The sequence below is a fragment of the Granulibacter bethesdensis CGDNIH1 genome (genome assembly GCF_000014285.2).
Lineage (GTDB): Bacteria > Pseudomonadota > Alphaproteobacteria > Acetobacterales > Acetobacteraceae > Granulibacter > Granulibacter bethesdensis.
The window spans coordinates 2,538,255-2,593,659 of the sequence record NC_008343.2 but is presented as its reverse complement, the minus strand read 5'-3'; the positions used below and the strand labels follow the sequence as shown (position 1 = coordinate 2,593,659).

At 61.4% G+C, this 55,405-nt stretch carries 55 protein-coding genes (2 of these 55 only partly in view); 22 read left to right on the top strand and 33 right to left on the bottom strand.

Annotation, left to right across the window (positions count from 1 at the left end):
- Positions 1-416 carry the 3' portion of a YggS family pyridoxal phosphate-dependent enzyme gene (locus GBCGDNIH1_RS24205; protein ID WP_011633043.1) on the top strand. The gene continues 295 nt to the left of window position 1, outside the view, so only the last 416 of its 711 coding nucleotides appear in the window; its start codon lies off the left edge, out of view; its stop codon occupies positions 414-416.
- A gap of 115 nt (positions 417-531) precedes the next feature.
- Positions 532-2,454: a potassium transporter Kup gene (locus tag GBCGDNIH1_RS24200; RefSeq protein WP_025287624.1), complete on the top strand. Its 1,923-nt coding sequence runs from the start codon at positions 532-534 to the stop codon at positions 2,452-2,454.
- A gap of 15 nt (positions 2,455-2,469) precedes the next feature.
- Here the strand turns inward: GBCGDNIH1_RS24200 and glgA are convergent, their stop codons facing one another.
- Both glgA and glgC read right to left on the bottom strand, forming a co-directional pair.
- Positions 2,470-3,912, bottom strand: coding sequence for a glycogen synthase GlgA (glgA, locus tag GBCGDNIH1_RS24195; protein ID WP_011633041.1), 1,443 nt, complete (start codon positions 3,910-3,912; stop codon positions 2,470-2,472).
- 33 nt (positions 3,913-3,945) lie between these two features.
- Positions 3,946-5,199, bottom strand: a complete 1,254-nt coding sequence (gene glgC, locus GBCGDNIH1_RS24190; protein ID WP_025319829.1) for a glucose-1-phosphate adenylyltransferase — start codon at positions 5,197-5,199, stop codon at positions 3,946-3,948.
- Between the two features lie 212 nt (positions 5,200-5,411).
- Between glgC and GBCGDNIH1_RS24185 the strand changes: the two genes are divergently transcribed.
- The gene (locus GBCGDNIH1_RS24185; protein ID WP_011633038.1) at positions 5,412-7,205 is read left to right on the top strand and encodes an ABC transporter ATP-binding protein; all 1,794 of its coding nucleotides are present in this window, start codon (positions 5,412-5,414) and stop codon (positions 7,203-7,205) included.
- A gap of 7 nt (positions 7,206-7,212) precedes the next feature.
- On the opposite strand, the gene GBCGDNIH1_RS24180 is transcribed toward GBCGDNIH1_RS24185, so the two are convergent.
- Positions 7,213-8,139 carry a LysR family transcriptional regulator gene (locus GBCGDNIH1_RS24180; protein ID WP_011633037.1) on the bottom strand — a complete coding sequence of 309 codons (927 nt, stop codon included), beginning with the start codon at positions 8,137-8,139 and terminating at the stop codon, positions 7,213-7,215.
- A gap of 98 nt (positions 8,140-8,237) precedes the next feature.
- Here GBCGDNIH1_RS24180 and GBCGDNIH1_RS24910 point away from each other — a divergent pair, with 98 nt between their 5' ends.
- Positions 8,238-8,399 carry a hypothetical protein gene (locus GBCGDNIH1_RS24910; protein ID WP_157692036.1) on the top strand — a complete coding sequence of 54 codons (162 nt, stop codon included), beginning with the start codon at positions 8,238-8,240 and terminating at the stop codon, positions 8,397-8,399.
- A 75-nt stretch (positions 8,400-8,474) separates the two neighbouring features.
- On the opposite strand, the gene secB is transcribed toward GBCGDNIH1_RS24910, so the two are convergent.
- Together secB and GBCGDNIH1_RS24170 are read right to left on the bottom strand one after the other, a co-directional pair.
- A complete protein-coding gene (gene secB, locus GBCGDNIH1_RS24175; RefSeq protein WP_408874671.1) occupies positions 8,475-9,014 on the bottom strand; it encodes a protein-export chaperone SecB in 540 nt (179 codons plus the stop codon).
- A gap of 102 nt (positions 9,015-9,116) precedes the next feature.
- The gene (locus GBCGDNIH1_RS24170; protein ID WP_043453200.1) at positions 9,117-9,671 is read right to left on the bottom strand and encodes a histidine phosphatase family protein; all 555 of its coding nucleotides are present in this window, start codon (positions 9,669-9,671) and stop codon (positions 9,117-9,119) included.
- Positions 9,672-9,917: 246 nt separating this feature from the next.
- Between GBCGDNIH1_RS24170 and GBCGDNIH1_RS24165 the strand changes: the two genes are divergently transcribed.
- Positions 9,918-10,604: a Tim44/TimA family putative adaptor protein gene (locus tag GBCGDNIH1_RS24165; protein ID WP_043454639.1), complete on the top strand. Its 687-nt coding sequence runs from the start codon at positions 9,918-9,920 to the stop codon at positions 10,602-10,604.
- A gap of 84 nt (positions 10,605-10,688) precedes the next feature.
- Complete coding sequence (locus GBCGDNIH1_RS24160; protein ID WP_011633033.1) at positions 10,689-11,843, top strand: murein transglycosylase A; 1,155 nt, start codon at positions 10,689-10,691, stop codon at positions 11,841-11,843.
- A gap of 20 nt (positions 11,844-11,863) precedes the next feature.
- On the opposite strand, the gene GBCGDNIH1_RS24155 is transcribed toward GBCGDNIH1_RS24160, so the two are convergent.
- From GBCGDNIH1_RS24155 to GBCGDNIH1_RS24120, 8 genes are all read right to left on the bottom strand, one after another.
- Entirely contained in the window at positions 11,864-14,587 is a 2,724-nt protein-coding gene (locus GBCGDNIH1_RS24155) for a response regulator (RefSeq protein WP_050748485.1), read from the bottom strand.
- A gap of 194 nt (positions 14,588-14,781) precedes the next feature.
- Positions 14,782-15,432, bottom strand: coding sequence for a Smr/MutS family protein (locus GBCGDNIH1_RS24150; RefSeq protein WP_011633031.1), 651 nt, complete (start codon positions 15,430-15,432; stop codon positions 14,782-14,784).
- Complete coding sequence (locus GBCGDNIH1_RS24145; protein ID WP_011633030.1) at positions 15,425-16,138, bottom strand: LutC/YkgG family protein; 714 nt, start codon at positions 16,136-16,138, stop codon at positions 15,425-15,427. The genes GBCGDNIH1_RS24150 and GBCGDNIH1_RS24145 overlap by 8 nt, the downstream gene beginning before the upstream one ends.
- Positions 16,135-17,574: a LutB/LldF family L-lactate oxidation iron-sulfur protein gene (locus GBCGDNIH1_RS24140; RefSeq protein WP_011633029.1), complete on the bottom strand. Its 1,440-nt coding sequence runs from the start codon at positions 17,572-17,574 to the stop codon at positions 16,135-16,137. Before GBCGDNIH1_RS24140 ends, GBCGDNIH1_RS24145 begins: the two co-directional genes overlap by 4 nt.
- Before the next feature lie 86 nt (positions 17,575-17,660).
- Positions 17,661-18,212: a MaoC family dehydratase gene (locus tag GBCGDNIH1_RS24135; RefSeq protein ID WP_011633028.1), complete on the bottom strand. Its 552-nt coding sequence runs from the start codon at positions 18,210-18,212 to the stop codon at positions 17,661-17,663.
- A gap of 140 nt (positions 18,213-18,352) precedes the next feature.
- Positions 18,353-19,138, bottom strand: a complete 786-nt coding sequence (locus tag GBCGDNIH1_RS24130; protein ID WP_011633027.1) for a (Fe-S)-binding protein — start codon at positions 19,136-19,138, stop codon at positions 18,353-18,355.
- A gap of 51 nt (positions 19,139-19,189) precedes the next feature.
- The gene (locus tag GBCGDNIH1_RS24125; RefSeq protein ID WP_080504553.1) at positions 19,190-20,128 is read right to left on the bottom strand and encodes a DNA-methyltransferase; all 939 of its coding nucleotides are present in this window, start codon (positions 20,126-20,128) and stop codon (positions 19,190-19,192) included.
- A gap of 347 nt (positions 20,129-20,475) precedes the next feature.
- Positions 20,476-20,913 carry a DUF1489 family protein gene (locus GBCGDNIH1_RS24120; protein WP_011633025.1) on the bottom strand — a complete coding sequence of 146 codons (438 nt, stop codon included), beginning with the start codon at positions 20,911-20,913 and terminating at the stop codon, positions 20,476-20,478.
- A 66-nt stretch (positions 20,914-20,979) separates the two neighbouring features.
- On the opposite strand from GBCGDNIH1_RS24120, the gene GBCGDNIH1_RS24115 reads away from it, so the two are divergent.
- Positions 20,980-21,621 (top strand): YceI family protein, encoded by a 642-nt coding sequence (locus GBCGDNIH1_RS24115; RefSeq protein WP_011633024.1) that lies wholly within the window; start codon positions 20,980-20,982, stop codon positions 21,619-21,621.
- 15 nt (positions 21,622-21,636) lie between these two features.
- On the opposite strand, the gene GBCGDNIH1_RS24110 is transcribed toward GBCGDNIH1_RS24115, so the two are convergent.
- Positions 21,637-22,122, bottom strand: a complete 486-nt coding sequence (locus GBCGDNIH1_RS24110; RefSeq protein ID WP_011633023.1) for a hypothetical protein — start codon at positions 22,120-22,122, stop codon at positions 21,637-21,639.
- 169 nt (positions 22,123-22,291) lie between these two features.
- On the opposite strand from GBCGDNIH1_RS24110, the gene GBCGDNIH1_RS24105 reads away from it, so the two are divergent.
- Both GBCGDNIH1_RS24105 and GBCGDNIH1_RS24100 read left to right on the top strand, forming a co-directional pair.
- A complete protein-coding gene (locus tag GBCGDNIH1_RS24105; protein WP_011633021.1) occupies positions 22,292-22,882 on the top strand; it encodes a hypothetical protein in 591 nt (196 codons plus the stop codon).
- Positions 22,883-23,151: 269 nt separating this feature from the next.
- The gene (locus tag GBCGDNIH1_RS24100) at positions 23,152-23,550 is read left to right on the top strand and encodes a VOC family protein (protein WP_025318360.1); all 399 of its coding nucleotides are present in this window, start codon (positions 23,152-23,154) and stop codon (positions 23,548-23,550) included.
- A gap of 47 nt (positions 23,551-23,597) precedes the next feature.
- Here GBCGDNIH1_RS24100 and GBCGDNIH1_RS24095 read toward each other — a convergent pair whose 3' ends face one another.
- From GBCGDNIH1_RS24095 to lgt, 10 genes are all read right to left on the bottom strand, one after another.
- The gene (locus GBCGDNIH1_RS24095; RefSeq protein WP_011633019.1) at positions 23,598-24,461 is read right to left on the bottom strand and encodes a quinoprotein dehydrogenase-associated SoxYZ-like carrier; all 864 of its coding nucleotides are present in this window, start codon (positions 24,459-24,461) and stop codon (positions 23,598-23,600) included.
- Positions 24,462-24,589: 128 nt separating this feature from the next.
- A complete protein-coding gene (gene ychF / locus GBCGDNIH1_RS24090; protein ID WP_011633018.1) occupies positions 24,590-25,684 on the bottom strand; it encodes a redox-regulated ATPase YchF in 1,095 nt (364 codons plus the stop codon).
- Between the two features lie 45 nt (positions 25,685-25,729).
- Entirely contained in the window at positions 25,730-26,305 is a 576-nt protein-coding gene (gene pth, locus GBCGDNIH1_RS24085; RefSeq protein ID WP_043453195.1) for an aminoacyl-tRNA hydrolase, read from the bottom strand.
- A 21-nt stretch (positions 26,306-26,326) separates the two neighbouring features.
- Positions 26,327-26,968: a 50S ribosomal protein L25/general stress protein Ctc gene (locus GBCGDNIH1_RS24080; RefSeq protein WP_025287601.1), complete on the bottom strand. Its 642-nt coding sequence runs from the start codon at positions 26,966-26,968 to the stop codon at positions 26,327-26,329.
- Between the two features lie 137 nt (positions 26,969-27,105).
- Positions 27,106-27,714 carry a histidine phosphatase family protein gene (locus GBCGDNIH1_RS24075; protein ID WP_232449658.1) on the bottom strand — a complete coding sequence of 203 codons (609 nt, stop codon included), beginning with the start codon at positions 27,712-27,714 and terminating at the stop codon, positions 27,106-27,108.
- A 13-nt stretch (positions 27,715-27,727) separates the two neighbouring features.
- The gene (locus GBCGDNIH1_RS24070) at positions 27,728-28,660 is read right to left on the bottom strand and encodes a ribose-phosphate pyrophosphokinase (RefSeq protein WP_011633014.1); all 933 of its coding nucleotides are present in this window, start codon (positions 28,658-28,660) and stop codon (positions 27,728-27,730) included.
- A 141-nt stretch (positions 28,661-28,801) separates the two neighbouring features.
- Positions 28,802-29,830: a hypothetical protein gene (locus GBCGDNIH1_RS24065; protein ID WP_011633013.1), complete on the bottom strand. Its 1,029-nt coding sequence runs from the start codon at positions 29,828-29,830 to the stop codon at positions 28,802-28,804.
- A gap of 54 nt (positions 29,831-29,884) precedes the next feature.
- Entirely contained in the window at positions 29,885-30,682 is a 798-nt protein-coding gene (locus GBCGDNIH1_RS24060) for a polyphenol oxidase family protein (protein ID WP_011633012.1), read from the bottom strand.
- Positions 30,682-31,716 carry a class I SAM-dependent methyltransferase gene (locus GBCGDNIH1_RS24055; RefSeq protein ID WP_025318365.1) on the bottom strand — a complete coding sequence of 345 codons (1,035 nt, stop codon included), beginning with the start codon at positions 31,714-31,716 and terminating at the stop codon, positions 30,682-30,684. Before GBCGDNIH1_RS24055 ends, GBCGDNIH1_RS24060 begins: the two co-directional genes overlap by 1 nt.
- Positions 31,713-32,549, bottom strand: coding sequence for a prolipoprotein diacylglyceryl transferase (gene lgt / locus GBCGDNIH1_RS24050; RefSeq protein WP_025287596.1), 837 nt, complete (start codon positions 32,547-32,549; stop codon positions 31,713-31,715). The genes GBCGDNIH1_RS24055 and lgt overlap by 4 nt, the downstream gene beginning before the upstream one ends.
- Before the next feature lie 216 nt (positions 32,550-32,765).
- Between lgt and GBCGDNIH1_RS24045 the strand changes: the two genes are divergently transcribed.
- The 11 genes from GBCGDNIH1_RS24045 (at position 32,766) to GBCGDNIH1_RS23995 (ending at position 41,241) form a co-directional block, all read left to right on the top strand.
- The gene (locus GBCGDNIH1_RS24045; protein WP_025287595.1) at positions 32,766-33,065 is read left to right on the top strand and encodes an accessory factor UbiK family protein; all 300 of its coding nucleotides are present in this window, start codon (positions 32,766-32,768) and stop codon (positions 33,063-33,065) included.
- Positions 33,066-33,215: 150 nt separating this feature from the next.
- Positions 33,216-33,719 carry a YbjN domain-containing protein gene (locus GBCGDNIH1_RS24040; RefSeq protein ID WP_025287594.1) on the top strand — a complete coding sequence of 168 codons (504 nt, stop codon included), beginning with the start codon at positions 33,216-33,218 and terminating at the stop codon, positions 33,717-33,719.
- A complete protein-coding gene (gene proC, locus GBCGDNIH1_RS24035) occupies positions 33,716-34,543 on the top strand; it encodes a pyrroline-5-carboxylate reductase (protein WP_025318366.1) in 828 nt (275 codons plus the stop codon). Before GBCGDNIH1_RS24040 ends, proC begins: the two co-directional genes overlap by 4 nt.
- A gap of 45 nt (positions 34,544-34,588) precedes the next feature.
- Complete coding sequence (locus GBCGDNIH1_RS24030) at positions 34,589-35,263, top strand: TetR family transcriptional regulator (protein WP_011633006.1); 675 nt, start codon at positions 34,589-34,591, stop codon at positions 35,261-35,263.
- Between the two features lie 114 nt (positions 35,264-35,377).
- Entirely contained in the window at positions 35,378-36,025 is a 648-nt protein-coding gene (gene queE, locus GBCGDNIH1_RS24025; RefSeq protein WP_043454624.1) for a 7-carboxy-7-deazaguanine synthase, read from the top strand.
- Positions 36,025-36,417 carry a 6-carboxytetrahydropterin synthase gene (locus tag GBCGDNIH1_RS24020; protein ID WP_011633004.1) on the top strand — a complete coding sequence of 131 codons (393 nt, stop codon included), beginning with the start codon at positions 36,025-36,027 and terminating at the stop codon, positions 36,415-36,417. The genes queE and GBCGDNIH1_RS24020 overlap by 1 nt, the downstream gene beginning before the upstream one ends.
- Before the next feature lie 367 nt (positions 36,418-36,784).
- Complete coding sequence (locus GBCGDNIH1_RS24015) at positions 36,785-37,357, top strand: carboxymuconolactone decarboxylase family protein (protein WP_025287589.1); 573 nt, start codon at positions 36,785-36,787, stop codon at positions 37,355-37,357.
- A 6-nt stretch (positions 37,358-37,363) separates the two neighbouring features.
- On the top strand, positions 37,364-38,446 hold the full coding sequence (locus GBCGDNIH1_RS24010; RefSeq protein WP_011633002.1) for an acyl-CoA dehydrogenase family protein: 1,083 nt from the start codon (positions 37,364-37,366) through the stop codon (positions 38,444-38,446).
- Positions 38,443-39,207, top strand: a complete 765-nt coding sequence (locus GBCGDNIH1_RS24005) for an ABC transporter ATP-binding protein (protein WP_043454621.1) — start codon at positions 38,443-38,445, stop codon at positions 39,205-39,207. Before GBCGDNIH1_RS24010 ends, GBCGDNIH1_RS24005 begins: the two co-directional genes overlap by 4 nt.
- A gap of 13 nt (positions 39,208-39,220) precedes the next feature.
- Positions 39,221-40,414, top strand: a complete 1,194-nt coding sequence (locus tag GBCGDNIH1_RS24000; RefSeq protein ID WP_038515668.1) for an ABC transporter substrate-binding protein — start codon at positions 39,221-39,223, stop codon at positions 40,412-40,414.
- Entirely contained in the window at positions 40,411-41,241 is an 831-nt protein-coding gene (locus GBCGDNIH1_RS23995; RefSeq protein WP_011632999.1) for an ABC transporter permease, read from the top strand. The genes GBCGDNIH1_RS24000 and GBCGDNIH1_RS23995 overlap by 4 nt, the downstream gene beginning before the upstream one ends.
- Before the next feature lie 8 nt (positions 41,242-41,249).
- On the opposite strand, the gene xseA is transcribed toward GBCGDNIH1_RS23995, so the two are convergent.
- Complete coding sequence (gene xseA, locus GBCGDNIH1_RS23990; protein ID WP_011632998.1) at positions 41,250-42,881, bottom strand: exodeoxyribonuclease VII large subunit; 1,632 nt, start codon at positions 42,879-42,881, stop codon at positions 41,250-41,252.
- A gap of 61 nt (positions 42,882-42,942) precedes the next feature.
- Here xseA and purD point away from each other — a divergent pair, with 61 nt between their 5' ends.
- Complete coding sequence (gene purD, locus GBCGDNIH1_RS23985) at positions 42,943-44,217, top strand: phosphoribosylamine--glycine ligase (protein WP_011632997.1); 1,275 nt, start codon at positions 42,943-42,945, stop codon at positions 44,215-44,217.
- Positions 44,218-44,253: 36 nt separating this feature from the next.
- Here purD and GBCGDNIH1_RS23980 read toward each other — a convergent pair whose 3' ends face one another.
- Genes GBCGDNIH1_RS23980 through GBCGDNIH1_RS23965 form a run of 4 tightly spaced genes read right to left on the bottom strand, consistent with a single transcriptional unit; the run spans position 44,254 to position 49,181 of the window.
- The gene (locus GBCGDNIH1_RS23980; RefSeq protein ID WP_011632996.1) at positions 44,254-45,672 is read right to left on the bottom strand and encodes a hypothetical protein; all 1,419 of its coding nucleotides are present in this window, start codon (positions 45,670-45,672) and stop codon (positions 44,254-44,256) included.
- A 10-nt stretch (positions 45,673-45,682) separates the two neighbouring features.
- A complete protein-coding gene (gene der, locus GBCGDNIH1_RS23975) occupies positions 45,683-47,134 on the bottom strand; it encodes a ribosome biogenesis GTPase Der (protein ID WP_011632995.1) in 1,452 nt (483 codons plus the stop codon).
- Between the two features lies 1 nt (position 47,135).
- A complete protein-coding gene (locus tag GBCGDNIH1_RS23970; RefSeq protein ID WP_011632994.1) occupies positions 47,136-48,509 on the bottom strand; it encodes a PQQ-binding-like beta-propeller repeat protein in 1,374 nt (457 codons plus the stop codon).
- A 3-nt stretch (positions 48,510-48,512) separates the two neighbouring features.
- Entirely contained in the window at positions 48,513-49,181 is a 669-nt protein-coding gene (locus tag GBCGDNIH1_RS23965) for a tetratricopeptide repeat protein (RefSeq protein WP_025318374.1), read from the bottom strand.
- Between the two features lie 196 nt (positions 49,182-49,377).
- Between GBCGDNIH1_RS23965 and GBCGDNIH1_RS23960 the strand changes: the two genes are divergently transcribed.
- On the top strand, positions 49,378-50,703 hold the full coding sequence (locus tag GBCGDNIH1_RS23960) for an MFS transporter (protein WP_050748484.1): 1,326 nt from the start codon (positions 49,378-49,380) through the stop codon (positions 50,701-50,703).
- Between the two features lie 28 nt (positions 50,704-50,731).
- Here the strand turns inward: GBCGDNIH1_RS23960 and GBCGDNIH1_RS23955 are convergent, their stop codons facing one another.
- The 4 genes from GBCGDNIH1_RS23955 to carB form a co-directional block, all read right to left on the bottom strand.
- Positions 50,732-52,066: a dihydroorotase gene (locus GBCGDNIH1_RS23955; RefSeq protein WP_011632991.1), complete on the bottom strand. Its 1,335-nt coding sequence runs from the start codon at positions 52,064-52,066 to the stop codon at positions 50,732-50,734.
- A gap of 32 nt (positions 52,067-52,098) precedes the next feature.
- On the bottom strand, positions 52,099-53,295 hold the full coding sequence (locus GBCGDNIH1_RS23950; RefSeq protein ID WP_011632990.1) for a threonine ammonia-lyase: 1,197 nt from the start codon (positions 53,293-53,295) through the stop codon (positions 52,099-52,101).
- Between the two features lie 8 nt (positions 53,296-53,303).
- The gene (gene greA, locus GBCGDNIH1_RS23945; RefSeq protein WP_011632989.1) at positions 53,304-53,777 is read right to left on the bottom strand and encodes a transcription elongation factor GreA; all 474 of its coding nucleotides are present in this window, start codon (positions 53,775-53,777) and stop codon (positions 53,304-53,306) included.
- A 103-nt stretch (positions 53,778-53,880) separates the two neighbouring features.
- Positions 53,881-55,405, bottom strand: the 3' end of a protein-coding gene (gene carB / locus GBCGDNIH1_RS23940; RefSeq protein ID WP_011632988.1) for a carbamoyl-phosphate synthase large subunit. The gene runs 1,754 nt beyond the window's last position; the window shows 1,525 of its 3,279 coding nt (coding positions 1,755-3,279); its start codon lies off the right edge, out of view — the gene reads right to left on this strand; the stop codon is at positions 53,881-53,883.

The following is a 55,405-nucleotide window of genomic DNA, read 5'->3' as shown; positions in this document are numbered from 1 at the left end:
TGGACCGTCCGCGTCTGGCCGATGCACTGGCATTGGCCGCGGAGAAGGAGAAGCGTCTGCCCCGCCTGCTGGTGCAGGTGAATGTCGGGGATGAGCCGCAAAAATCCGGTATCCCCACGCGGGAGGCTGATTCGTTTATCGAGATGTGCCGGCATCGTTTCGGGGATGCCTTATGCGGCGTGATGGGGATTCCGCCGGCGGATGTCGATCCGGATCCCTATTTTTTATGGCTGGCGGCAGCAGCAGCGCGCCATGGATTGCCGGTTATTTCCATGGGCATGTCAGGTGATTTTGAGCAGGCCATTGCCAACGGAGCAACGCATGTGCGAATCGGAACAGCCATTTTCGGTGCCCGGCCCCGCCCATCTGCGGCGGAACACTCTTCTCCGTCCGTGCCGGATGGCGGATATCTTTAAACGCCCATTCTTCATGAGACCCATTCTTCATGAGAATCGGGCATATTGACCGGCACGTCCTGTGCCATCGACTGAATTCTCGACTGGACGACGGCTTGAACGGGGAAATGATATAATGTCGGCGGCGGAAAAACTGGCGGCTGACGAAAAAAAGCCCATTGGCCAACCCACTGGTCAACCCACTGGCCTTGTCATGTTGCTGGGTGCGCTGGGGGTGGTGTTCGGTGATATCGGGACCAGCCCGCTTTACGCCTTCAAGGCGGCTTTGTTGCATTTTCAGGATGATGGGTCCGTCATTAACAGGCTGGAAGTCTATGGCGTGCTGTCCATGGTCTTCTGGTCCCTGGTCTTGATCGTCACGGTCAAATACGTGCTGCTGGTGATGCGGGCCGATAATCAGGGGGAGGGGGGTATCCTGTCTCTGATGGCGCTGGCCCAGCGTGTCGCCAATCCGGGACGCATGCGGTACTGGCTGGGTATGACAGGAATCATTGGCGCCTGTCTGTTCTTCGGGGATGGCGTCATTACCCCTGCGATTTCAGTTCTGTCGGCAGTGGAAGGGTTGGAGATCACCTATCCCGCCATGAAGGACTACGTGTTGCCGATTGCGTCCGTCGTGATCGTGGCGCTGTTTATGGTGCAATGGCGCGGGACCAGCATCATGGGCCGCGTGTTTGGTCCGATCATGGCGGTCTGGTTTCTTCTGATCGGATTGCTGGGTCTGCTGGCGATCCTGCATCACCCAAAGGTGTTACTGGCGCTGTCCCCCGGTTATGCGGGGCTGCTGCTGATCCAGCACAGGCTGTTGGCTTTTATTGTGCTCGGTTCCGTCGTGCTGGCTGTGACGGGGGCAGAGGCATTATATGCCGATATGGGGCATTTCGGTGGCCGGCCCATCAAGCAGGCCTGGCTATGGATCGTGTTGCCGGCCCTGACGTTGAATTATTTCGGACAGGGTGCCCTGATCCTGCATGATATCAAGGCACTGGATAATCCTTTTTTCCTGCTGACACCGCATTGGTTGCGCCTGCCGATGGTGTTGCTGGCTACGGCTGCGACTGTGATTGCCAGTCAGGCGATGATTTCAGGCGCGTTCTCCATGGCACGGCAATGCGTCCAGCTGGGTTTTCTGCCGCGTATGACGGTGCGCCATACCAGTGAGACGGAGCAGGGGCAGATCTATGTGCCGCAGGTCAACAGCGCCTTGCTGATCGGAGTGCTGGCGCTGGTTCTGACCTTTCGCACCAGTGACAATCTTGCGGCGGCTTATGGTATCGCCGTGACGGGAACGTTTCTGTGTACGGGTATTCTGGCCGTGGTCGTGTTCCGCCGTCAGTTCGGTTGGAGCCGGCGCAGTGTTATGGTTGTGTTTGGCTTTTTCTTCCTGTTGGACAGCCTGTTTTTCGCCTCCAACATGCTGAAGATCCCGCAGGGTGGTTATGTGCCGCTGGTGTTGGGCGGGTTGCTGATGGCGATGATGACCAGCTGGAGCGCGGGGCGTCGTCTGCTGATGAGCAGATGGAGGCAGGACAGCCTGCCGCTGGCTTCCTTTCTGGCGCGCCTGCCTCAATCGCGGATTCTGCGTGTGCCGGGAACGGCTGTGTTCCTGACCGGCAATCCGGATTATGTGCCAGGTGCGTTGCTGCATAACCTGAAGCACAACAAGGTGCTGCATGAGCGTGTCCTGTTCCTGACCGTGAAGACGCTCGATCAGCCTGAAGCCGGGCCGGATCAGCATCTGGAAGTCGAGGAGCTGGCAGAGAATGTCTATCGTGTGATCATACGCTATGGCTTCAAGGAAAGCCCGAACATTCCCCGTGATCTCGATGCGCTGCGGGCGCGGGGTGTGCCGGTGGAATCGATGCAGGTTTCGTATTTCTTCGGCCGGGAAACCATTGTGGCCGGGAAAGCGCCTAAAATGCCGCTCTGGCGTCTGTGGCTGTTCCTGGTGATGGCCCGCAATGCGGTGCCGGCGACGGAGTTCTTCCGCATCCCCAGCGATCGTGTGGTGGAGCTGGGGGTTCGGGTTCCGATCTGATCGAGCAGGCGGCTTTTAACGGAGCGAGAGCAACCGGGTGTAGAGCGCGACATAGGCTGTGCTTCGCAAGGTCCAGCTGCTATCTGTTTCCATGCCGCGATGCTGAAGCCGCTCCCATATTTCGGCCTGATGGAACAGCCGGATGGCGCGGGAGAGCGGTTCGATCAGACTATCTTCTCCGTCCGGCTGGAACATCAGTCCGGTCGCAACGCCTGCCTCACAGGCGGCGGTATTGGCGTCGATGATGGTGTCTGCCAGGCCCCCCACGCGGGATACGATGGGAACCGCGCCGTAACGCATCGCGTAAAGCTGGGTCAGACCGCATGGTTCGAAACGTGAGGGGATCAGCATGGCATCGGCGCCGCTGAAAATCTGGCGGGACAGGGCCTCGTCATATCCTGAAAAGACGGCAATCTGCCTTGGATGAGTTTGCGCCGCTTGTAACAATCCCTGTTCCAGCCCTTTGTCTCCACTGCCCAGCACGACCAGCTGAGCCTGTTGCGAGATCAGGAAAGGCAGAGCATTCAGAACCAGATCAATCCCTTTCTGGCCGGTCAGGCGGCTGACAATGCCGAAGAGCGGGCCTGCTGAGGAATCCAATCCAAACCGCGTGCGCAGGGCCTCACGATTGATGGTCCGGTGTTCCAGGCTGTGACGGTCGAAATGGGCTTTCACATGCGGATCATGGGCCGGATTCCATTCGGTCATGTCGATGCCGTTCAGCAGGCCGTTGAGCACGGCGGCGCGGTCGCGCAGCAATCCTCCCAGCCCCATGCCCCCGGTATCGGTCTGGATTTCGCGGGCATAGCTCGGGCTGACGGTGGTCAGCGCATCGGCATAGTGCAGCCCGGCTTTGAGCAGTCCGATCTGGCCGTAATACTCCACCCCATCCACCGAGAAACTGTCGGGCGGCAGCAGCAGGGCGGCCAGACGATCCCGTGGGACAACGCCCTGAAAAGCCAGATTATGGATGGTAAAAAGGACGGGTGGTCTTGGTGAGGCTTCCGACAGAGCCAGATAGGCGGGGACAAGCCCGGCCTGCCAGTCATGAGCATGCACGATATCCGGCGTCCAATCCGGCAGAATACCAAGGGCGATATCGGCTGCCGCCCGGCAGAAAGCCGCAAAGCGCTCGGCATTATCGGCCCAGTCCCGCCCGTTGGCATCCGTATAAGGGCCGCCGGGACGGTCATAGAGATGTGGTGCATCCAGCAGATACAGGGTCAGTCCACCGGTGAGGCGGGCCTCAAGAATACTGGCTGCTCCACCGAACAGATCGGCGTAATGATGAACCGGACGGGTCTCCGGCCTTTGCCTTAACCCGGCATAAGCAGGCAGCAGGGTACGCATATCCACATCATGCTCGGCGAGCGCGGCTGGAAGTGCTCCGGCAACATCAGCCAGCCCTCCGGTCTTGATCCATGGATAGGCTTCCGAAGCCACATTCAAAACACGCATCTGGACAGGAACCGATCAGAACAGGGAAAACGATCAGCCGAGCCGGTCAATCATGGGCTGGGTAATCAGGCAGATGCCTTTTTCGGTGCGGCGGAACCGTTTCGCGTCCAGCTCGGGGTCTTCACCGACGACCAGCCCTTCCGGAATACGCACGCCCCGATCCACCACGGTGTTCCGTAACCGTGCGCTGCGGGCGATATCGGCATAAGGCAGTACAACGGTGCCGTGCAGCTGTGAGAAGGAGTGCACGCGACAGCCGGTGGAGATCAATGATCGGCTGAGCGAGGCCCCGGAAACGATGCATCCGCCCGCGACGAGACTGTCCACGGCCATGCCGCGCCGTCCCACATCGTCATAGACGAATTTCGCGGGCGGGCTGATCTCGTTATAGGTCCAGATTGGCCAGCCTGAATCATACAGATCAAGCGTCGGCACGACATTGGTCAGATCGAGATTGGCCTGCCAGTAGGAATCCAGCGTCCCGACATCCCGCCAGTAAGCCTCTGCTGTTTTGCTGCTGCGGACACAGGAATCACTGAAGCGATGCGCGATGGCGGTGCCGTTTTCAACCAGATCCGGAATGATGTCCCCGCCGAAATCGTGTTTTGAGTCAGGATCGGCGGCGTCGCGGCGCAGAACATCGAACAGGAATTTCGTTTTGAAAACATAGATGCCCATGCTGGCAAGGGCTATGTCGGGCTGTCCCGGCATGCCGGGCGGATCGGAGGGTTTTTCCAGAAACGCTGTAATCCGACCCGTATCATCCACCTGCATGACGCCGAAGCCGGTGGCTTCCTCTCGCGGGACTTCGATGCAGCCGACGGTCACATCGGCCTGACGCTCCACATGTTGGTGGAGCATGATTTCGTAATCCATCTTGTAAATATGATCACCCGCCAGAATGATCATGTATTCCGGCTCATATCCCGCGATGATGTCCAGATTCTGATACACTGCGTCGGCGGTGCCTTCATACCACTGGGTTTCGCTGACACGCTGGCTGGCAGGCAGGATATCGAAGCCCTCATTACGCTCGGGACGGAAGAAATTCCATCCACGCTGCATGTGCCTTATCAGCGAATGGGCTTTGTACTGGGTGGCGACCCCGATGCGGCGGATGCCGCTATTGACCGCGTTGGACAGGGCGAAATCAATGATGCGTGATTTGCCGCCAAAATAAACGGCCGGTTTCGCCCGTGTATCCGTCAGCTCCAGCAACCGGGAGCCACGCCCCCCCGCCAGGACATAAGCCATTGTGCTGCGGGCGATGCTGCTGGTACCGCTCATGCTGATAGTTCCTGGACCTGAATTGCAGGGGCAAGGCGTCAGTCGATCATGAAACTGTAGAAGGTCTGCCACGATCCGCACAGGGTGGATGCAGGGAATGATCGAACATTATTCTGTGCGTCATTTTCACATCTTCCCTGTTGCTCTCTTTACAGGGATGGAGCCGCCATTCGGCATGGCTGCGGCACTGCCTGAAAGATAACGAACGCATCATGACAGTTTACCGCGATCGCATGGGTGCCGTTGCCATGGTGCTCAGATTTTTATTCCGTCATTGGGGTCGGCAATGGCGGATGGTGCTGCTGACGGCCCTGACGATGATGGCGGGAACCATTGCCGATCTGGGGCTGCCGGTTTTGTCCGGCTGGCTGGTGGATGCCATATCGACCGTTCCTGATGCAGGGTTGCGACCTTGGGGTCCATGGACGATTCTGGTCATGATGGGATTGCTGGGGGCTCTGGTCGTCGGTGCGCGCCATGTTTCGTTTGTAGGGATCACGGCTCTGACGCTGCGCCTGATGGAGCAGATTGCGGCCGATGCATTTTATCGCGTGCAGCGTTTTTCCACGGACTGGCACGCCAATAATTTCGCAGGCTCGATTGTCCGGAAAGTCACGCGTGGAATCTGGGCGGTCGATCTGCTGAACGATACCTTGCTGACCTCGCTGTTGCCGGCTCTGACGATTCTGGTCGGCTCCGCGCTGCTGCTGGGCTGGTACTGGCCGGGGATGGGGCTGTCAGTCGGGATCGGCGCCATTTTCTATATCGGGCTGTCGGTTGCTTTGTCCTTGCTTTGTGTGGCCCCTGCGGCCCGCCTGTCCAACCGTCAGGATACAAGGATGGGAGGGGCCATGGCGGATGCTGTGACCTGCAATGCCGTCGTCAAAGCCTTCGGTGCGGAAGCGCGGGAGGACAGGGTGCTGGGCAGGATCCTCACCAAATGGCGGCAGCGCACCCGACGCACCTGGATATACGGGACCAATAGCGGCTCGGCGCAGATGCTGGTGCTGCTGGTCTTACGGACGGTGATTATCGGTTACGCCATTGTGCTGTGGTCACGGGGACAGGCGACAGCGGGCGATGTGACCTTCGTGATGACGGCCTATTTCGTGGTGCATGGCTATCTGCGGGATATCGGGCAGCATGTCGCCAATCTCCAGCGCTGCGTGAATGAGATGGAGGAGCTGGTGGAAATGCAATCCCATCCGCTCGGTGTGGAGGACCGTCCCGGAGCCGTACTCTTGCGGGCCGGTCGGGGAGAAATCATGTTCGATCATGTGACGTTCCGCTATGGCAGTCACACCACACCCCTGTTTGAAGATTTTTCCCTGCGCATCGCAGCGGGGGAGCGGGTGGGGCTGGTCGGACATTCCGGATCCGGCAAAAGCAGCTTCGTCAAGCTGTTGCAGCGTCTGTATGACGTCACCGATGGCCGCATTCTGGTGGATGGTCAGGATATTGCCACCGTGACTCAGTCGTCCTTGCGCGGTCAGATGGCATTGGTCCCGCAGGAGGCTGTGCTGTTTCATCGGTCTCTGGCTGAAAACATTGCCTATGCCCGTCCCGGTGCCTCCATGGAGGAGATCATGCAGGCGGCCCGGCTGGCAAATGCCGATGCGTTCATTCGCGCCCTGCCACAAGGGTATCGCACCATGGTGGGAGAGCGCGGTGTCAAGCTGTCAGGAGGTGAGCGCCAGCGTGTTGCGATTGCCCGCGCCTTTCTGGCCGATGCTCCGGTGTTGATTCTGGATGAGGCAACGGCCAGCCTCGATTCCGAGTCGGAGGCGCTGATCCAGCAGGCGATGGAGCGGCTGATGGCCGGTCGAACCTCGATCGTGATTGCGCATCGGCTTTCCACTGTTCGGTCGATGGACCGGATTCTGGTGTTCGATCATGGCCGGATTGTCGAGGAAGGCACTCATGACAGTCTGATCCAGCGAGAGGGCGGGCTGTATCGCAGGCTGTTCGAACGGCAGGCGATGGGGCTGGTACAGGAGATGTCCTGACGGAGGCTCATGTGTGCATCTGGTCCATCAGGCTGGCGACCGTATTGCGCAGCCAGCGATGGGCCGGATCATTGTCATAGGAGCTGTGCCACAACATCGAGAGGCGAAACGGTGCCAGTTCAAAAGGCAACGGGCTGACGCACAGCCCGTGTGCCGAGGCGGCCGAGCGTGCCAGCGTTCCCGGCAGGGTCGTAATAACCGGCGCCCCCCGCAACACATAAGGCACGGAGAGAAAATGCGGTGTGGTCATCACGATGGTCCGCGTCCGCCCCAGCAGGGACAGCGCATCATCCGCCACCCCATGGAAGATGCCGCGCAGGCTGACCAGCACATGCGGCAGGGAGGCATATTGGTCCAGCGTGATCGGTCCCTCTAGCGTAATCTGCTTTGGATCGTACAGGCACAGATAGGAATCCGGTGCGAAATTGCGCCGTTTATGAACGTTGCCACCATGGCGGAAAACGCCGATGCCCATATCCAGCTCATCACGATCCAGTGCTTCCAGCACGCGCAGACCATCGGTGAAGATCGCCTGGATACGCATGCCGGGAGCCTCTTTCAGCATCATGTCCAGCAAAGGCGGCATCAGCAGGCTCTCGATATTATCGGCCAGTCCGATCCGCCAGATGCGCTCGGCCGTGGCGGGGGTGAAGCTGCGGGTGGTCAGCAGCTTGTCCTGCACAGTCCAGAGCAGATTGCGGACTGTATCGGCAATCGCACGGGCGCGGGGCGTTGGCTCCATGCCGGAGGGGGTGCGGACGAATAATTCATCCTGCAAGGCTTCGCGCAGCCGGGCGAGATTATGACTCATCGCCGATTGCCCGACCCCGATGCATTCGGCAGCTTTGGTCACGCTGCGCTCGGTATAGATCGCATCGAAGGCGGTCAGGAGGTTCAGATCAAGGCGGGATAGATTACGATGAACGATGGACATTATGATAAGGATCGATTGGATTAATACTGTAAGAAGGATCACATTCTCTTTGCAAGGCCGGCACGGGGCCGGCTTCTCGCTGAGAAGGTCCTCGTTCCATGAAAACATCCATTCTGATGCGTTGTCCCACCCCAATCCGGGCCGCTGCCCTGATGCTGTCCGGTCTGGTTCTGGCGGCCCTGATCATGATCGCTTCCGCCAATCATGCGCATGACGCAGCCTGCGGGGTGACGACGGCCGCTGTTGCCTGCACGCTCTGACCAGATCAACCCATAACAAAAAACGGGCCTCTCGCGAGGCCCGTTTCCTGTTCAACATCATGCCGAAGCCTGAGATCAGGCGTTCCCGACCGTTTCCTGCTGCTGCTGGGCACGACGTGCCTGCCACAGGGCGACGAAGTCGATCGGCTGAAGCTGGACCGGCGGGAAACCGCCTTCGCGTGTGACGGTCGCTAGGATCGTGCGGGCGAAGGGGAACAACAGACGGGGGCATTCGACCAGCAGCACCGGTTCGATGCTTTCATCCGGGATACCGTTCAGCGTGAACACGCCACCATAGGACAGCTCGGCGATGAAGACGGTATTGGCCTTTTCTTCGCCTTCAACCCGCTCGACGGCCTCTGCACGGATGGCGAGGACGACTTCGTAGATGTGAGCCTGTTCTTCCAGACGGCGAACCTGAACATCCAGATTCAGATCAACCTGCGGCTGCGTACGCAGGGCTGCGAAAATCTGCGGTGCGCCCGGGACTTCAAAAGAAAGATCTTTCACATACTGGACATTGACCACGAGCGGCGGACCTGCCTGCGGGCCAGTGCTGGCGGTGTTTTCGGTTACGGCCTCGTCCTGCACGTCCTCGTCAGTCGTATCGTCAATGTCAGCCATCTGGTATCTCCAAGGCTCTTAAATGATTAATAGAGCAATATCACATTCAAAAAGCAGGCGCCAGCATAAGACGGCCTTAAACAAAAGTCATGTTTATGCCGACCAGATAATTGTATCTGGTCCTGCCTGACGTGGATCGCAGCGTATCCATTCACCATTTGTTAATGATTGCCCTGTCATCGACAGAATAAAACCCCAATGGGTGACAACAAGCGTATTTTCCCACCCTGTGATGGCAGCCATTTCTGCCCGAAAACGTCCGGCCCGCGCGAGGATTGACGCTTCGCTTTCCGTTAAGGAGGGCCACCAGATTTCATCAAGCTGAGAGAAATCATGTTCGGGCCAGTCCTTCGCCAGATGGCTGGCAGGGGTACCGACATCACAGGCAAAGGCGTAGCGTTCCCGGATCAGCGGCGTGATGATCAAAGGCAGCCCCAGATTCTGCGCAATGGGCCGTGCCGTTTGCAGGGTCCGGGTATAGGGGGACGCAAAGATGCGCTCGATGCCTTCCCCCGCAAGAGCCATGGCGGCGGCTTCAGCCTGTGCCAGCCCTGCCTCGGTCAGGACAGGGTCATGAATGCCCGGATCCTGGCGTGTGGCCGTGAAGTGAAGGTTGAACTCGCTCTGTCCATGGCGCAGCAAAATCATGCGTCCTGTATGGCCTGCGCGGCCAGCCGCGGCAATCGGGGATCGTGCTGACACGAAGAATTCTTTTTGACGGACCTTTTGTTTCCGGTCAGGCGATGGACTCTCCAGAGTCGGTTTTCTGATCAGGTAAGAAAGCCTGGAAGGACGAAGTCAGAAGATACAAAGGTTGTGTGGAGCGGCCTGCCCCCTTATCTGAATGAGCAGAAACCGTCTTTTGTATTTTAATGGCGCGATTGGATGGCAGGTATGGAGGCTATCAGGAACGGCGATATTCCCGTCGATCTGGTGTTGCTGGGGATGATAGCGGTTTTTCTGGTTCTGCGTCTTCGCAGTGTGCTGGGGCGACGTGTCGGGTTTGAACGCCCGGAGGTGCCGGCGAATCAAGGCCAGACCGGTAACCGGATACCCGGTTTGCCGGTTCGCCTGCGTCGGCCCGATGCCGCGGTGGCTGAAGCGCGGACTTATGTCCTGCCTGATGCATCCAGCCCGACCGGGCAGGTGCTTGCGCGCATGAAGGAGGTTGATCGCAGCTTTGATGCAGTGCGCTTCCTGAATAATGCGGAGCAGGCATTTCGCGTTATCGTGACGGCCTATGCGCAGGGTGAGCGTGAGGCGCTGCGTCCCCTGCTGACGGAGGCGACGTTTACGATTTTCTGTCAGGCCATTGATGCGCGCGAACAGGACGGGGCCCGGCAGCAGACGGAGATCCAGTCCATCAGGGATATCCGGATTGAAAATGCCCGGCTGGAGCAGACGCAGGCCGCTTTGACCATTCGTTTTGTCAGTGATCAGCATAATGTTATGCTTAACCGCACCGGGGAGCCGGTCGAAGGTGTCGAAGGGCTGACCGAAATTGTCGATGTCTGGACGTTTGAGCGGGATCTCGCCAGCCGTGATCCGACCTGGCGTCTGTCCGGCACAGACAATGCCTGAGACAGGTTAATGACAATATAATATGTGACCTTTCAGAAGGTTAAGGGGTTTTTTTCGAATACAACATGATGCATACTATGCAGTATGCAGATAAAATCCCTGTATGCGTTGTCTCTGATGGTGGTGCTGACCGCCTGTGCTCAAACGGGCCGTGTCAGCCAGCTTCAGCCTGTGGCACTGGATGATTTGCCGGGTTGGCAAACAGACCATGTGGCCCGTGGCGTTGCCGTTTTCGCCCGGGAATGCGACCGGCTGTTAAGCCTGCCGAACGATCAGACATTGGGGGGAGCCGCCGATCAGGCAGCCAGGCTGGGTGGACAGCCCGAACAGTGGCGCCCGGCCTGCAAGGCGGTGCAAGCCGTTCCCGAAGGAGATGAGCAAGCGGCAAGGGCCTTTGTGCAGCGTTATTTTCAGGCTTATGCCATCTCCTCTGCCCCCACGCTTTTCACGGGATATTATGAGCCGGAGGTAGAAGGCTCCCGTTCTCCGATCGGGCGTTACCGGACGCCCCTGCTGCGCCGCCCTGATGATCTGGTGTCGATGCCGGATCCGGCAGATCCAGGCGGGAAGTATCTGAGCGGCCGTATGGTCGGTGGGCAGCTGGAACCTTATTATACACGGGCGGAGATCGAGGCCGGTGCCCTGAAAAAGCAGCGTCTGGGTCTTGTCTGGCTGGCTGATCCGATTGACGCTTTTTTTCTGCAGATTCAGGGATCAGGCAGGGTGCGCTTGCCCGATGGACATGTGGTACGCGTGACCTATGCCGGTAAAAACGGCCGTCCTTATGTGCCGATCGGGAAAGTGCTGATCGAACGGGGTGAGATGACGGCGGATCAGGTCTCGGAAGCCTCCATCCGTGACTGGTTGCGCACTCATCCCGATCAGGCGCAGGAGATCATGAATGCCAATCCATCCTTTGTGTTTTTCCGTGAACTGACAGGAATGCCTGGCAATGAAGGGGCACCGGGAACGCTGGGGGTGCCGCTTAGTGCAGGACGTTCGGTGGCGGTGGATCGCCGTATCGTTCCGCTGGGCGCGCCGGTCTGGGTGGATACCACGGATCCGGGCGGCCAAAGCGCCCTTCAGCGCCTGATGGTGGCACAGGATACCGGTTCAGCCATTAGCGGGATGACGCGGGCGGATATTTATTTTGGCTATGGCCCGCAGGCCAAGGCGGTGGCAGGGCAGATGAACCGGCAGGGACGGCTTTATGTGCTGCTGCCAAAGTCAACCGAATAGAGCGGCCGCGTCATCCCTGATCAGCCCCCATGATCAGTCCCTTGGGCCGGGCGGTTTTCCCAGGCCTGCAGCAGTGTTTTAACCAGTTCATGGGAGGTGAAGGGTTTGCCCAACAGGCAGCTGTTTTGCTTCATCTCCGCCGGCAGGCCGGGAACATCCGCGTATCCGCTGGAAAAAATGATCCCGATAGAAGGATATCGTTTACGTGCCAGACAGGCCAGCTCAACACCGGACAGGCCCGGCAGGCTTATATCGGTGAACAGAATGTCGGGTGAATGGGTTTTTAGATAGCTCAGCGCTTCCTCGGCATTTTCCGCCTCGATCGGGCTATGTCCCGCTTCCTCCAGCAGGTCGATCAGGTTCATACGGATCAGCGGATCATCCTCGGTCACCAGAATGGTCCATTGTTGCTGCGGTGAGGCTGAGGAAAGGGAATGGCTGGAGGACAAGACATCACCGGCTGTCTGGAGGGAAGCTGTGTGCGGAAAAGACGGCGTGGAACGTGCGGTTATCAGTGCGGCACGGATGCTGTGGGCCAGCTTATCGCGTGAATAGGGTTTGTTCAGTAACTGAATCGGGTTGTCATCATCACGATGAACGGAGCTATCCGTATATCCTGATGTGAACAGGATGGCGGTTTCGGGCCGAAGCTGTCTGATCCTGACGGCAAGGTCGGTGCCTCGCATCGTTCCCGGCATGATGATGTCTGTGAACACCAGATCAATCCGGATCGTGCTGTCAAGAATCGCAAGGGCTTCGTCGGCATCGCGGGCGGTGAGAACGTTGTAACCCAGCTGACTGAGGGTTTCCTGCACGCTTTGCCGTACGGCGTCTTCGTCCTCGACCACAAGAATCGTTTCGTGTCCTTCCAGCATGGTATTATCCAGCGCCAGAAGGGGCGTATCCGACAGGCTGTCTTCTTCATCGGCGCGTGGCAGGATCAGGCTGATGGATGTACCGCGACCCGGGGCGGAATCGATCCGGATATCGCCCCCGCTTTGTTTGACGAAGCCGTATACCATCGACATGCCAAGTCCGGTGCCCTGACCTTCGGATTTGGTGGTGAAGAACGGCTCAAACACATGGGTGATGACATCGGGGGCCATGCCGCACCCCGTATCGGTGACGGTCAGCGTGACATAATCCCCCGGCTGTATTTCCAGAATCGAGCCGTTCTGGCTGGGCTTCACAACAGTGTTGGCCGTGGTGATGGTCAGGCTGCCATGGCCTTTCATTGCATCCCGTGCATTCAGGGTCAGGTTCAGGATGGCTGCCTCGATCTGTCCCCGATCAACGCGAATATTCCATGAGTCGGGAGCCGTATGGATTCTCAGTGTAATCCCGGCCCCCAAAGTGCGGAGCAGGATATCCTGCACTGTCTGTAGCAGCCGCGACGGGCTGACCGCTTGGGGAGACAGGGGCTGCCGCCGCCCGAATGCCAGCATCTGGGAGGCCAGACGGGAGCCGCGCTGCATCGCCTCCAGCGCGGAGGTCAGACGTCTGCGTTCAGCTGATGTTTCGGGCAGTTGCAGGATGGTCAGTTCCAGATTGCTGCCGATCACCTGAAGCAGATTGTTGAAATCATGGGCAACGCCACCCGCCAGACGACCGATCATTTCCATTTTCTGGGCCTGCCGCAGTCTGGTTTCTGAAATTTCCCGCTCGGCGATGGCGGCGGCAACTTTCTGTTCCAGGATCTTGGCCCGGTGCCGCTGCTCGCGCAGGGCAATGGCGGTGGTCAGGCCGGTGGAGACCAGATTGGCCACGAGCTGGAAAAAGCGATAATACTCCGCATCCGGTGGATAGAGCCTGCTTTTACCCACAATCAGCACACCGGCGATATGGTGCGTCACCTGAAGCGGAAGAATGGCCATCCGTTCCGCACTCAAAGCCGGCAGAGTGGGAAACAGTGCCCGTGACGGACCATAGACGGCATTCCCGCTGTCCAGAGCCGCCCTGATCAGGTTTTTCCAGGACTCTGAAGTGGCAACATCCTCCGCTGCCGGGAGGGTATGCTGTACAAGGGGAATACTCAGCGTTGCAGGCTGTGCACCGTACCAGCCGATGCAATCCAGCCGCTCGGGGGCTTCCCTGCGGATATAGAGAGCGGCATGCGGTATATCCTGTGTGCTTTCGCGCGCCAGAATATCCAGCGCCGAGGTCGCACAGTTTTCAACCGTGTTGCTGAGAATATTCAGGCTGATCGCCTGTAGGGTGCGCAGACGACGATCATCAATGACCCGTTGGGTGCGGTCGGCAACAATGCAGAAAACGGCTTCCACCGTTCCATCCGGACCATGAACGGGGCTGTAGGAAATATCGAAGAAAACTTCTTCCATGTACCCGTGCCGGTTGACCCTGAACGGATAGTTCTGGCCATACACCGTCTGGCCGGTCTCCATAACCGAGCGGAGCAGTGGTTCCAGCACATCCCAGATTTCCTGCCAGTTTTCCTGTGCCGGGCGACCGAGCGCACCCGGATGGTGACCCCCGATGGCAGGCGCGTAGGCATCGTTGTAAAGCGCGACCAGCTCCGGTCCGCAGAACATGGCGATCTGTGCTTTGGCATTGAGCATGAGCGCAACCGCATTCCGAAACGGTTCGGACCAGTTTTCGGGGGGACCGATCAGGGATGCGTCCCAGTCCATGGCGCGCAGATAAGTAATGATTTCTCCGGGGGCCGCATCGGGAAAAAGAACCGGGGCTGAATCGTCGCAGCCGGAGGAAGATTCAGGCAGGCACATGGGCATCCATTCTTTTCAAATACGATGACCGGGCCTGAATGAAGCTCAGGCCTGGCCGGCGGAAAAAGCAAAACCACACACGCACTTATGCCCAGGATCAGCGCTGCCCATGGCTGGATAATGCATTCACGCGGGTATCATGACGACGGTCAATTTAAAACGTCTTGATCGGGGCAGCACAATAAGCCGGTTAATCATTTCTGCTTACGCAGCAGGATGCGCACTGATCCGGTATTGGCGGCGTGGGGATAGGTTATGCCCAGCACCAGGGGACGCAGATGCGGGAGATTGATCCAGAGGGGAAGCTCCCGCCGGATCGCCCCGACGGTTTCACCTGATCCGGTCCGGCCACGCCCGGTAATGACCTCAATGCAGCGCAGCCCGTCCGTATGGGCGCGCAGCAGCATCGCCTCGAACGTATGATAGGCGTGTTGCAGGGTATGCCCGTGCAGATCCAGCGTCCGGGTTGCGCCCAGTCGCCCGTTGCGGAACCGGTTCCATGTGCCGGTGTCCACCCCCGGAGGCTGCGCCCCGGCTGGCAGAGGAAAAAGCTGGGCGAAGGTGGGTGCCCCGGCCCCGGATTCAGTCTGGCGGAAGGATGGAGCGGCAACGGGGCCGTGCCTGGCGCTGTGTATCGGAGAGTCTGTGATGGCCGCTGCAGGAGGAATCGCATTCTCCCCATGTCCGGCTTTGCCGTGCAGCGGAATCACGGCCACGGTATAGCGTGTCCATTCCGTGCGCTCGGCCTCGCTCAGTTTCCGTGCGGAGCGACGGGAAGGAGGTCCGGGCCTGGTCAGCGCCTTGCCGGGCGTGACCGGAGGAACGTTGTAAGGCCGTTTAGCCATGCGGCGCGGATGGGGTATGCTGGCTGAACAGGATGATATGGATGTCACGAGGGCCGTGGGCGCCCAGCTCCAGTTGCTGTTCTATATCGGCGGAGCGGGATGGGCCTGTGATCAGCATGACGGAGCGTGGCATGGCTCCGATCTCCCTGCGCAGCAGATCCCATGCATCTTCGTAAGCGCCCACAATGCGTTCCACCGGCAGGACGGCAATGGCGGTTTCCGTCAGCACGTTGAGCGTGACCGGGCGCTCCGGCCCGGAGGGCATCATCAGGGTACCGGTTTCGGAGATCCCGGCAAAGGCATACTGGACCGAGACAGTTTCCGTTCCATGAACGCGGCCCCATCCCGTCTCCAGACCTGCCGCTGACCAGTCGAGGCTGTGCAGGGCAGGATGAGGCGCGACCGTCACGGCAGCGGGAAGGCCGCGTGAAGCCAGATAACGGGCGATGGCGGCAGGAATGTCTCTGAGGGAGGCGACTTCCTCGACGGTGCCGAATTCTTTCTGTACCCGCGTGATGAAATCGGTCCTGCGCTCTGCGGCTGGTTTCCGTGCGCGTTCGGGGATGGTGTGGCGCGGATGTGCCGCCAGCCGGGAGTCCAGCATGGCAGCCTGATCCGGTGGCAATACTCCGCGCCGCAGACCGCGCCGGATCGTGGCAAGGATGATCTCCTTTCCGGAAAGACTTCCTGATGCGCCCGCGCTCATGACACCGCCCTTTTCCGGGTCTTTCTTTGGTAGGCAGCCCATTGGGTAAAAAAGCTGGTCCCTTCCGGGGCAGGCATATCACGTCCGCCGGTCCAGCCGGAGGCCAGCGGCAGACGCCGGAACCGCCCGCTGCGTCTTCCGGCCAGGGACAGCAGCCGGGCAGCCAGACCGGTCGTCAGGCGATACAAAGCGGGGTGGCGGGCCAGAAAAGCCCAGATGGCCAGACCGCGACGTGAAGCTGAAGGGGTCAGATGGCGCTCGAATTCTCTTTCACGCCAGTGCCGCATCAGGCCCGGCAGAGGAATTTTGACGGGGCAGACGGATTCGCAGGCGCCGCAGAACGTGCTGGCATTCGGCAGCAGGGCGGCCTGTTCGATGCCGATCAGCCCGGGCGTCAGAACGCTGCCCATCGGTCCGGGATAGACCCAGCCATAAGCATGCCCGCCAACTGCCCCGAACACCGGACAGTGATTCATGCAGGCGGCACAGCGTATGCAGCGCAGCATGTCCTGAAATTCGGTTCCGATCATGGCGCTACGGCCGTTATCCAGCAGCACGACATGATATTCTTCCGGCCCGTCCAGATCGCCGGGCCGGCGCGCGCCGGTAGAGAAACTGGTATAGGCCGTCAGATCCTGACCGGTGGCGGAACGGCCAAGCAGCCGCAGCAGCGTCATCGTGTCCTCCAGCGTCGGCACGACTTTCTCGATGCCGGTCAGCACGATATGGACACGCGGCAGTGTCTGGCTGAGATCGCCATTGCCTTCATTAGTGACGATGACGGAACTGCCGGTCTCGGCAATCAGAAAATTGGCCCCGGTGATGCCGACATCCGCCTCCAGAAACCGGCGCCGCAGCACGGTGCGGGCTTCGCGCATGATGTCCTGCCGGCTCTCAAAGGCCCGATCGGCGGGGAGATGCTGATGGGCTTCACGGAACCGGTTTTCCCAGTCATCGCGGTTCAGGTGAAAGGCGGGGGCAACGATATGGCTGGGGGCTTCATCGGCCAGTTGCAGCACATATTCGCCCAGATCGGTTTCTACGACCGACAACCCGTCCTGCTGAAGAAAATCGTTCAGGGCGATTTCCTCGCTGACCATCGACTTGCCCTTGACCACGCGCCGGGCACCCACACGGCGGCAGATATCCAGAATGGTCCGGCAGGCATCCTCGGCGGTGGGTGCCCAATGCACATGGCCGCCCGATGCCCCGACCTGTGCGGCATAGCGTTCCAGATAAAAATCCAGATTCGTCAGCGTATGATTGCGGATATCGCGGGCCGTGTTGCGCAGCGTTTCGAATTCGGGCAGCGCTTCCCTGGCCCGGGCGCGCCCACCGGTAAAGCGCGGGCGTACCTGTTTCAGCGCCTGTTGCAACCGCTGATCAGCAAGGGCAGAGGCCGCATTATCCTTGAAGATGGCCGAGCGGGCCTGCATCTGGCTGTCCTCCTGCGCTGCCTTCGCGTTTCTCCCGGCGGAAGATTGTCACGCGAAACAACCGGAGCAGCCTGGGGATGCTGGCGTTATGCCTGATTATCGTCCGGCTGCAAACGGTCACGCATGCGCAGAAGATAGCGCTGGGAGCCTTCCAGAACCAGTTCCCGGCGCTGGTTATGCACGGTGCTGCGCAAGACAAGTATCCCGGTAGACGTATTGGGGGTCAGTTCCACGATTTGCAGCACCGGATGGAGTGTATCCCCGGCATAGACGGGACGGATGAAGCGGCTGCTTTGTTCGACCAGACCCAGCAGGCTGTTTTCCACCATGGCATGAAACGGTGATGCGCCCGCCGTGGTGACTGCCAGAACCTGAAATCCATGCACCAGCACGCCGGGATGCCCGTTCTCCCGACACCAGACCGGATCATGATGCAGGGGATGAGTCTCGCCGCTGATGGCGCGGAAAGAGTCGATCAGGGAGCGGGTCAGCGCAATCGGAGGCAGAATAAAACGCTCTCCCAGCTGGAAATCGTCAAAGTAACGCGCATGGATGTCTGTTCTCTCATGGCTGAGCCGGAAAGAGGCGGCATGTCCGTCCATGTTGAAGGTCTCCATCCGTGCAGCAGGCATGGACATAATAAAAATTGCGTATCCCGAGGTTAAGATGAAACTAATGTGAAGGTTGTTCGTTCACAATAGGTGTCAACGGTAGCCCTGTCATCATTTTGTCGCGGGTCACTGGCCCCTTGAAACCGGCGTTGGACTGGCTGTGACGGTCATTTGTCGGTGGGCTGACCGATTGCGGGGCCAGTGGGGCCGGCCAGAACCTCCGCTACGTGGCGGACCTGCACCGTTGATCCTTCGCGCAGCAGCGTGCCGGCCATGTTCAGCAGGCAGCCCATATCTCCGGCCAGAATCATGTCTGCCCCTGTAGCCACGATGTCCGCCACCTTGTCGCGGGCCATGCGGGTCGAGATCTCCGGATATTTGACGCAGAACGTACCGCCGAAGCCGCAGCATGTTTCCGGGGCCTCCATTTCGACGATCTCCGCATCCATGGCGCGCAGCAGATCGCGGGGTTGTTGCTTGATCCCCAGCTCCCGCAATCCGGCGCAGCTGTCGTGATAGGTGACACGGCCCGGTGAAGGGGCGGGGGTCGTCGTCACGCCGCGTATGTCGGTCAGGAAACTGACCAGTTCATGACAGCGTCTGGCCAGATCAGCAGCCAGAGGCGCCAGAGCAGGGTCATCCGCCAGAAGATCGGGCAATTGATGACGCAGCATCCCCCCGCAGGAGCCTGATGGAATGACGACGTAATCATATCCCTGAAAACTGGCCAGAATATCGCGCGCCAGTGCTTTGGCCGTCACACGGTCTCCGGTATTGAAAGCGGGCTGGCCGCAGCAGGTCTGTCCACGCGGAACGGAAACCTTGCATCCGGCCTGCTCCAGCAGCTTGATCGCGGAAAAAGCGACGCTGGGCCGATAGAGATCGACCAGACAGGTGACGAACAGGGCGACGCGCGGTTCTGTCTTCAGGCGGGCGGTCGAGGGTTGAGGCATGGTCTCGCTTCCTGCCTGGGGGAGGGACGGATCGTGAGAAAAGAGAGGCTGTCAGCTGCCTTCTGCTTCCATCATGCGGTTTGCGGCAATGCTGATATAGCCTTGGTCAAGCTCGATGCCGATGCTGCGCGCGCCTTCAGCCTGTGCGGCAACGCCGGTGGTGCCGGTGCCCATGAACGGATCCAGCACCAGCGCATCGGCCACACCATGCAGCCGTATGCACCAGCGCGGCAATGTCACCGGAAACGTGCCGGGATGCAGGAATTTCTGGCTTTTGCTGCGTACGGTCTCATAAGGAATGAACCAGGTATTGCCGCGGCATCGCAGATCCTGGGCATGGCCGCGGCGGACAATATTCGACTTGTCCTTATAAGGCACCCCGACGGCAAGCCGGTCCAGCTTCACATCTCCTTTGTGGGTGAGATGGAAGATGTGCTCCTGGGCATGGTTGAGGAAACGCTTGCCGTTCACCGGCTTGTAATGCCCGACCGAGACGGCGGGGGTCGCCACGGATTTGATCCAGACAATATGGTTCTGCAACACGAACAAGGTGCGCAGCCGCACGATCAGCTCGAACGGCAGCCACGGGCGGGAAGGCGAGCCGGAAACATTGAGGAAAAACGAACCGCCCGGTGCCAGCACCCTTTTGAGCGCGGTAGCAACCTGCGTCATCCAGTCGAGATACTCTTCTTCCCCCCTGCTATCGAGATAGCTGGCATAGCCGAGATCGAGATTATAGGGGGGGGACGTGACAATCACATCCACGCTGCCCTCTGCCAGAAAAGGCAGAACGGTCAGGCAATCCCCACAATACAGCCGATGCCGATCCTCGGCAGAAGCAGGACTGGGCCAGACCGGCCGGAGCGAGGGTGAAGAGGTTTTTTTTTTCGATGGCCTGCCCGCTTTGGCACGGACACGTCCGCCAGAAAATGTGGGACTGGCAGAGTCATCCGTACAAGGCGCGGGCGGCGTGATCGCCTGCTGTTTCATGATATCAGATGAATCAGACCACGGCGGATGGTGCAAGGGCAAACAACGGAAAAATTGCCTGTTGCATGGCAGGGCACACAGGTCTAAAGAAAATTCGGCAGCGCCAATAGGACATACCTATGACACTGCCAAGTTTGGGGAAGAAACATCCAATAGACAGCCACCCAACGGCTGCTGCACTGCAACATAAAAGCTGCCAAGCGGGCGCGCAAGTCCTAATTCAGGACAATGAGCGCCCGTTTTGCTGTCTGGCATGGACAAATTGTCCCACCCAAAAGGCTGCCCCTTGCGGCTGCCGTAAGGGGCAGCCGGACGGGCAGTGCCACAGCGGGTAACCTGTCTGTGGTTCAGATCAGGCTCAACGCCTGCAATTTCCGCCGCAAGGGTTCAGGCAGACGGGCAATATCGTCATGGTTGACGGCACGGGTCAGATCAGGTGGGGCATCTTCAGGCTTGAGGTAGCGCCAGCCCTGAAAGGGCTTGATCACACGCGCCGAGACGGGAATCAGGTCGGGTGCCAGATGAATGGCACAGCACGGCGTGCCATCCGGTTTATGCTGCTCACTGAGCCCGGTAATAGGCTGGCGCACGGACAGTAATCGGCCAATCACCCAGTAAAGCGAGCCGCCCTTCAGCAGGGCCTCGCCCTGACGCGGAGTCTGGCGGGTCAGATGCCATAATTCCCCGCCCTGTGATCCCGGCCGCTCTCTGGCGCGTTCAGCCTGTAGAGCGGCAAGATGCGCAGGAGACTCGACACCGACCGCCAGCTTCATGAGATGCAGCATGGAATCTCATGTGCGGCCTGATTGGTCGGGATGCAAGCCGGGCCGTGATGCAGAGAGGGGAAAGAGGTGAAAGAAGACAGGACTCCATGGTGGCGATGCGGGTTGGTGCTGGTGGGGGCCGCGTCCTGGCTTGCTGTCGCAGCGCCGATGGTGGCGCAGGCCCAGATGATGGCCACAAGGAATCCGGCTCAGGTGCCGGCTGCGCGTTATATGCTGGAGCCATCCCATACGCAGATTGAGTTCGCACTCTCGCATATGGGGTTCAGCACCTATTATGGACGGTTCGGTGAGGCTTCCGGCTGGCTGGATTTCGTGCCCGCCCATCCGGAGGCCAGTCATCTGGAGATAACGGTGCCAGTCTCCAGCCTGTCCACGACCAGCCCGGTTTTGAACCAGACTCTGGTCGGTGCGGAATGGTTCGATGCGCAGCGCTGGCCGGTGGCAACGTTCCGCTCTACCTCCGCCCGCGCCACAGGACCGGAGAGCGGGGAAATGACCGGCGACCTGACCCTGCATGGCATCACACATCCCGTGACGCTGACGGTGCACTTCAATGGTGGCGGGATCAATCCGCTGTCGGGCCGATACACGATCGGCTTCGAGGCACGGGGTAATATCCGTCGTTCCGCATTCGGGATATCGCGCTATCTGGATATGGTGGGCGATGACGTGCAGTTGATCATCAGCGCCCCTTTTGAGAAGCCCTGATACAGGACGGGGGGATTATTCCCGGTCGTAATTGGCATTACCGGGCAGAGGCGCATTGACGATTTTATCGAGATTCTCGCTGGCTTGCCAAGAACGTAACAGCCAGCCCAGCTTCTCCCGCCGTACCAGATCGAAACGGAAGAAGATACGCTCGGTACCGTTGCACACTGCGAAATCATAGCGGCGGAAAAAACTGCCGATGCGACGGGTATCAAACAATTCGGCGCAGCCTGGCCCCTCCTTGCCGAAGCTTTCGGTCATCATGCGGATATTCTCAGCGATGATCTGGTGCGCTCGTTTGGCTTCCCCGGGATCATGGTCATCGACGGCCTGATCCATCAGCTTGCCGATGGTTATCAGCTTGCCGGTGCGAAAAGCCGCTTCCATATTTTTGGCCCACTCATCCGGGTTCTGTGGCACCGCATGGGCAGGATAGGAGGCAAGGCTGAGAGTGCAGGCGCATATCAAGGCCGTCATGAGGCGTGGCATCGTGAGCGTCATTCCATTGCCTTGAAGCAGTCTTGCGGTTCATTCTTCGCCCGTGCTGATGGCTCTGGTCGCGAGCATGCAGATCGGGCCGGAATGTTCCGGCGATGTATTCTGACCGACTATAATCTGTGTGTGGACATGCGGGATGAATGAAAATCTCTTTTCGGGATGATGTGGCATCATGACAGCGAGAACCTTGTTTCACTGTGTCTTTCAGGCGGCAGTTTTGATGGTTGCGGCCGGTGTGCTGAATCCCGTTTTCGCTTCAGCCTCGGATAACAACCCCGATCCGGTGGCAAAGCCGGTCTGTTTCGATACGAATCGGCACAGGGTCATTGCACGGGACCGGACGGCAGAGGTCGGACAGGATATTGTGGTGCGCGGCCGGATCACGGGGCCTTGCCGGTTTGATAAAAAAACGGGGGACTGGATCGTCAGCGGGCGGGATGATGCGGATTACGTTCAGAAGGTGATCGAACCCTATCTGTTCATCGACAGCGGCACCTCGGCGATGCGAGGCTTCAGCATCTATGACATGGCCAGTCGTAAGCGTTTGTATAGCGGGGCGACGCAGGATCAGCCGCGATACGGCAAAACGGACGTGACTTTATGGGTGGTCACGGACCGCCCTGTCACGCAGGCCAACTGCCCCGCTCTGAAGCAGTTCAAGGCTCAGGGTGGCGGAGCCGTGATCGAGGCGGAAACCAGTTTTCGTTATGCGGATGCGACCGTTCATCAGACTGGTGCCGTCCGTTGTGCCTACACGGAATGAGAACGATTCCCCCCCTCAACAGTCGGGTGTGGCAAGGGCCGCTTGACGCGATCCACCCCTCATCTCAATATCAGATCGCCTAAAAAGACAGCGATGCAGGTATGGTGACAACCTGCGGTCTCTCCGGAGACAGTCACGCTTGAGTGGGTGACACCGCTCTTGGCCTTGGCCGGACACAGTATGGAGGCGCACTCCATGCAGGTGATCGGTCATGGTCGTTCAAGGCTCTGGTTGATCGGTGTCCGTTTTTCAAACGGAAAGGCACAACCATGAAGCTGAATCATATCAATCTCTATAGTCATGACACTGAAGCCGATCGGGTGATGTTCGAGCGGTATTTCGGGCTGCGCACGCTTGTCGTGCGTGGCAGCAAGATGGCGATCATGCAGGATGATGACGGGCTGGTGCTGATCGTCAATCACTTCGAGACGAAGCTTGATGGGTTCGCTTATCCCAGACAGCTGGACATCCTGCATATCGGTTTCATCCAGGAAACCCGTGAAGCTGTGGATGCACTCTATGAGCGCCTGCGTGATGATGGCTGGGAAACCCAGAGGCCGCATGATGCGCATGGCGCCTGGTGCTTCTATTTCCAGGCTAAAGGCGGATACTTCATTGAGGTGACGACAGTCACTCCAGTCCGCCCCATATCAGCATCGTTTGCGTGACAGACGGACCGGAACGTAGCAGGGCCGTTTTTCAACAGCCCGGATCATTAACCACCGGGTTTGGCTTGCAGTTTCGCATCCGGTGCCGGGCCGGGTGCGATAACAGGGAAGGTTTTTTCCCAGTGCTCATCCTGATTGTCGCGAACGCTGACAGTCAGGGTGTGGTCATTTCCGGATTCAGTGCGCAGGAAGAAGCCAAGCACCGGGTCGGACGCCATGGAGATATCCGTATCGAGGCTGAAAACCAGCTTGCCATCATAGGTCGTCTTGATTTTCTGGACGTAATGCGCGGGTGTGTAGGCCTGTGTGAGCGGGTCCATCTGCATACCGTTGAAATTCGGATGCCGGATCATCAGCGTGGCGGCCAGAGGGGAGGCCAGAGGGGAGTCCTTTCCGGCCAGTTTCAGCTTCATCTTGCCGATATTCTGCAACGCTTCCTCGGCGTCGCTGCCGGCCGGAGCAGAGCAGCCGCCGGAGGCTTTGACGAAGCGCGCGGTTTCAATCAGAGAGCCGTCATCCCGTTCCAGCACGGCATGGATAAAGGTGTAGGTGTTCACCCGCACCCGGAAGCTCATGCTGCGTGGATCGATGGCGGGGCCGAACACGACATGCGCGGCCAAAGGAGAGGGATTGTCATCAATCAGCAGATAAATCCCCTTCGCCGAGGGATCAGACACCGTGACCGTGACGGGCACCAGTGCCGCATCCAGGGCGCGCACGGGCGCCTCAAGCCCGATCAGATGCTCGGAGGCAGGCTCGACCGCAACAGGGCGCTGCGCAAACACCGCCTGTTTCAGATCGGCCCAGCGATGCTGACGGGCCGGATCGTCCTCATCCTCTGCTGCCTGTGCCATGGAGGGGAGATGGACAGCTGTCAGCAGCATGCCCATCAGCAGGTATCTTGTGCGCATTGAATCGTTTCCCGGCCGTCATTGTTATCATTATCCGGGAAGGATATGGCGACGGCCCGGATTTTCCCAAGTGGAAATCCACTGGCGCGCATCCGGGCCGTTATCAGGGCAGGATCAGACGGTCCCGCTCATACGTTGAAGCGGAACAGAATGACGTCGCCATCCTTCACGATATAGTCCTTGCCTTCGACGCGGGCCTTGCCGGCTTCCTTGGCCCCGGCTTCGCCACCCAGCGTGATGTAATCATCGTAGCCGATTACTTCGGCGGCGATGAATCCGCGTTCGAAATCGCCATGGATGACACCGGCGGCCTGAGGGGCACGGGTGCCCTGCTCGATAGTCCAGGCGCGGGTTTCTTTCGGGCCGCAGGTGAAATAGGTCAGCAGACCCAGCAGATCGTATCCGGCGCGGATGACGCGATCCAGACCGCTATCCACCAGACCGAGACCGGCGAGAAATTCGGCGCGGTCCTCATCGCCCAGTTGGCTGACCTCGGCCTCGATCGCGGCGGAGATGACCACGGAGCGTGTTCCCTGCCGGGCGGCCAGGTCTGCGACACGGGCGGAAATCGCATTGCCGCTGGCGGCTGAGGCCTCCTCGACATTGGCGACATACAGCACGGGCTTTGACGTCATCAGTTGCAGGCGGGATGCGGCGACACGCTGATCCGCCGGGATGGCGGTGCGGGCAGGCTGACCGGCTTGCAGCGCGGTGATGATCGGTTCGATCAGTTCCAGCTGGGCTGCGGCTTCCTTGTCGTTGCCGCGGGCTTTTTTCTGAAGCAGCGGCACGCGCTTCTCCAGACTTTCCAGATCGGCCAGCATCAGCTCGGTCTCGACGGTTTCCGCATCGCGCACCGGATCGACACTGCCTTCGACATGCGTGATGTCGTCATCTTCGAAGCAGCGCAGCACGTGGATGATGGCATCCACCTCGCGGATATTGCCCAGGAACTGGTTGCCCAGACCTTCGCCGCGCGAGGCACCGCGCACCAGACCGGCAATGTCCACGAATTCCAGGCTGGTCGGCACGATTTTCTGGGATTTCGCCGCGGTTGCCAGCTTTTCCATGCGCGGATCGGGCACGGCGACCCGGCCTACATTCGGCTCAATGGTGCAGAATGGATAGTTCGCCGCCTGTGCCGCAACGGTAGCGGTCAGCGCATTGAACAGGGTGGATTTACCGACATTGGGCAGGCCAACGATGCCGCAATTAAATCCCATGGGGTCTTAACCTTCGGATAAGGCGCCTGCATGCAGGCGGGAAACTCATTGGCGATGGGTCAGCAGGGCAATGCGCGTCATGAAATCCTCGGCGCGGCCTTCTGCCAGAAGCGGTGCGGCATCGGCGACGGCCTCCAGCAGGGGACCGAGCCATTCCTGATCGCTTTTGGCGAAATTGCCCAGCACATGGCCGTGCACCCGCTCCTTGCTGCCTGGATGGCCGATCCCGAGGCGAACCCGCCAATATTCCGGTGTCCCAAGCATCCGGTCCATGCTGCGCAGGCCGTTATGCCCGGCGGCACCCCCGCCCCGTTTGACCCGCACCTTGCCGGGGGCAAGATCAAGCTCATCGTGAAAGGCGCTGACCGCTTCGGGAGGCAGTTTGAAAAACGCGGTGGCAGGCTGAACGCTTTCGCCGGAGGCGTTCATGTAGGTCATCGGCTTCAGCAGGATGATCTTGCGCCCGGCAAGGGTTCCTTCCGCCGTCAGCCCTTTGAATCGGTTGCGCCATGGGGTGAACCCATGGCGCTGCGCGATGGCATCGACGGCCATGAAGCCGATATTGTGCCGCTGAAGCGCCATACCGGGTTCGGGATTCCCCAACCCGGTCCAGAGCAGCAAGGACGGCACGATACGGCCTCGTTACTTCTTGGCGCCTTTGGCCGGAGCCTTGGCGGGTGCCGCTGCTTCAGCAGCCGGGGCGGCCGCTTCGGCGATGGTGGTCGGCGGTGCGACGGTGGCAACGACGAAGTCGCGGTCCAGAATGGTCGGCTTCGCTTCGCCGGTCCCCTTCAGATCGGACCAGCGGATGTTGTCGCCGATATCCAGCGTGCCGAGATCGGCTTCGAAATGCTCCGGCACGTGATCGGGGTCGCACAGCACTTCCACAGTGTGACGAACGATGTTCAGCACGCCACCGCGCTTCAGGCCCGGGCTGGTGGCTTCGTTCTGGAACTGCACGGCCACGGCCACGCGTACCGGCTCACCGGCGGCAAGGCGCTGGAAGTCCACATGCTCCGGAGCATCGGTGACCGGATGGAACTGCACGTCGCGGATCAGGGCGCGGGTGGAGGCACCATCGACGTTGATTTCGTAGAGGCGGGACCGCCAGCCACCGCGATTCAGCTCGCGATGAATGATACGGGGGTCGAGCTTGATCAGGTCCGGGGTCTGGCGCGCACCGTAGATAACGGCCGGAACCTTACCCTCACGCCGAGTCGCCCGCGCCGCCCCCTTACCGGCTCGCGAGCGTGCCTCGGCCTCGATCTGTGTGAAAGTGGCCATGGAAATGCTCCTAAGCAAAAACGTTAAACGCCGGCCTCCAGGGGTGCCGGCGTGGGGCGCGGTTTAGCGAATCGTATCCGTTCCGGCAACACGCTTCTGTTTCCTGCCTGTTCTGCAAGAAACGGGTTCACTGATGCTCAGGTGGCGGGCATCAGGGTCCAGGGCCGGTCGCTGCCGGTGGGGGGGCGGCACAGATAAGGCAGGGCATTGGGGGTGCGGACATTCGGCGGCATGCCCATCAGTGCACGTACCGCACGAAACAGGGCGCCATGGGCGATGATCAGCACGGGTCCCGGCAGTTGCAGCGCATTGCCCACTGCCACGGCAGCCCGGCGCTTCAGATCACTGAAGCTTTCCGCGCCGGCCGGGGTCGATTCGCCACGCACCCAGGCGTCGAACCATTCGCTCATCGGCTGGCCTTCGCGTTCTCCGAAAGCGCATTCACGCAGCTTGGGATCAATCTGCACCGGTACCCCGATATGCTGACTGACCAGTTCCGCCGTGTCGCGGGCCCGGGACAGCGGAGAGCTGACCAGCGTGCGAATGCCGCGCCCTCGCAGACGCTCCGCCGCAAGGCGCGCCTGAGCCAGTCCGGCGGCGTTGAGTTTCACGTCCGTGACACCCTGCGCCAGATTGAGCGTGTTCCAGTCCGTTTCGCCATGGCGCAGGAACCAGAACGGCACAGCTGCCAGTTCCGGACCCTGCGGGGGTGGCATGCGGCTGGCGGAGGCGGGGGGAAGGCCCATGATAGCCCCGGCTTCAATCGAAGAGAGAGCTGACAGAGCTTTCGTCGCTGATGCGGCGCATCGCTTCGGCCAGAAGCGGGGCAATGGTCAGCTGACGGACATTCTGGGCCAGTCTGACCGCTTCGGTGGCCAGAATGCTGTCGGTGATGGTCATCATGCTGATGGGGCTGGAGGCGATACGGGCGACCGCACCGCCTGACAGCACGCCATGCGTGGTATAGACACTGGCGGAGGCTGCACCATTGGCGATCAGGGCCGCGGCGGCATTGCAGAGTGTTCCGCCCGAGTCGCAAATATCGTCGATCAGGATGCAGTCGCGTCCTTCGACATCGCCGATCACGTTCATCACCTCGGACACGCCCGCCCGCTCACGACGCTTGTCGATAATGGCGAGGTCGGTGTTCAGGCGCGTGGCGATGGCGCGGGCGCGCAGCACGCCGCCGACATCGGGGGAGACGATCATGATATCACGCCCGTGAAAACGCTCCGCAATGTCGCGGGCGAAAAGCGGGGCGGCATAGAGATTATCCACCGGAATATCGAAGAAACCCTGAATCTGGCCGGCATGCAGATCCATGGTCAGCACACGGTTGGCGCCGGCTTCGGTGATGAGGTTGGCGACCAGCTTGGCGCTGATCGGGGTGCGGGGGCCGGACTTACGATCCTGCCGGGCATAACCGAAATACGGGATCACCGCCGTGACACGCCGGGCCGACCCACGCCGCAGCGCATCCAGCGTGATCAGCAGCTCCATCAGATTGTCATTGGCGGGATAGGAGGTCGACTGAATGACGAACACATCCTCACCGCGGACGTTCTCGTGGATTTCCACGAACACTTCCATATCCGCGAAGCGCCTGACGGAGGCTTTCGTCAGGGGCAGGTTGAGGGCTGCCGCGACCGCCTCGGCCAGTGGACGGTTGCTGTTGCAAGCCACAATCTTCATGATTTTCAGATCCCGCGTCTTAACCGTCGTTGCGGCCCGGATGCCCGACGGCGCGCGCCTTCTACCAATGTGTCGGAACCGTGTCCAACCATCCTGTGCAGCAAATCCGCCATGCGGGTTGTTTCGATGATGTTTTCACCCTCATGGCAAAGGGGATCGTGGCGAAACAGGGGCCTTTTGCAAGGCATCCGGCGGGGCGGACAAAGCGGTGGAGGATGCGGTTCCGGCCGGTTTGTCTGCGGTTTTTCCGGCGGCGACCTTGGCCCGGTTGAGGCCGGTGGCATTCTGGATCACCTGCTTGATACCGCCTGCGGCCTCGGTAGACGCGACATAGGCGACGTCGCCCCAGTGCAGGTCCAGCGTGCCGGGGGGGATCTCGTTGATCTGGATGGTGCGACCGCTTTCCTGGCCGCTGCCATCGGTGACGATCCACTGAATTTCAATCCGCTCCGATCCATTGGCGCCCGGTGCGGTTCTGACGCGTGGTTGCACGGTAAAATCGGCGGGCGCGGTCTGGGCCGATTCGTCACTGGCGATAGTGATCCCGATTTTGGGCAGCGCCAGCTTCATCTGCATGGAGAGCGCCATATTGCCATCGCCCGGTGCGCCGATCCCGTCCAGCACGGCGACCCGGGCCGGACGGTTGAACAGGCTGTTCGGATCGCTCTGTTTCATGGCCGCATCGACGTCGTTCAGCAGATCGGAGATTTTGTCGGCGGAGGTCAGGGCCTCCTGTTTCAGCATCGGGCGGTCTCCGGCGGCCCAGACTGAGGCGGGCATGGACTGACCATCAGCCTTGCCGTGTGATTTTCCGGTCGGGTCAAAGACTTCGTAATGAGGCACGACAGTGTTGCCCTGCGTGGTGGCGGTGATTCCCAGCCACCAGTCGCCTTTTTTCACAGGCCCGGCCACGGCAGGCACGGTGTGGTCATCCAGAGCATGGGCAATGGAGGTCGCAAACAGCTTGCTGGAATCGTCATCCAGCAATGCGTTGCCGGGCGTGGGCACTGCCAGACGCGCAGGTGGTGGCGCGGCGAGCTTCATGGCGGTCTGACCGGGATGCCCCATGAAAGGGCGTGGCAGATCGCCGCAGCCGGACAGGCCGAGCAGACCGCTCAGGCAGGTAAGCATGAGAGTGAAGCGGCTCAGGCAGAAGGGAAGGCGGATCATGAATGTTTTCCCGATTGTCGCTGGCAGGTGTCCCTGACGGGTGTCTCTGGCTGGTCAGGCTGCGCCGGGTTGCGGGCAAAGAATCGCGGAGACCTGGTGGCCGATGGCACCGCCACCGGCGAGGGTGCGGCGGCGATGACTATAGAAGCGTTCGGCATCCGTCAGAGTATCGATCAACAGAGCCTCGGCCTCGATTCCGTTCCGGGTCAGACGATGCAGGCAGTAACCCGCCAGATCGAATTGCCAGTGTTCCGCATCCCGTCCGTCATGCAGGTAGAGATTGCCGTCCGGATCGGCTGCCAGCAGGGCAGCCCGCAGATCCGCCCCCACCTCATAGCTGTTCCGGGCGATGCAGGGGCCGACACAGGCGCGTAAGGAGACTGCTCCCCAGGCCCGCATGGAATCTGCCGTGGCTTCCAGAATCCCCGCTACCGCTCCGCGCCATCCGGCATGGGCCGCGCCGACGATCAGGGAGCCGTCATCGCGTTTGCCCTCGAACAGCACGGGGCCGCAATCGGCTGTGATGACGCCCAGAGCGATACCGGGCCGGTCGGTGATCATCGCATCCGCATCCGGGCCGGAACCGGCAGCCCAGGGCGTTTCGACCCTGATAACCGTGGTGCCGTGCACCTGCCGCAGCCCCAGCAGCGTGTCGGCCCCCAGACAATGCGCGATCCGGGCGCGGTTTTCATGCACGGCAACAGGATCATCTCCGCCTGAAAGCGATCCGTTCAGACTGGCATAAGGCCCGGATGAAACGCCGCCGCGCCGGGTGAAAAAACCATGCGGGGCTGCCAGTGGTCCCGTGATCCGCTCCGGCAGGGAGGAGGCAGCTTGGGCAAGATCGGTCATCAGGTCATGTCCCGTATCGGGAGAGGTTCGAAACCTGCCGGAACCGGCAGGCCGGGCGAGGTCAGGGCCATCGCCTTGAACAGGGTGCCCATATATTCCGCCTGTGTCAGCCTCTGCCCCGCATTCATGATCTGGCGCGCCATGGCGGCGGGCTTGCCGGATGCCAGACGCTGGCAACGCTGCATCAGACCGAGCGACAGCAGAAACCGTCCCTGCGCCACCGGTCCGTATCCGTTGGCACCTGCGCTGCGGGCGGTGTCCAGCAGAGCGGAGAAATCGACATGGGCGGTCAGATCGGCGGCTCCGGCGGGCAGGCTGAACGGATCGACCGGAACACCTTGCGCCAGAGCCTGCAAACTATCGCCGAAACCACTTTGGGCCGGACCATAATCCAGAAACAGCGCCATTCCACTCTGGCGTGTCAGCCGTCCGGCGAGGCGGGTGATGATGTCATGCGATGCTTCCGACCATTCCCGGATTGTGCCTTCTGCGACCGTCTCCGGCAGGCAGGGGAAGGGAGGTTCCATGGGGTCTGTTGTAAGGGTTGCACTCCCATCGGGCTGCACCTCTACAAATTGCTCCCGCCATTCCGCCTTCTGTCGAACGAAGCGGCGGATAGGCAGGGCATCCAGAAACTCATTGCCCAGCAGGATCAGGGGCGCATCCGGAATTTCATCGAGATCGGCGGCAAAGCGGGCTTCCGGCACGCGCTGCGCCTGAATGGCGCGCAGTCTTGGAGACGTTTCGATGAACATGATCGTGGCAGCGTCGGCAAAAGCGGGTATGGCCCGGCGGATCGCGGACAGAGCATCGGCCATCAGCGTCCCGCGCCCCGGTCCGGCTTCGGCCAGCACGATCCGGGCGGGTGCGCCTATCTGCTGCCACCCCATGGCCGCCCACAGACCCAGCACCTCGCCGAACGCCTGACTGATCTCCGGCGCGGTGGTGAAATCCGCAAACGGGTCATGTGTGGCGTAATAGGCCGCGTTAGCCCGGGCCATGAAACGGTCCAGCCGCTCCGGGCGTGCGGTCATGGGGTGGACCGGATATCCGTCTGCCCAGTGGCAGGGGCATTGGTGCGGGCGCGCAGGACCAGCCATAGTCCCGCCATGGCCATGGGCAGGCAGAGAATTTGTCCCATCGTCAGGCCGAATGTCAGAAAGCCGAGGAACGAATCCGGCTCTCTGAAATGCTCGGAGATGATGCGGGCAATGCTGTATCCGATCAGAAACGAGCCGCCGAGCTGTCCGAACCGCGCCCGCACTCCAGGCCGACTGACCAGCAGCAGCATGACGATAAACAGCAGCGCGCCTTCCAGCCCCGCCTCGTAAAGCTGGCTGGGATGACGTGGCACAGGACCGCCGGAGGGAAAAATCATCGCCCAGGGCAGCCAGTCCGGTGCGGCGCGGCCCCATAGCTCGCCATTGATGAAATTGGCGATCCGCCCCAGCATCAGGCCGAGCGGCACGCAGACGACCAGCCGGTCGGCAAAACCCAGAAAAGAAATGTGATTACGGTAGCAGAACAGGAGAGTGGCCACGACCACCCCCAGCATGCCGCCATGGAAGCTCATTCCTCCATGCCAGACCTGAAGGATGGCGCCGGGATGCGCCAGAAAAAATGATGGCTGGTAGAAGAGCACGTATCCCAGCCGCCCCCCCAGCACGACACCCAGCGTGGCCCAGGTCAGGAAATCGTCCACCTGTTCGACGCTGGCGACGGCGGGGTCGAGCCGTACCAGCCGCCGCATCAGCCGCCAACCCAGCACCAGCCCGACAATATAGGCCAACGCATACCAGCGGATCGCAAAGGGGCCGACCTGTACCAGAACGGGGTCGAAGCCGGGAAACATCATCACGGGCAGCATGCTACTCCTCGCGGCGTCACGCCTGATGGGGCTGTCCTGAGGGTGAATAGGCAGTGCTTCACGGACGGTCAAATAGACTGAATCTGGTATGGTGGATGCTCTCTTTACGTGGCCGCCCGTTCGATGCTGTATCGACCCCTGATGGTGGGTGCCTTTTCGAAAAGGGATCCCTGCCCATCCCGACGTGCAAGGCCCGACGTGCAAGGAGCGTTCGCAATGACATCCCGCCCCCGTTTTTTTGACGATCTGGCTGGTCTGGCCGGCGGTGCCCTGTCCGCAGTCTCCGGACTGAGGGAGGAGTTGGAGGCACTGGTGCGGGCGCGGGTCGAGGAAACGCTGCGCCGTCTGGACGTCGCCCGACGTGAGGATCTGGATGTTGCACTGGAGCTGGCCGCGACCGCCCGTGATACGCAGGCAGCCCTTCAGGCCAGGGTCGATGCGCTGGAGCAGCGTGTGGCCGCGCTGGAGGCTGATCCTGTCTCTGTTGCGCAACAGGACAAGCCTTCCGGTGCCTGAACGGGCCGTCCGATGATTCAGCAGCCCTTGCGGCACGGCCCGACACATCGTTAGGCTGCCGGAGTGGTATCCAGGGTACGACCGGAACCGCACCGGTGCCGTTGCGTCCCCATGGCCACATTTGGCCTTCCTCCAGGTGGGAGACCCATCATGACTGCCCTGTCCTTCTCCGTGCAGGAGCGTTCCTCCAATCCGCTGGATATGCTGGAGCAGATCGTCACCGCAAATGACTGGATTTTCGATCGCCGCAGCGATCACGAAATGGCCGCTGAGGCCCCTGGAAAATGGTGTGATTACGGGCTGTATTTCAGTTGGTCGTCTGAAATCAGCGCTATGCATTTCACCTGTACATTCGATCTGAAAGTACCGGAAAAGCGGCGCGCCGCTCTTTATGAGCTGTTGGCATTGGCCAATGACAAACTCTGGATCGGCCATTTCGGAATGGATAGTGAGGATGGCATGCCGTTGTTCCGGCATTCCGTTCTGCTGCGTGGCGCGCCGGGTGCGTCTGCGGAAAGTCTGGAGGACATGATGGATATCGCCATTACGGAATGCGAGCGGTTTTTCCCGGCGTTCCAGTTCGTGCTGTGGGGCGGCAAGGCCCCGGCCGAGGCCATGGCTGCGGCCATGCTGGAATGTGTGGGGGAGGCATGAGCCTTCCCCCGATCCCGCCCATCCTGCTGGTTGGTTGCGGCAAGATGGGCAGCGCTATGTTGCGATCATGGCAGGAGCGGGGATTGTCCCGCTCCTTTGTCGTCTCACCCTCCCCCCGCGCCTTGGGGGAGAGCGTGGCCGTCGTGCCGGATGCGACGCATATTCCTCCTGATTTTCGTCCGGCCGCCGTGATTCTGGCAGTGAAGCCGCAGGTCGCGCCGTCGATTTTGCCGGATTATGTCCGTTTTGCCGGGCATTCGGTATTTCTGTCCGTCATGGCCGGGCTGACACAGGCTGGTTTGGCCGGAATATTGGGTGAGCAAGCGGCAATCGTCCGCTCTATGCCCAATACCCCTTCGGCGATCGGTAAAGGGTTTACCATGGCGCATGCCGGTCCGCATGTGGATGGCGCACAGCGTAGCCTGTGCCACACCCTGCTGGAAGCCGTCGGTACCGTGGCGTGGGCGGAGCAAGAGACGGAGCTTCTGGCAGCCACGGCGATTTCAGGCGGTGGCCCGGCCTATGTGTTTCTGATCGCGGAATTGCTGGAAAATTGTGCTCTGGAGCAGGGGCTGGAGCCTGATCTGGCACGCAGCATGGCCCGCCAGACCGTGATTGGCGCGGCATTGCTGCTGGAGCGGGAGGAAGCGGATGCGGCGGTATTGCGCCGCGCTGTGACCAGCCCTGGTGGTACGACGGAACAGGCGTTGAAAATACTGATGGCCGAAGACGCCCTGCCCTCCGCTTTTTCCCGTGCCGTTAAGGCGGCGATCAAACGGGCAGGTGAGTTGTCCGGCGCGCCGGTCGTGGAACCGGTGCGGTAGGAGTGCGATGAATCCCCCGAACCGGTCTGTCAGGGAGCAGGGCCAATGACGTATGGACGTGACGATAGCGCTTTCGATCATGCCCTGATCGCTGCGGCATTCTCCGTGATGGCCGAGCGTGGCTGGCGGGGCTTGACCGTGGCGGAGGCGGCACGGCGGGCTGGTCTGCCGCTCGATCAGGCGCGCCGGCGCTTTCCCGACCGGTTTGCGATCCTGTCGGTGTTCGGGCGGCAGGCGGATGAAGCCGCCTTGGCCAGACCTCTGCCGGGAGGAGAGATCAGGGATCGCCTGCTGGATATTCTGATGCGTCGTATCGACGTATTACAGCTTCATCGTCAGGGCATGCTGGCACTGTTGACAGCGGTGCCGTTCGATCCGGTGCTGGCGCTGTTTCTGGCCCGACGTAATCGCGCCAGTATGGGTTGGCTGCTGGAAGGGGCCGGCATTCCCTCCGGCGGGATTCTGGGCGGGCTGCGGATCAAGGGATTGCTGACTGTCTGGCTGTGGACCATCCGGGCATGGAGCCGCGACGAGACTGAAGAACTCGGCCCTACTCTGGCGGCGCTGGATGTGGCGCTGGAACGGGCGGAGCAGTTTGCCGCCTTGCTGCCTTCCGTTCAGCCGGTCGGATCGGAGGCTGATGAGGAGGATGCCGGGGTGCATGCCGCCCCGGAGCAACGTGTCGCCGTTCCACCGGATGACCCGCCACCGCCCGCATAACCCCCCCCCTCTTCTTATGGGGTGTATTCCCCCTGCCCCTGCAAGGGACGAAGCGGAGCCATGGCGATCCGGCGCATGACATAAGGCCCCGGACCCCCTATGTGCGGCGCTGTCATGACGCAGCCCACCCGTAATTACACCGTGAAGGAAATTTTCCTGACCTTGCAGGGGGAGGGCATCCATGCCGGTCGTCCGGCAGTGTTCTGCCGTTTTGCGGGCTGCAATCTCTGGAGCGGTCGGGAAGAAGATCGGCAGATGGCAGGCTGCACCTTCTGCGACACCGATTTTATCGGCATGGATGGTGAAAACGGTGGTCGCTATCCCGATGCCGCCAGTCTGGCGCGGGCCATTGCCGCGTGCTGGCAGGGCGGGGCCGAGCATCGTTTCGTCGTGCTGACCGGAGGGGAGCCGCTGTTACAGGTGGATGCCGCCCTGATCGACGCGCTGCATGAGGCCCATTTCCAGATCGCGGTGGAGACCAACGGGACGCAACCGGCTCCGGCGGGGCTGGACTGGATCTGCGTCAGCCCCAAGGCCGATAATCCGCTGGTGCTGACGGGCGGGGACGAGTTGAAATTGGTATTCCCCCAGCCGGATGCGCCGCCGGAGCGGTTTGAGGCTCTGAATTTCAGGCATTTCCTGCTACAGCCGCTGGACGATTCGCGGCGCGCGGATCACACAAGGGCCGCGATTGAATACTGCCTCCATCACCCGCGCTGGCGTCTGTCGGTGCAGACTCACAAGACGCTGGGCATACCCTGATGACGATCGTTTCTTCCTCCATGCCGCGTGTGCTGGAAATCGGCAAGCAATTCACCTTTGAGGCAGCCCATACGCTGCATCGGGAGATCGAGACCGATTCCAGCCTGCGTATTCACGGCCATTCCTATCGTGTGGAGGTGGTGCTACGTGGCGGGGTGGATCCGGATAGCGGCATGCTGATGGATCTCGGCCTGTTGCAACGGAAGATGAATGCGGTCCGCGACGCGCTGGATCATCGCCTGCTGGACGAAGTGCCGGGTCTTGCTCCCGCGACGATGGAGAACATCGCTCTGTTCATTTGGCGGCATCTCGCCCCTGATCTTCCCGCTCTGGCGGAAGTCAGCGTGTTCCGTGACACGCTGGGCGAACGTTGCACCTGTCGGGGTGCATAAAGGAACGGGCCAGTTTGTCTGTTGCCTGTCTGCTTCGTCACGGTCGTGACATTTTTCCCGCTCTGATTGCTGACTGATACGGGATCCGCTTCTCCGGTGTGAGACGGAGAATTGTCGGTCTCCTCATGACAGGTTCATCATAAATAATCTTTTTTAAACGTAAAATTATAATGAATAAATGTAAATTTTTGTGATTTTGTAAGAGTGTATTATAAATCTACAAAATTTATTTTATCATTATAAATCAATTATTTATGTAAAATAATCACTTTTTTGAATGGCATTTTCAGCCTGTTTTTTAAAACGTATGATTGAAGTTTAAATGAATAAGCACTAAGGATTCACGTATAACATGTGAGCCGAAGTGATGTCTCGTTTCCCTCTTCGTACCCTGGAAAATGCACCGACCGAGGCGCAACCCGCTTTGGCAGCGGCAGAGAAGAATAACGGTTTCCTGCCCAATCTGCTGCGTGTGCTGGCCAATGCTCCGGTCGCGCTGGAGACCTATCTGACCGTTTCCGGCATCAACGCACGCGCCAGCCTGACCTTGCAGGAAAGGGAAGTCGTGCAGATCACCGCCGCAGCCACCCATGGATGCGGTTTCTGTGTGGCGGGTCATACCGCATTGGCAACCAAAAAAGCCGGTCTGGATGCCGCCACGGTAGAGGCTCTGCGTCAGCTCGATCGGGTAACCGATGCCAGACTGGCAACGCTGGCCGATTTCACGCGGGCCGTCATCGCATCGCGTGGGGCCGTATCGGATGAGGCGCTGGCCACTTTCAAGGCGGCAGGTTTCACGGATCAACAGGCGCTGGAAGTGGTACTGGGCGTCAGCCTGGCGACCTTGTGCAATTTTGCCAATAATCTGGGTCAGCCCCCGCTGAATGAACAGCTTGAGCCGTTCCGCTGGAATGGCCTCAACGCTGACTCCGCCGGGTAAGCGCTGATGTCTGCTCTCCCCGCTGCCCTGTCCGAATGGTTGGAGCAAAACGCTCTGGCGCTGGATGAAGGCCATATCGATCCGGCCCTGCTGCTGCCCAGACTGGCACAGGAAGGCCTGTTCGCCGTGGGCCTTGCCGGCATGGAGGGCAGCGCAGGCAGCACTCTTCCAGAGGCTGTGGAGGCCATCGCCTCGGTTTCATCGCATTCTCTGGCAGCCGGATTCGTGTTCTGGAGCCATCGTTCCTTCATCGAATATCTGCTGCAAAGCCCGAATGAAGGGCTCCGCAATCGTCTGCTGCCGGCTTTGCTGCGGGGGGAGGAAGCAGGGGCGACCGGCCTGTCCAATGCGATGAAGTTCCTGTCTGGGCTGGAGCCGCTTCAGATTACCGCGCAACCGGAAGGGCAGGGATACAGGCTGTCCGGGCGGATGCCGTGGGTGACCAATCTGCGGGTGGAAGGATTTCAGGTGGCCGCTGCGATCGGCCATGCGGATGGAAGCGGAGCGTTCATCGCCGCTCTGTCGCATGACGCGCCGGGGCTGACGCGCAGTGGGGATCTAGACCTGCTCGGGCTGCGCGCGGCGAATACGGCGGCGATTACCTTGCAGGAGACATGGATCGACGCGGATCAGATCATTCATCCCGATGCTTCCGTCTGGCTGCCGCAGGTGCGGCCTGCTTTTCTGGGTCTGCAATGTGGTCTGTCGATTGGTCTGGCCCGTCGCTCTCTGGCTGAAGCGCTGCGGCACGAAGGGGCGGCCCGGGATGTCCTGCATGAACCGCTGGACACCCTGACCGCGCGTCTTCGGGATGAGGAGCGCGCCCTGTATGCAGGGTTGAGGACGGAACGGTTCCTGGCCGTGCCGGAGGCGCTGTTTGAAATTCGCATTCGTCTGGCGGCCATTGTCGCCGAGGCAGTGGGGATGGAATTACAGGCCTCGGGGGGCAAGGCGTATCTCCAGCCGCATGGCTCCGCCTTTGCGCGGCGGTGGCGGGAGGCCGCTTTCATCCCGGTGATTACCCCCAGCCTGGTGCAGTTGCAGGATGCGCTGGTCAGGCACACACGCAACCGGGGGTGCGCGGCATGAATGCTGCCCTTTCGGCCCGTGACATAGCCCTGCATTATCCCGGCTCCCCCCATCCTGTGCTGGCGGGGCTGGATCTCGATCTTCATCCGGGCCGGATCGTGGCTCTGCTGGGGCCGAGCGGCATTGGCAAATCAAGCCTGTTACGGACTCTGGCCGGGCTGGAAACAGCCAGCTTTGGCCGGATCATGGTGGGAGGAAACTCCATTGAGGGGGCTCATCCCGCTGTGGCGCTGGCTTTCCAGAATCCGGCTTTGCTGCCCTGGTTGACGCTGGAGAAGAATGTCGGATTCGGCCTCGATTTCAAACATCAGCCAGCCCTGACGACATCGGAACGCAAGGCGCGGGTGCAGGAGGCGATTGCGGCCGTGGGATTGCAGGCGGCGCGACATCTTCACCCCTCGCAGCTCTCCGGTGGCATGGCCAGCCGCGCGGCACTGGCGCGCTGTCTGGCCCGTCATCCTGCCGTATTGCTGCTGGATGAGCCGTTCGGCGCGCTGGATGAGGTGACGCGGGCTGAAATGCAGCAGCTTCTGCTGCGCATCGTGGCAGAGCGCCGCCCGGCTACGCTGCTGATTACCCACGATATCGATGAAGCTCTGCTGTTGGCGGATCGTGTTCTGCTGCTGGGAGGCACTCCGGCAGGTGTGGTCGGGGATTGGGACATAGACCTTCCTCAGCCGCGGGAGGCCCTGCTGGATGAGTTGGGCAGGCTGCGTATCGAAATTCTCCAAACCTTGCGCACGGCTCTGCGGAGTCATTGATGGAATGAGCGCCATGGACAATGAGTTTTTTTCCCGACGGGATGCCTTGCGGCTGGCCGGGCTTTTCACGGCGGCAGGGGCTTTGCCGTTGTTGCGGGCCAGAAAGGCCATGGCGCAGCCGGGTCCGGATGCGCCATTGCGGATCGGCTATCTGCCGATCACGGATTCGACCCCGCTGCTGGTCGCGCATGGGCAGGGTTTTTTCGAAGCTGAAGGAATCCGCGCGGAAAAGCCGGTCATGCTGCGTTCCTGGTCACAGGTGATCGAGGCGTTTCTCTCGGGCCAGGTCGATATGGTGCATCTGCTGTCCCCCATGACCATCTGGGCCCGTTTCGGCAGCCGGGCACCGTTGAAGGTGGTGGCATGGAATCATCTCGATGGCTCCGGCCTGACGGTGCAGCCCGGCATCAACAGTGTGAAAGAGCTGGGGGGGCAGACGGTCGCTGTGCCGTTCTGGTATTCCATCCATAATGTCGTGCTGGGTACGCTGCTGAAGGCCAATGGATTGAAGCCCGTCATTGCCCGCAACGGCAAAGCCCCTGCTGCGGATGAGGTGGCGCTGGTGGTGATGGCTCCCTCCGACATGCTTCCGGCGCTCGCGGCCCGGCGTATTGCCGGCTACATCGTGGCGGAGCCTTTCAACGCGGCGGCAGAGGCGCAGAATATAGGGAAAGTGCTGCGCTTTACGGGGGATGTCTGGCGCGATCACGCCTGCTGCGTCGTGGCGATGCATGAGGAAGACCTCACACGGCGACCGGAATGGTCCCAGAAGGCCGTGACGGCAGTCGTCAAGGCGCAGGCATGGATCCGCGATCATCGCGCAGAGACGGCTCAATTGATCTCACGCGAGAATCCCAATCGCTATACACCGCATCCCGCTGCGGTGCTGGCGAAGGTGCTGGCGCCATCGGAAACGGCGCACGCGGATTATGTGGCCTCCGGCGCGATCCGCCATGCCGACTGGACCAATCGCCGGATCGATTTTCAGCCTTATCCCTTTCCTTCCTATACCGAGGAACTGGTGCGGAGGTTGCAGGATACCCTTGTCGAGGGTGATCGCGGCTTCCTGACGGCACTGGATCCGGTTGCTGCGACGCGTGAACTGGTGGATGACCGTTTCGTGCGTCACGCCATTGCGGCGGCAGGTGGTCCGGGCGTGTTCGGGATCTCCGACAGCTTCACCCGCACGGAGACGATTGCGGCGTGAGCGATCTGTCTGTGTCCCTGCCGGTTTCTCTTCCCGCTATCCGCTCGCATGGTGGCCGCCTGAGTCTTGGCTTGTCTGGCCATGTAGGGCGCTTCCTGCTGGGCATGGGAGGCCTGGGGATATTGCTGGCTGTCTGGTGGTTGTTCACCGGACCACTGGCCGGGGCAGGCAGTTTCAGTCGTCGCTTCGCACCCGGGCTGGCTCTGACCAGCCTGATCGAGATGGGGTGGCATGGTGATTTGCTGACCCATGTCTGGCTCAGCCTGAAACGCGTGCTGGTGGGATTGGCCGTGGCGTTGGCGGTGGGTGTGCCGCTGGGGCTGGCGGTCGGCAGTGTGCGGGTGGTGGAGGCCGCCACCTCGCCGGTGTTCCAGTTTCTGCGTATGATTTCTCCGCTTTCCTGGATGCCGGTGGCTGTCATGGTGCTGGGGGTAGGAGATGCGCCGATCTATTTCCTGCTGTCTTTCGCCGCCGTCTGGCCCATCCTGCTCAGCACCGCCGATGGTGTGAAGCAGCTCGACCGGCGTTGGCTGTTGCTGGCGCAAAGCCTTGCGGCAACGCGGTGGGAAACATTGACGCGTATCGTTCTGCCGGGGGTGCTGGCGCCGATCCTGACAGGCGTGCGGCTGGCGATCGGTATTTTGTGGATCGTGCTGGTGCCGGCGGAAATGCTCGGCGTGGCCGGAGGGCTTGGTTACCTCGTGCTCGATACCAGAGACCGCATGGCGTATGGCGAGTTGACGGCGGTCGTGCTCGTGATCGGCTTGCTCGGATTTTTACTCGATGCCATCGCGCGTTTGCTCTACCGGATGCGTGCCCATGGGTGAGGGAGAGTTTACAGAAGCAGATCCCCCTGTTTCTGGGGGCCTGACTTTTTTCTGGCAGTGCGTTTGACAGAGGCAGTGTCGTTTCCAGCCGGTGGCGTGCTTCCTGCCGGATTGTGTGTTGCCTGCACGGTTTTCTCGCCATCGCTGAAGCGCAAGGTCAGTATCTGCCCGCTGGCGATCCGGGCCGCCTGGGTGACGGCATGGCCATCATGATCCAGCACCAGCGCATAGCCGCGCGCCAGCACCGCTTGATAGGAAACGCTTTCCAGCCTTGCGCAAAGCCCGTCCAGCCGCGCCTGTGCCTCCCGCAGCCGTCCGGGCAGGGGGGCTGCCCTCATGCGGACGAACAGGGGGCGGGCGTCACCCAGATGCAGATGAAGGCTGTGCCGCAGACTGGCTCCCAGTCGCAGCGCATGCAGCCGCAGGGCACTCCTTTTATGGGCCAGCAGCATGGGCATCGCGACACGCAGACTGTTTTCGGCCCCTCGCAGGTGCTGGCGGGTTTGGGTAATGATATGGGCGGGGCGAGGCAGCCGTAGCGCCGCATTGCGTAACCCGGCCCGCCTTGCCGCCAGTAGGCCGGGCAGCGCCATGCCCAGTCGCAGTGAGCGGTCATCCAGCCTCTGTCGCGCATGACCAAGCAGAGTGGGCAGATCAGGCAGAAGACGCTCGGCCTGAGCCAGCCCCAACCATGCACCCTGAGTCATCCGACTGAGCGCTCCGCCGAGCCGCGCGGTCTTGTGAGCCAGATCAGCCGTGAGTTCGGCCCGCATCGGTACCGCCAGCTCGGCTGCGGCAGTCGGGGTGGGGGCACGCCGGTCGGAGGCGTAGTCGATCAGGGTCGTATCGGTTTCATGGCCGACGGCGGAAATCACGGGGATCGGGCAGGCGGCGGCGGCACGAATGACGATTTCCTCATTGAACGCCATCAGATCTTCCAGACTGCCGCCACCCCGCGCCACGATCAGCACATCGGGACGGGGCACCGGCCCATCCGGCGGCAGCCTGCCGAATCCGTCGATAGCGGCAGCGATTTTCGCGGCGGCCCCTTCGCCCTGCACCGGCACCGGCCAGAGCAGGACGGTGCGGGGAAAGCGCCGGGCGATGGTCGTGCGGATGTCCTGAAGAACGGCCCCTTTTTCAGAGCTGACCACGCCCACGACTCGCGGCAGCCGCGGCAGGGCGCGCTTGCGGGCGGCATCGAACAGCCCTTCCTCCGCCAGACGTTGACGCAGCATCTCGATTCGCGCCAGCAGCGCTCCGGCCCCCGCATACTCCATCCGGTCGATGATGAGCTGGTAGGAGGAACGATCCGCGTAGGAGGAGATTTTGCCGGTCGCGACCACCTCCACTCCGTTTTCCGGCAGCATGCCGAGACGGGGAACGGCGAATTTCCATACGACACCAGCAATTTTGCCGCCCTCATCCTTGAGCGACAGATAGATATGGCCGGATGGGTAGCGCTTGACCTCCGTCAGTTCGCCGCGCACGCGCACACGTCCGAAGGCGCCTTCCAGCGTGCGTTTGATGGTGCCGGACAGGTCGGAGACCGAATATTCGGGAATATTGTCCAGCCCCCGGCTGCCGGATACGCCGGCAGAGGTTTCTTGGGTCGTATGTGGATTGGATGAATCGTCCATGGCCGCAGCCTATGCTACATGCGGCCAGCTTTGAAGAACGCAGGCAGAAGGCGGGATCGTAATGCGGGTTCTGGTGATCGGATCGGGCGGCCGGGAACATGCTTTGTGCTGGGCGCTTGCCGCCAGCCCGATGCTGGAAAAACTGTGGTGCGCCCCCGGTAATCCGGGCATTGCTGCCCATGCGGAGCTGGTCCCCGTTCCAGTGACGGATGTCGCTGCTCTGGTCGCTTTCGCGCGGGATCATGCGGTTGATCTGGTGGTTCCCGGCCCGGAAGCGCCGCTGGTGGCGGGATTGGCCGATGCGCTGAAAGAAGCGGGAATCCGCTGCTTCGGCCCGAGCGCAGCGGCGGCGCAGCTGGAGGGCAGCAAGACCTTCACCAAGGAAGTGGCCGATGCCGCCGGTATTCCGACTGCCCGCTGGGAACGGTTTGAAGAGGCGGAAGAAGCCCGTGCCTTCGTGCGCCTCCGTGGTGCGCCGATCGTCGTGAAGGCCGATGGTCTGGCTGCCGGCAAGGGCGTCGTGGTGGCGGCGACGGTGGAGGAAGCCGAGGCCGCGATTACCGCCATGCTGGAGGATGGCAGCCTCGGTGCGGCGGGGGCTTCCGTGGTGATCGAGGAATGCCTGATCGGCGAGGAAGCCTCGCTGTTCGCCCTGTGCGATGGAGAGCATGCGCTGCTGCTGGGTGGGGCTCAGGATCACAAACGGGTGGGCGAGGGCGATACCGGCCCGAATACAGGTGGCATGGGGGCCTACACCCCCACCCCCTTCCTGACGGCCGAAGCGGCGGATGCGGCAATGAAACGCATCGTCATGCCCGCTTTGGCGGAAATGGTGCGTCGGGGCACACCGTTCAGGGGCGTGCTGTTTGCCGGGCTGATGCTGACATCGGATGGTCCGCAACTGATTGAATTCAATGTCCGTTTTGGTGATCCGGAATGTCAGGCCCTGCTGCCGCGCCTGAAATCCGACCTGCTGGCGGCACTGCTGGCAGCCTGTGACGGAGAGCTTGGGGCGTTCGATCTGCGCTGGAGCGACGATGCGACGGTTGCTGTCGTGGTGGCGGCGAAAGGCTATCCCGGCACGCCGGAACCATCCGGACCGATCGGAGGGCTGGATGAGGCGGCTGCCGTGCCGGGTGCGTTGGTGTTCCATGCCGGAACTACCCGGCGGGGGGATGAAATCCATCCTGCCGGTGGCCGGGTGCTGACAGTGGTGGGGCGCGGTCCCGATATTCAGACGGCCCGTGACGTAGCCTATCGTGCCGTGGCGGCGCTGCGTTGGCCGGAAGGTTTTTTTCGCCGGGATATTGGCTGGCGCGCCTTGCGCTCAGCCTGATCGGGGTGATGAGGCCGGAACCATTCTATTCCGGTCTCACCGCCCGCAATGCTGGCGCACATAGGCGATGGAAGCCGGTGTGGTGGGATGCGCCCGGTCGCACCAGGACGGGCGCGGATGACGCGGCCGTTTTGGCCGCGACGATGATTTCGGTACGGGGGCCGAATCCAGGGGGTCCGGCCAGATCGAGGGCATCAGCAATATCACCCCCGCCGGCAGACGGGCGCTGCGGGTCAGGCCGGGATTGACTTCCAGCAATGCCTCGACCGCCGCATCATCATCACGGTCGATTGTGCCCAGCAGAATCTCGCCGATCGTGCCGGAACGCGTCAGCCGGTAGGGATGCGGCGGCTGGGGCAGATCATCATACTCGTTAGCCGGGCCGGAGGATGAAGGCGGGGGCTCGGGTTGGGTGATAGAGGGTGCTTCGGCGGCGGCTTTCGATTCAGGCTGGCGGTCCGGAGGCGGCGGAGGTGCTTCCGGCGTTGCGGCCATGCCGGTTTGTTGCACTTTCTCCGGCTGCGCCGGAACGGGCGGGGCTGATACGGAGGATGGGCTACCCGCCCTGACAAGATCGGGCAGGTAGCGGGCGGCTGCCCACCAGCTCAGCAGCGCCAGAACCGCTACCGCAATGGACAGCATCATGGGTGGCGAAATCAGGCCCGGCTCTCGTGTGGTGCTATTGGCTTTTTCAGCCGTCAGGCTTCTGCCTGCCACCATGGTGATGATGGAAGCATCCACCGGCCTGATGCCCCGTTCTTGCGCCAGTACCAGCGCCTGACGGGTCAGTCCTGCCAGCCGTGCCGGGCTGAAACGGGCCTGAGTCAGCAATAGTTCCACAGCATCCGGCGTCATGACGGAAGACAAGGTCTGTCCGGCCTGCTCAATGGCAAGGCGCAGAATATCCCGCATTTCCAGGGCCGTCGGCACAGGCAGCGTGACATGCAGCCGTTCCGTTTCGGCCAGAGAACCGAGCGGACCGTCCAACAGCGCCTTACCCGCTTCCTGTCCACCGATCAGGATAGCCTGAAACACGCCCTTCCGTTCCTGCAGCAGATCGACCAGGGCAGCCTGTGCAGCCTCCTGCAATGTATCGGCGGTCTGAAAAATCAGAATGAAAGGCGGTTGCTGCCCGGTTCCGGCCGCGCGTTCTTCTTCTGTCTGCGCCTGTTGCCGGAGTTGGTCGCCGCTCAGTAGCAAGGTGTTGGCGATTTCGATCACGTCGCCGATAGAGGCAGCAGACAGGGCAGACGTCAGAACCGTCCTGCGGCCGGTGCCGACTTCTCCGTCGATGATGATCAGCGCTCGGCCAGATTGTATCGCGGCGGTGATTTCATGCGCCGCTGCCTGCTGTGATGCGGTCAGGGAAGGACCATGTGCCGGGGCAAACGGGTCTGCCGTCAGGCCGTGAAAATCGCGGACACTGTGCTGCTCGTTCTGCGGGACGCCGTCCATGCTGCCCAATTTATTTATCTGCGTACGGGTTTTTGGTGCCACGGAGTTGCAGGCGGATCGGTGTGCCTTTCAGTCCGAACGCTTCACGCAATCCATTCACCAGATAACGCTGATAATCTTCCGGCAATTGTTCTGCTCGGGTACCAAACAGCACAAAGGTCGGTGGCCGTGCCTTGGCCTGCGTCATATAGCGCAGTTTCAGGCGTCGCCCGTCCACCAGCGGTGGTTGATGGCGTTCCAGCATCGCCTCGAACCAGCGGTTCAATTCTCCGGTCGCCACGCGCTTGTTCCAGATGGCATGGGCCTCCCGCACGGCAGGCAGCAGGCGCTGTACGCCTGATCCGGTCAGGCCGGACAGGGTTACCACCGGAATGCCGCGGCACTGCGTCAGGCTTGTCTCCAACCGGTCGGAAATGGCGCGGGCCGCTTTGCCGCGATCTTCCACCGCATCCCATTTGGTCAGGGCGAGCACCGCGCCCCGTCCCTCGCGTTCCACCAGTCGGGCGATCTGAAGATCCTGCTCGTGCAGCCCTTCCGTGGCATCGACTGCCAGTACCACGATTTCCGCCATTTTCAGTGCCTCGATGGAGGCGCTGACCGACATTTTTTCCAGCGATTCGTCTATGCGGGCGCGGCGGCGCAGCCCTGCCGTATCCACCAGTTCGATCTCGCCGATATCATCGGACAGGGTGACGCTGATCGAATCGCGCGTCAGCCCCGGCTCCGGCCCGGTAATGACGCGGTCCTCACCCAGCAGACGGTTCAGCAGGGTGGATTTGCCCGCGTTCGGACGGCCGACAATCGCCAGTTTCAGGGGCTTGGGAGGCCCCTGTTCAACGATATTTTCCTCGTCTTCCCACGCTTCGGCCTCGCCCCGGCGCTTGCGTTTCGGCATATCGGAGGGCCGGTCTGCATCGGTGGAGAGCCGGTCGGCGATTTCCCGCATCAGATCGGCAATCCCCAGCCCGTGCTCGGCAGAGACGGCCAGAGGATCGCCCAGACCAAGCCGGTAGGCTTCCAGCGCTTCTGCGCCTGCGCCACGTGCCTCGGCCTTGTTGGTGACCAGCAGTACAGGACGGTTCTGACGGCGCAGCCAGCTGGCGAAATGCGTGTCGGCGGGTGTGATGCCGCTGCGGGCATCGACCACGAACACCACCAGATCAGCCTGCGAGACGGCCGTTTCCGAGGATTGCCGCATCCGCCCGGCGATCGTGTCCTGCGGGGCTTCTTCCAGTCCGGCGGTGTCGATCAGCTTGACCAGACGCCCGCGTAGCATCGCTTCCGCTTCTTTACGATCGCGGGTGACGCCGGGCGTATCGGCAACCAGCGCCATGCGACGACCGACCAGACGGTTGAACAGGGTGGATTTTCCGACATTGGGTCGCCCCGCGATCGCCACGATGGGCAGGCGTTCCGCGGGGGCTTCGTCGGTTGTCTCGGGGGTGGGGGGCAAATCGGTCATCTCAACGGTATGCGTGTAACAGGCCGTCGGCGGTGATCACAAAGACCGTGCCCTGCGCGACGATGGGCGGAACGGCGGCTGCATCGGACAGATCACGGACGCTGCTGATCTTGCCGGAAACCGGGTTGAGCGTGATCATTTTGCCGTAATTGCTGACCAGCACCAGACGATAGCCCGCCATGATCGGGCCGAACCACTGTGCGCGCTCGCCGCGATTATTGGCCTTACTCCAGCGCGGCAGCTGGGTTTCCCATGCCACGACCCCATCATTGCGGGATATGGCGATCACCTGCTGGCTGGTCAGGGTGGCGAACAGCCAGTCTCCGGCCAGCCACGGGGTCTGTCCTCCGCCCGCCGGGCGTTCCCACAGACGGCGACCGGTGCGCAGATCCAGCGAAACGAACTGACCCCCCAGCCCGATGACATAAACCTGATTGCCGTCGATCACCGGCAGGCCGGTGACGGCTGACAGATCGGACAGGCTGGTGCGGCCGGAGGCGGAGGCGATGCTGTCGGTCCACACCACCGATCCGGTGGCGGCGCGCAGGCCGATGACGTCGCCGGAGCCGAACCCGCCAATGACCAGTCCGTCCGCGTAGGCGGGGGCGGGATCGCCGAGCAGGCTGGTATCGGCCTCGCTGGCCTGATGCGACCAGAGTTTTTTGCCGTTGGAGGCATCAAAGGCTACGATCTGCTGTTCCAGCGTGGTCAGGAACAGCTTGCCCTCGGCATAGGTCGGGCTGGAGCGGGATGGTACACCGATCTTCACGCGCCATTTCTGTCGGCCTTTGGCGGCATCCAGCGCAATCAGATCGCCGCGTCCGGTGACGGCATAGAGCGTGCCGGTATCGTCGGAGGTCAGACCGCCGCCGATATTGGTGCTGCGGTCGTCTTCCTGCTGGGTCACGAATTCCCAGGCCATGGCACCGGTCTTGACGTCAAAGGCTCGTACGAGCGCATTGCTGTCGATGGTATAGACCAGATTGTATTTGACGATGGGCGTGCTGGTGATCTTCTGGCGATAACCGCTGCCGGAACCGACCTGTGCGGTCCATACTTCCGTCATGCCTTTGATGGCGACGTTATCGACATGATGCGCGGGATTGGCACCCGGCTGTGACCAGTTCTGCAAAGGTGCATCTGTAGGAAACGCGATCGCAGGGGGTGAGGAGGCCACCGGCAGCACATCGCTGAGCGGCAACACGGTCTCACGCCGACCGGGCAAAGGGGGTTTGTCCGCCGCGAACCAGCTGTCCAGCATGCTGCACCCGCCCAGGCTGACAGTAGACAGGGCCAGCAGCGCCATAGCGGAGCGTTTGCCGGTGGGTGCTTTATTCCGAGCGTATGGATGGGCCGGGCGAATACGGAATGTCATGTCTCAACCACCGAACTTCGCGAGCAGTCCGGTTGCCCGGTTCCGCACGCCTGGAGGAGCGTTTTCGTCTTGGGAAAGCGTCTGAAGGCCCCGCCTGGCATCATCCATACGGCCCTGTCGGATGTCGAGCAGGGCGGTGCCTTCCCGTGCAAATGGCTGCCATGGATTACCATCGGCCAGCAGGGGGGCCAGCTGCCCGCGCAAGGTCGCGGGATCGCCATCGTCGATCCTGTTCCAGACCGATTGCAGTGTGGCCAGATCGCGCAGCGCCGGGAGCGCGGCGTTATCATTGCTGACCGTCCCGTAAATGGCCTCAGCCCCTTTTTTGTTTCCGCCAGCCGTCAGCAGGGCGGCGGCACGCAGCCGGGCCAGCGTCGCATAGTTTTCCGGGCTGTCCTTGGCGAAGGCGGTCAGCGCCTGTTCGGTTTTCGCATCGGGTACGATGTGAACCGGGGGCGCCAGCGGATCGACAGGATTACGAGTCAGGGCCAGGAAACGCTCTGCCGCGGTGGCATCCTGACGATGCTTGTACCAAAGCCAGCCCTGCCAGCCAGCGGCGCCGAGAATGACCAGCAGCACAAGCCCGACCGCCGGGCCGCCATAGCGGACCAGCAGTTTTTTGGCGCGTTCTGCACGCAGATCTTCCTCGACCTCATCAAAGATGTCGGCCACGCAGTGTCCTCGCAAATCTGGCAACGCTTGCCTGAATAATGGCCGCGGACCATAGCCGCGCCAAGCCTCCGGAGCAAACGGCGAGGACGCAGAACAGGGCATCTCGGCCGGAAAATCCGTCTTTTTCTGGAACAATGTTGGGGAAGCGGTGCGATTTTCAGGCGACAGGCTTCTTTTGCAACGGTATGCAGCTTTTATGACCCAGTCGGCATATTCTGTGACAGCATCCGGCAACATCAGTGCAGAGGCTGCGATGGAGGCCGTGCCGCTGCGCCGCATCGTGGTGGCCAGTTTTATCGGCACGGCGGTTGAGTTCTATGATTTCTATATTTACGCCACGGCGACGGCACTGGTGCTGGGACCGTTGATGTTTCCGGCGGCCTCCCCCGCGGCGCAGTTGCTGAATGCCTTTGCGACCTTTGCCATTGCCTTTGTCGCCCGGCCTATAGGGGCCGCTCTGTTCGGGCATTTCGGCGACAGGATCGGGCGTAAATCCACTCTTGTTGCCTCTCTTCTGATCATGGGCATTTCGACGGCTCTGGTCGGATTATTGCCCGGCCATGACAGGATCGGCGCTCTGGCGCCTGCTTTGCTGTGCCTGCTGCGTTTCGGGCAGGGAATCGGGTTGGGAGGGGAGTGGGGCGGGGCTGCTCTGCTGGCCATGGAGAATGCGCCGGAGGGAAAACGCGCCTGGTACGGCATGTTCCCTCAACTGGGTGCCCCCATTGGATTTATTGCCGCCAACGGGCTGTTCCTGATTCTGGCCCTGACGCTCAGTGACGAAGCCTTTCGCAGCTGGGGCTGGCGGGTGCCGTTCCTGCTGTCGCTGTTGCTGGTGATCCTTGGGCTGTATGTGCGGCTGAGGCTGACGGAAACCCCGGCTTTTCGCCGCGTGCTGGAGCGGAAGGAGCCGGTTGCAGTGCCGTTCCGCGCCGTGCTGATCGGGCATGGGCGGGCGACGGTGCTCGGCATGCTCTCCATGGTGTGCTGTTACGCCCTGTTTTATCTCTGCACTGTGTTCATCCTCGGATATGGCACCACGGTGCTGCATTATTCCCGCCCGGTATTTCTGGGCCTGCAATGTGTGGCCATTGCTTTCATGGTGGTGGGAGCACCGCTCGCGGCCCTGCTTGCGGACCGTTACGGCAGGCGGCCCGTGCTGATGGCGGTGATGGGTCTGGCAGGGGTGCTGGGCTGCCTGCTCGGCCCGGCCCTCGGCAGTGGCAGGGTGGAAGCGGTTTTCCTGTTTCTTTGCGCCGGGCTGATGACCACCGGTATGCTGCTGGGGCCGATGGGCGCGCTGTTGCCGGAACTGTTTCCGGTGAAGCTCCGCTATACCGGAGCGTCGCTGTCATTCAGCCTCGGGGGGATTGTCGGTGCATCGCTGGCACCGTATATCGCACAGCGCCTGTCCGATCTGGGTGGTCTGCACTGGGTCGGATATTATCTGACTGTTGCCGCCCTGATCAGCATGATCGCCGTCGCACTGATGCCGGAGACGAAGGACGCTCCTGAACGCTGACCGGCACGTCCCTCTCCAATCAGAGAGATTACGGCAGGAAGGAGATCAGCCGGCCTGTGGCCTCACCCTGCAATGCGCCATCGCGCATCGCGACATGACCGCGCAGCACGGTGGCGACCGGCCAGCCCTGACATAATCTGCCTTCGAACGGACTCCAGCCGCAGGGGGAAACGAGCCAGGACGCTTCGATCCGCTGCTGCCGCCCCATATCAACAAGGGTCAGGTCGCCATCATAGCCGACAGCCAGACGTCCCTTGCCAATCGCGCCATACACGCGCGCCGGACCGGCCGCCAGCAGATCGACCAGACGGGTCAGGCTGAGCCGTCCGGCTGACACATGATCCAGCATGACCGGCAGCAGGGTTTGCACCCCGGTCAGACCGGCAGCGCAGTCGGGCCAGGGACGCTCCTTCGCTTCCCGCGGATGCGGCGCATGGTCGCTGCCGATGGTATCGACCAGACCGTCATTGACCGCTTTCCAGGCTGCTTCGTAATGCCGCCGGTCACGCAGGGGCGGATTCATGACCGCATAACCGCCGAGCGTCTCGTAGCATTCGGGAGCAATCTGGGTCAGATGGTTCACCAGCACCTCGCTGGTGGCAACATCGCGGAAATCTTTCAGATACTCGAATTCCTCCGCCGTGGAGGTGTGCAGGATATGTGCCGGGCGTCCCGTCTTGCGTGCCAGCGCCATGATGCGGCGCGTGCCGAGGAAAGCACATTCCTCATCCCGCCAGATCATGTGGTTTACATAAGGCATCCCGCTGGAAAATGACGGGCGGCGCTCCTGCAACCGGTATTCATCCTCGCTGTGGAAGGCGATACGACGATGGCCGCTGCGCATCACGGCTTCGATGCTGGCATCATCCTCGACCAGCAGATCGCCGGTGGAACTGCCCGCGAATACCTTGACCGCGCAGACACCGGGCTGATGTTCCAGCGTAGCCAGATCCTGAATGTTGGCTTTGGTGGCGCCGACATAGAACCCCATGTCGCACCAGGCGGTCTGGCCGATATGCCCCTGTTTCCACTGCACCGTTTCCGCATCGATGATGGAAGGGCTGGTGTTCGGCATGTCATAGACTGCCGTCAGACCACCCAGCACCGCGCCGCGTGTGCCGGTTTCGATGGTCTCCACGCTGGCATTGCCGGGGTCGCGCAGGTGGACATGCGGATCGGTCAGCCCCGGCAGAACATGCAGGCCGGATGCATCCAGCACCTGCTCGGCAGTCGCGGAGGCAGGGGCGGAGAGGGTGACGATCACACCATCCCGGATGCCGATATCCGTCTGTGCCTCCCCCCAGGGCAGAATGCAGCGACCGTTCCGGACCAGCAGATCGAAATGGAGGGCGGCGCTGGACATCGTGACGGAACTCCTGAGCGTGTGAGGAAGGCTTACAGCCGGGTGACGGTGTAATGCTTCTCCAGCTCTGCCGCTACGGCCGCGCCATGTTCGGGGTCGCGGGCCTCGAACATGATTTCCAGCCTTGCGGACTTGACGCTGGGGGAGGTGAAGAGGCGATGATGGGACACTTCGATGATATTGCCACCGGAATCGCCAATGCGGGCGGAGATTTCGGCCAGCACGCCGGGACGGTCCGGAATATCCAGCACCAGACGCATCAGGCGTCCGTCCCGCAGCATCACGCGTTGCAGCACATGGGCCAGAATACGGCTGTCGATATTGGCCCCGCAGAGGGGGATCCCGACCTTGCGGCCCTTGAACAAATCGGGGAAGGACAGCAGTCCGGCGACACCTGTCGCACCGGCTCCTTCCGTGACGATCTTGGCATTTTCGGCCAGCAGGGAGATGGCGTTTTCGATCGCGACTTCCGTGACGACCAGAATATCGTCCACATGGGTGCGCACCACGTCGAGCGGAAGCTGCCCGACATCGCGCACGGCAATGCCCTCGGCGATGGTCGAGCCACCGACCTCGACCGCGCGGCCTTGCAGGGCCTGCACCATCGCGTCATATCCCTCGGCCTCGACACCATAGATGCGGATGGCCGGGTTGATGGCTTTGGCTGCCACGGCACAACCCGCGATCAGTCCGCCGCCGCCGATGGGGATGATCAGCGTATCGAGATCCGGCGCATCCTCCAGCATTTCGAGTGCATGGGTACCCTGACCGGCCATCACCCCTTCATCATCATAGGGGTGGATGAAGGTCAGGCTCCGCTCTGCGGCGAGCGCCCAGGCGTGCTCGGCGGCTTCCGCGAGGGTCTTGCCGTGCAGCACGACATGCGCACCCCATTGCGCCGTGCGGGTCACCTTGGTGGCCGGAGTGAACCGAGGCATCACGATCGTGGCCTCGATCCCCAGCAACTGGGCGTGGCGGGCGACGGCCTGGGCATGGTTGCCGGCCGACATGGCGACCACACCGGCGGCCCGCTCCCCGGCGGAGAGCATGGCCAGACGATTGGCGGCACCCCGCTCCTTGAACGCACCGGTTGCCTGCAAAACGTCCAGCTTCAGCCAGATATCGGCACCGGCAAGCTGGCTGAGCGTACCATTGCGCAGGGTTGGAGTGCGCACCACCTTTCCGGCGATCCGCTGTGCAGCCGCCCGGACATCTTCAAGACCGATCATGGAATGGCTCAGAAGAAACGGACGCTCAGGATTTCATAGCTCCGATCGCCACCGGGCGCCGGCACGGAGATGGTGTCACCGGGCTTTTTCCCGATCAGCGCCTTGGCGAGCGGAGAGGAGACGGAGAGCAGCCCCTGCTTGATATCGGCTTCATGCAGGCCAACGATCTGGTAGGAGGCTTCCTTGTCGGTTTCCTCATCCACGATCTGGACATGGGCACCGAATTTCACCTGATCGCCGCTCAGCGTGGAAGGGTCGATCACTTCCGCAGCGGAGACGATGACCTCCAGCTCCTCGATGCGGCCTTCGATGAAGCTCTGACGCTCCCTTGCGGCATGATATTCGGCGTTTTCGCTGAGATCGCCATGGCTGCGGGCCTCGGCGATGGCGCGGATGACGGCGGGACGCTCCACTGATTTCAGTTGGCGAAGCTCGTCCTCCAGGCGCTGTAGGCCGCCGGCGGTCATCGGAAACTTCTGCACTTTGGGTCAGTCCTCGGCAAAAAACGGATCATGTCCAAACATGATCGGCCCGTGCCGCCGGATACCACAGCTTTGAGCAGGGGTATCCGGCAGTACCGGGCGATCAGAACGAACGATGAAAGTATGATTGCAGCGGCGCGACTTCAAGTGTTCCTTCACGCAAGGCGGCTATGGCGTGAACGGCGGCCCGTGCCCCGGCCATCGTCGTGTAGTTCGGAACGCCGTGCGTCAGGGCGCTGCGCCGGATATCGAAACTGTCGCTGACCGACTGCGCACCGGAATTGGTGTTGATGATCAGCTGAATATCGCCGGAGCGGATCGCATCCACGCAATGCGGGCGGCCTTCCAGCACTTTGTTCAACACCTTGACCTCCAGCCCGGCCTCCTGCAACCGTGCGGCGGTGCCGCGTGTGGCGGCCAGACGGAAGCCCAGCTCCACCAGCTTGCGGGCGACCGGCAACAGCGCCGTCTTGTCGGTATCACGGACGGAGAGGAACACCCTGCCGGAATCCGGCAGTTTGACCCCGGCTCCGAGCTGGCTTTTCGCGAAAGCGCGCTCGAAGCTGGTATCCAGCCCCATGACCTCGCCGGTGGATTTCATCTCCGGCCCCAGAATGGTGTCGACATTGGCCAGCCGGGCGAAGGGGAACACCGCTTCCTTGACTGCGACATGCGGCAGACGCGGGGTGGGGCCGAGGTCGAATTCCGTCAGTCTGGCCCCGGCCATGACCCGGGCGCCGATTTTCGCCACCGCTACGCCGGTCGCCTTGGCGACGAAGGGCACGGTGCGGCTGGCGCGTGGATTGACCTCCAGCACATAGATGCGGTCACTGCCATCGGCTTCCCGCTTGATCGCGAACTGGACGTTCATCAGCCCGATAACCTGAAGGCCGCGCGCGAGTGCCTCCGTCTGCGCCCGCAATTCATCCACCAGGGCGGGGGAGAGGGAGTAGGGCGGCAGGGAGCAGGCGCTGTCGCCGGAATGGATCCCGGCTTCCTCGATATGCTCCATCACCCCGGCGACATAGACGCGCTCGCCATCGGCGATGCAGTCCACGTCGACCTCGATGGCGTCGTTCAGATAGCGATCGATCAGCACCGGATTGTCGCCGGAAACGCGCACGGCTTCCCGCATGTAGCGGTTCAGTCCGGCATGGTCATAGACGATTTCCATGGCCCGGCCGCCCAGCACGTAGCTGGGGCGGATCACCACCGGATAGCCGATGCGGGCGGTGATGGCTTCCGCTTCCTGCGCTGAACGGGCGATGCCGTTTTCCGGCTGAAGCAGGGAGAGGCCGTTGAGCAGAGCCTGGAAGCGCTCCCGGTCCTCCGCCGCGTCGATCGCGTCCACGCTGGTGCCGAGGATCGGGATTCCGGCGCGGGACAGGGCATGGGACAGCTTGAGCGGAGTCTGGCCGCCATACTGTACGATGCAGCCCAGCACGGTGCCGCTCTGCTGTTCCCGGCGGATCAGGTTGATGACGTCCTCGGCGGTCAGCGGCTCGAAATACAGCCGGTCGGAGGTGTCGTAATCGGTGCTGACGGTTTCGGGATTGCAGTTGACCATGATGGTCTCGAACCCGGCCTCGCGCAGGGCGTAGGCCGCATGCACGCAGCAGTAATCGAAC

What these genes read in the sequence shown, in the direction of transcription:
- GBCGDNIH1_RS24200 (WP_025287624.1), top strand. Translation starts at nt 532, where the DNA reads ATGTCGGCGGCGGAAAAACTGGCGGCTGACGAAAAAAAGCCCATTGGC.
- glgA (WP_011633041.1), bottom strand. Translation starts at nt 3,912, where the DNA reads ATGCGTGTTTTGAATGTGGCTTCGGAAGCCTATCCATGGATCAAGACC.
- glgC (WP_025319829.1), bottom strand. Translation starts at nt 5,199, where the DNA reads ATGAGCGGTACCAGCAGCATCGCCCGCAGCACAATGGCTTATGTCCTG.
- GBCGDNIH1_RS24185 (WP_011633038.1), top strand. Translation starts at nt 5,412, where the DNA reads ATGACAGTTTACCGCGATCGCATGGGTGCCGTTGCCATGGTGCTCAGA.
- GBCGDNIH1_RS24180 (WP_011633037.1), bottom strand. Translation starts at nt 8,139, where the DNA reads ATGTCCATCGTTCATCGTAATCTATCCCGCCTTGATCTGAACCTCCTG.
- GBCGDNIH1_RS24910 (WP_157692036.1), top strand. Translation starts at nt 8,238, where the DNA reads ATGAAAACATCCATTCTGATGCGTTGTCCCACCCCAATCCGGGCCGCT.
- GBCGDNIH1_RS24170 (WP_043453200.1), bottom strand. Translation starts at nt 9,671, where the DNA reads ATGATTTTGCTGCGCCATGGACAGAGCGAGTTCAACCTTCACTTCACG.
- GBCGDNIH1_RS24165 (WP_043454639.1), top strand. Translation starts at nt 9,918, where the DNA reads ATGGAGGCTATCAGGAACGGCGATATTCCCGTCGATCTGGTGTTGCTG.
- GBCGDNIH1_RS24160 (WP_011633033.1), top strand. Translation starts at nt 10,689, where the DNA reads ATGCAGATAAAATCCCTGTATGCGTTGTCTCTGATGGTGGTGCTGACC.
- GBCGDNIH1_RS24155 (WP_050748485.1), bottom strand. Translation starts at nt 14,587, where the DNA reads ATGTGCCTGCCTGAATCTTCCTCCGGCTGCGACGATTCAGCCCCGGTT.
- GBCGDNIH1_RS24150 (WP_011633031.1), bottom strand. Translation starts at nt 15,432, where the DNA reads ATGGCTAAACGGCCTTACAACGTTCCTCCGGTCACGCCCGGCAAGGCG.
- GBCGDNIH1_RS24145 (WP_011633030.1), bottom strand. Translation starts at nt 16,138, where the DNA reads ATGAGCGCGGGCGCATCAGGAAGTCTTTCCGGAAAGGAGATCATCCTT.
- GBCGDNIH1_RS24140 (WP_011633029.1), bottom strand. Translation starts at nt 17,574, where the DNA reads ATGCAGGCCCGCTCGGCCATCTTCAAGGATAATGCGGCCTCTGCCCTT.
- GBCGDNIH1_RS24135 (WP_011633028.1), bottom strand. Translation starts at nt 18,212, where the DNA reads ATGTCCATGCCTGCTGCACGGATGGAGACCTTCAACATGGACGGACAT.
- GBCGDNIH1_RS24130 (WP_011633027.1), bottom strand. Translation starts at nt 19,138, where the DNA reads ATGCCTCAACCCTCGACCGCCCGCCTGAAGACAGAACCGCGCGTCGCC.
- GBCGDNIH1_RS24125 (WP_080504553.1), bottom strand. Translation starts at nt 20,128, where the DNA reads ATGAAACAGCAGGCGATCACGCCGCCCGCGCCTTGTACGGATGACTCT.
- GBCGDNIH1_RS24120 (WP_011633025.1), bottom strand. Translation starts at nt 20,913, where the DNA reads ATGCTGCATCTCATGAAGCTGGCGGTCGGTGTCGAGTCTCCTGCGCAT.
- GBCGDNIH1_RS24110 (WP_011633023.1), bottom strand. Translation starts at nt 22,122, where the DNA reads ATGACGCTCACGATGCCACGCCTCATGACGGCCTTGATATGCGCCTGC.
- GBCGDNIH1_RS24105 (WP_011633021.1), top strand. Translation starts at nt 22,292, where the DNA reads ATGACAGCGAGAACCTTGTTTCACTGTGTCTTTCAGGCGGCAGTTTTG.
- GBCGDNIH1_RS24100 (WP_025318360.1), top strand. Translation starts at nt 23,152, where the DNA reads ATGAAGCTGAATCATATCAATCTCTATAGTCATGACACTGAAGCCGAT.
- GBCGDNIH1_RS24095 (WP_011633019.1), bottom strand. Translation starts at nt 24,461, where the DNA reads ATGCGCACAAGATACCTGCTGATGGGCATGCTGCTGACAGCTGTCCAT.
- ychF (WP_011633018.1), bottom strand. Translation starts at nt 25,684, where the DNA reads ATGGGATTTAATTGCGGCATCGTTGGCCTGCCCAATGTCGGTAAATCC.
- GBCGDNIH1_RS24080 (WP_025287601.1), bottom strand. Translation starts at nt 26,968, where the DNA reads ATGGCCACTTTCACACAGATCGAGGCCGAGGCACGCTCGCGAGCCGGT.
- GBCGDNIH1_RS24075 (WP_232449658.1), bottom strand. Translation starts at nt 27,714, where the DNA reads ATGGGCCTTCCCCCCGCCTCCGCCAGCCGCATGCCACCCCCGCAGGGT.
- GBCGDNIH1_RS24070 (WP_011633014.1), bottom strand. Translation starts at nt 28,660, where the DNA reads ATGAAGATTGTGGCTTGCAACAGCAACCGTCCACTGGCCGAGGCGGTC.
- GBCGDNIH1_RS24065 (WP_011633013.1), bottom strand. Translation starts at nt 29,830, where the DNA reads ATGATCCGCCTTCCCTTCTGCCTGAGCCGCTTCACTCTCATGCTTACC.
- GBCGDNIH1_RS24060 (WP_011633012.1), bottom strand. Translation starts at nt 30,682, where the DNA reads ATGACCGATCTTGCCCAAGCTGCCTCCTCCCTGCCGGAGCGGATCACG.
- GBCGDNIH1_RS24055 (WP_025318365.1), bottom strand. Translation starts at nt 31,716, where the DNA reads ATGACCGCACGCCCGGAGCGGCTGGACCGTTTCATGGCCCGGGCTAAC.
- lgt (WP_025287596.1), bottom strand. Translation starts at nt 32,549, where the DNA reads ATGCTGCCCGTGATGATGTTTCCCGGCTTCGACCCCGTTCTGGTACAG.
- GBCGDNIH1_RS24045 (WP_025287595.1), top strand. Translation starts at nt 32,766, where the DNA reads ATGACATCCCGCCCCCGTTTTTTTGACGATCTGGCTGGTCTGGCCGGC.
- GBCGDNIH1_RS24040 (WP_025287594.1), top strand. Translation starts at nt 33,216, where the DNA reads ATGACTGCCCTGTCCTTCTCCGTGCAGGAGCGTTCCTCCAATCCGCTG.
- proC (WP_025318366.1), top strand. Translation starts at nt 33,716, where the DNA reads ATGAGCCTTCCCCCGATCCCGCCCATCCTGCTGGTTGGTTGCGGCAAG.
- GBCGDNIH1_RS24030 (WP_011633006.1), top strand. Translation starts at nt 34,589, where the DNA reads ATGACGTATGGACGTGACGATAGCGCTTTCGATCATGCCCTGATCGCT.
- queE (WP_043454624.1), top strand. Translation starts at nt 35,378, where the DNA reads ATGACGCAGCCCACCCGTAATTACACCGTGAAGGAAATTTTCCTGACC.
- GBCGDNIH1_RS24020 (WP_011633004.1), top strand. Translation starts at nt 36,025, where the DNA reads ATGACGATCGTTTCTTCCTCCATGCCGCGTGTGCTGGAAATCGGCAAG.
- GBCGDNIH1_RS24015 (WP_025287589.1), top strand. Translation starts at nt 36,785, where the DNA reads ATGTCTCGTTTCCCTCTTCGTACCCTGGAAAATGCACCGACCGAGGCG.
- GBCGDNIH1_RS24010 (WP_011633002.1), top strand. Translation starts at nt 37,364, where the DNA reads ATGTCTGCTCTCCCCGCTGCCCTGTCCGAATGGTTGGAGCAAAACGCT.
- GBCGDNIH1_RS24005 (WP_043454621.1), top strand. Translation starts at nt 38,443, where the DNA reads ATGAATGCTGCCCTTTCGGCCCGTGACATAGCCCTGCATTATCCCGGC.
- GBCGDNIH1_RS24000 (WP_038515668.1), top strand. Translation starts at nt 39,221, where the DNA reads ATGGACAATGAGTTTTTTTCCCGACGGGATGCCTTGCGGCTGGCCGGG.
- xseA (WP_011632998.1), bottom strand. Translation starts at nt 42,881, where the DNA reads ATGGACGATTCATCCAATCCACATACGACCCAAGAAACCTCTGCCGGC.
- purD (WP_011632997.1), top strand. Translation starts at nt 42,943, where the DNA reads ATGCGGGTTCTGGTGATCGGATCGGGCGGCCGGGAACATGCTTTGTGC.
- GBCGDNIH1_RS23980 (WP_011632996.1), bottom strand. Translation starts at nt 45,672, where the DNA reads ATGGACGGCGTCCCGCAGAACGAGCAGCACAGTGTCCGCGATTTTCAC.
- der (WP_011632995.1), bottom strand. Translation starts at nt 47,134, where the DNA reads ATGACCGATTTGCCCCCCACCCCCGAGACAACCGACGAAGCCCCCGCG.
- GBCGDNIH1_RS23970 (WP_011632994.1), bottom strand. Translation starts at nt 48,509, where the DNA reads ATGACATTCCGTATTCGCCCGGCCCATCCATACGCTCGGAATAAAGCA.
- GBCGDNIH1_RS23960 (WP_050748484.1), top strand. Translation starts at nt 49,378, where the DNA reads ATGACCCAGTCGGCATATTCTGTGACAGCATCCGGCAACATCAGTGCA.
- GBCGDNIH1_RS23955 (WP_011632991.1), bottom strand. Translation starts at nt 52,066, where the DNA reads ATGTCCAGCGCCGCCCTCCATTTCGATCTGCTGGTCCGGAACGGTCGC.
- GBCGDNIH1_RS23950 (WP_011632990.1), bottom strand. Translation starts at nt 53,295, where the DNA reads ATGATCGGTCTTGAAGATGTCCGGGCGGCTGCACAGCGGATCGCCGGA.